Origin of the sequence: Marinobacter antarcticus (assembly GCF_900142385.1) — a bacterium.
Lineage (GTDB): Bacteria > Pseudomonadota > Gammaproteobacteria > Pseudomonadales > Oleiphilaceae > Marinobacter > Marinobacter antarcticus.
The window spans coordinates 1,030,074-1,087,744 of sequence record NZ_FRAQ01000001.1 but is presented as its reverse complement, the minus strand read 5'-3'; the positions used below and the strand labels follow the sequence as shown (position 1 = coordinate 1,087,744).

Annotated in this window: 51 protein-coding genes and 1 other RNA gene (2 of these 52 cut by a window edge); 37 read left to right on the top strand and 15 right to left on the bottom strand. The window is 55.3% G+C overall.

The window, feature by feature from the left end; genetic code table 11:
• The 5 genes from BUA49_RS05065 to BUA49_RS05045 form a co-directional block, all read left to right on the top strand.
• Positions 1 to 510 carry the 3' portion of an ABC transporter permease gene (locus BUA49_RS05065; RefSeq protein ID WP_072796049.1) on the top strand. Its footprint begins 765 nt before the window's first position, so only the last 510 of its 1,275 coding nucleotides appear in the window; its start codon lies beyond the left edge, outside the window; the stop codon is at positions 508 to 510.
• 123 nt (positions 511 to 633) lie between these two features.
• Positions 634 to 840, top strand: a complete 207-nt coding sequence (locus tag BUA49_RS05060; protein ID WP_072796047.1) for a TIGR02449 family protein — start codon at positions 634 to 636, stop codon at positions 838 to 840.
• Positions 840 to 1,136 (top strand): cell division protein ZapA, encoded by a 297-nt coding sequence (locus BUA49_RS05055; RefSeq protein ID WP_072796046.1) that lies wholly within the window; start codon positions 840 to 842, stop codon positions 1,134 to 1,136. Before BUA49_RS05060 ends, BUA49_RS05055 begins: the two co-directional genes overlap by 1 nt.
• 61 nt (positions 1,137 to 1,197) lie before the next feature.
• Positions 1,198 to 1,377, top strand: a non-coding RNA gene (gene ssrS, locus BUA49_RS05050) — 6S RNA.
• A 55-nt stretch (positions 1,378 to 1,432) separates the two neighbouring features.
• The gene (locus BUA49_RS05045; protein WP_072796044.1) at positions 1,433 to 2,017 is read left to right on the top strand and encodes a 5-formyltetrahydrofolate cyclo-ligase; all 585 of its coding nucleotides are present in this window, start codon (positions 1,433 to 1,435) and stop codon (positions 2,015 to 2,017) included.
• A 13-nt stretch (positions 2,018 to 2,030) separates the two neighbouring features.
• Here the strand turns inward: BUA49_RS05045 and BUA49_RS17760 are convergent, their stop codons facing one another.
• Complete coding sequence (locus BUA49_RS17760) at positions 2,031 to 2,204, bottom strand: hypothetical protein (RefSeq protein WP_175547548.1); 174 nt, start codon at positions 2,202 to 2,204, stop codon at positions 2,031 to 2,033.
• A 202-nt stretch (positions 2,205 to 2,406) separates the two neighbouring features.
• Positions 2,407 to 3,942, bottom strand: coding sequence for a threonine ammonia-lyase, biosynthetic (gene ilvA, locus BUA49_RS05040; RefSeq protein ID WP_072796042.1), 1,536 nt, complete (start codon positions 3,940 to 3,942; stop codon positions 2,407 to 2,409).
• Between the two features lie 135 nt (positions 3,943 to 4,077).
• Between ilvA and rpiA the strand changes: the two genes are divergently transcribed.
• The 4 genes from rpiA (at position 4,078) to ppa (ending at position 7,312) form a co-directional block, all read left to right on the top strand.
• The gene (gene rpiA, locus BUA49_RS05035; RefSeq protein WP_072796040.1) at positions 4,078 to 4,758 is read left to right on the top strand and encodes a ribose-5-phosphate isomerase RpiA; all 681 of its coding nucleotides are present in this window, start codon (positions 4,078 to 4,080) and stop codon (positions 4,756 to 4,758) included.
• A gap of 88 nt (positions 4,759 to 4,846) precedes the next feature.
• Positions 4,847 to 5,986 (top strand): acyl-CoA dehydrogenase family protein, encoded by a 1,140-nt coding sequence (locus tag BUA49_RS05030; protein ID WP_072796038.1) that lies wholly within the window; start codon positions 4,847 to 4,849, stop codon positions 5,984 to 5,986.
• 87 nt (positions 5,987 to 6,073) lie between these two features.
• Positions 6,074 to 6,682, top strand: coding sequence for a Yip1 family protein (locus BUA49_RS05025; RefSeq protein ID WP_072796036.1), 609 nt, complete (start codon positions 6,074 to 6,076; stop codon positions 6,680 to 6,682).
• A gap of 102 nt (positions 6,683 to 6,784) precedes the next feature.
• Positions 6,785 to 7,312 (top strand): inorganic diphosphatase, encoded by a 528-nt coding sequence (gene ppa, locus BUA49_RS05020; protein WP_072796034.1) that lies wholly within the window; start codon positions 6,785 to 6,787, stop codon positions 7,310 to 7,312.
• 67 nt (positions 7,313 to 7,379) lie between these two features.
• Here ppa and BUA49_RS05015 read toward each other — a convergent pair whose 3' ends face one another.
• On the bottom strand, positions 7,380 to 8,432 hold the full coding sequence (locus BUA49_RS05015) for a DUF2333 family protein (protein ID WP_072796032.1): 1,053 nt from the start codon (positions 8,430 to 8,432) through the stop codon (positions 7,380 to 7,382).
• Positions 8,433 to 8,654: 222 nt separating this feature from the next.
• On the opposite strand from BUA49_RS05015, the gene BUA49_RS05010 reads away from it, so the two are divergent.
• The 12 genes from BUA49_RS05010 (at position 8,655) to BUA49_RS04955 (ending at position 22,363) form a co-directional block, all read left to right on the top strand.
• Positions 8,655 to 10,268, top strand: coding sequence for a diguanylate cyclase (locus tag BUA49_RS05010; RefSeq protein ID WP_072796031.1), 1,614 nt, complete (start codon positions 8,655 to 8,657; stop codon positions 10,266 to 10,268).
• 270 nt (positions 10,269 to 10,538) lie between these two features.
• On the top strand, positions 10,539 to 10,979 hold the full coding sequence (aroQ, locus tag BUA49_RS05005; protein WP_072797678.1) for a type II 3-dehydroquinate dehydratase: 441 nt from the start codon (positions 10,539 to 10,541) through the stop codon (positions 10,977 to 10,979).
• A gap of 27 nt (positions 10,980 to 11,006) precedes the next feature.
• The gene (accB, locus tag BUA49_RS05000) at positions 11,007 to 11,468 is read left to right on the top strand and encodes an acetyl-CoA carboxylase biotin carboxyl carrier protein (protein WP_072796030.1); all 462 of its coding nucleotides are present in this window, start codon (positions 11,007 to 11,009) and stop codon (positions 11,466 to 11,468) included.
• 18 nt (positions 11,469 to 11,486) lie between these two features.
• A complete protein-coding gene (gene accC / locus BUA49_RS04995; RefSeq protein WP_072796029.1) occupies positions 11,487 to 12,833 on the top strand; it encodes an acetyl-CoA carboxylase biotin carboxylase subunit in 1,347 nt (448 codons plus the stop codon).
• Between the two features lie 28 nt (positions 12,834 to 12,861).
• Positions 12,862 to 13,758, top strand: a complete 897-nt coding sequence (prmA, locus tag BUA49_RS04990) for a 50S ribosomal protein L11 methyltransferase (protein WP_072796028.1) — start codon at positions 12,862 to 12,864, stop codon at positions 13,756 to 13,758.
• Between the two features lie 62 nt (positions 13,759 to 13,820).
• Complete coding sequence (locus tag BUA49_RS04985; RefSeq protein ID WP_072796027.1) at positions 13,821 to 15,104, top strand: DUF3426 domain-containing protein; 1,284 nt, start codon at positions 13,821 to 13,823, stop codon at positions 15,102 to 15,104.
• Between the two features lie 224 nt (positions 15,105 to 15,328).
• A complete protein-coding gene (gene dusB / locus BUA49_RS04980; RefSeq protein WP_072796026.1) occupies positions 15,329 to 16,327 on the top strand; it encodes a tRNA dihydrouridine synthase DusB in 999 nt (332 codons plus the stop codon).
• On the top strand, positions 16,324 to 16,641 hold the full coding sequence (gene fis, locus BUA49_RS04975) for a DNA-binding transcriptional regulator Fis (RefSeq protein ID WP_072796025.1): 318 nt from the start codon (positions 16,324 to 16,326) through the stop codon (positions 16,639 to 16,641). Before dusB ends, fis begins: the two co-directional genes overlap by 4 nt.
• Before the next feature lie 84 nt (positions 16,642 to 16,725).
• On the top strand, positions 16,726 to 18,306 hold the full coding sequence (gene purH, locus BUA49_RS04970) for a bifunctional phosphoribosylaminoimidazolecarboxamide formyltransferase/IMP cyclohydrolase (RefSeq protein WP_072796024.1): 1,581 nt from the start codon (positions 16,726 to 16,728) through the stop codon (positions 18,304 to 18,306).
• Positions 18,307 to 18,340: 34 nt separating this feature from the next.
• On the top strand, positions 18,341 to 19,627 hold the full coding sequence (gene purD, locus BUA49_RS04965) for a phosphoribosylamine--glycine ligase (RefSeq protein ID WP_072796023.1): 1,287 nt from the start codon (positions 18,341 to 18,343) through the stop codon (positions 19,625 to 19,627).
• Positions 19,628 to 19,733: 106 nt separating this feature from the next.
• Entirely contained in the window at positions 19,734 to 20,681 is a 948-nt protein-coding gene (locus tag BUA49_RS04960; RefSeq protein ID WP_072796022.1) for an alpha/beta fold hydrolase, read from the top strand.
• A 101-nt stretch (positions 20,682 to 20,782) separates the two neighbouring features.
• Positions 20,783 to 22,363, top strand: coding sequence for a cation:proton antiporter family protein (locus BUA49_RS04955; protein WP_072796021.1), 1,581 nt, complete (start codon positions 20,783 to 20,785; stop codon positions 22,361 to 22,363).
• 2 nt (positions 22,364 to 22,365) lie between these two features.
• Here BUA49_RS04955 and senA read toward each other — a convergent pair whose 3' ends face one another.
• From senA to dauA, 5 genes are all read right to left on the bottom strand, one after another.
• Entirely contained in the window at positions 22,366 to 23,736 is a 1,371-nt protein-coding gene (gene senA / locus BUA49_RS04950; protein ID WP_228704408.1) for a selenoneine synthase SenA, read from the bottom strand.
• 34 nt (positions 23,737 to 23,770) lie between these two features.
• Complete coding sequence (locus BUA49_RS04945; RefSeq protein WP_072796020.1) at positions 23,771 to 25,633, bottom strand: SLC13 family permease; 1,863 nt, start codon at positions 25,631 to 25,633, stop codon at positions 23,771 to 23,773.
• Positions 25,634 to 25,768: 135 nt separating this feature from the next.
• Positions 25,769 to 27,358, bottom strand: coding sequence for an isocitrate lyase (locus tag BUA49_RS04940; protein WP_072796018.1), 1,590 nt, complete (start codon positions 27,356 to 27,358; stop codon positions 25,769 to 25,771).
• 212 nt (positions 27,359 to 27,570) lie between these two features.
• Positions 27,571 to 29,517 (bottom strand): CASTOR/POLLUX-related putative ion channel, encoded by a 1,947-nt coding sequence (locus tag BUA49_RS04935; RefSeq protein ID WP_072797675.1) that lies wholly within the window; start codon positions 29,515 to 29,517, stop codon positions 27,571 to 27,573.
• 11 nt (positions 29,518 to 29,528) lie between these two features.
• Positions 29,529 to 31,301, bottom strand: coding sequence for a C4-dicarboxylic acid transporter DauA (gene dauA, locus BUA49_RS04930; protein ID WP_072796017.1), 1,773 nt, complete (start codon positions 31,299 to 31,301; stop codon positions 29,529 to 29,531).
• Between the two features lie 125 nt (positions 31,302 to 31,426).
• Here dauA and BUA49_RS04925 point away from each other — a divergent pair, with 125 nt between their 5' ends.
• A complete protein-coding gene (locus tag BUA49_RS04925; protein ID WP_072797673.1) occupies positions 31,427 to 32,383 on the top strand; it encodes a ChaN family lipoprotein in 957 nt (318 codons plus the stop codon).
• Entirely contained in the window at positions 32,380 to 33,090 is a 711-nt protein-coding gene (locus BUA49_RS04920) for an SIMPL domain-containing protein (RefSeq protein WP_072796015.1), read from the top strand. Before BUA49_RS04925 ends, BUA49_RS04920 begins: the two co-directional genes overlap by 4 nt.
• 21 nt (positions 33,091 to 33,111) lie before the next feature.
• On the opposite strand, the gene BUA49_RS04915 is transcribed toward BUA49_RS04920, so the two are convergent.
• The gene (locus BUA49_RS04915; RefSeq protein WP_072796013.1) at positions 33,112 to 34,179 is read right to left on the bottom strand and encodes a beta-N-acetylglucosaminidase domain-containing protein; all 1,068 of its coding nucleotides are present in this window, start codon (positions 34,177 to 34,179) and stop codon (positions 33,112 to 33,114) included.
• 101 nt (positions 34,180 to 34,280) lie between these two features.
• Between BUA49_RS04915 and BUA49_RS04910 the strand changes: the two genes are divergently transcribed.
• The 7 genes from BUA49_RS04910 (at position 34,281) to BUA49_RS04880 (ending at position 41,739) form a co-directional block, all read left to right on the top strand.
• Positions 34,281 to 35,369 (top strand): acyltransferase family protein, encoded by a 1,089-nt coding sequence (locus BUA49_RS04910; protein WP_228704407.1) that lies wholly within the window; start codon positions 34,281 to 34,283, stop codon positions 35,367 to 35,369.
• Positions 35,370 to 35,421: 52 nt separating this feature from the next.
• On the top strand, positions 35,422 to 35,880 hold the full coding sequence (locus BUA49_RS04905; RefSeq protein ID WP_072796009.1) for an ATPase: 459 nt from the start codon (positions 35,422 to 35,424) through the stop codon (positions 35,878 to 35,880).
• Positions 35,881 to 36,020: 140 nt separating this feature from the next.
• Positions 36,021 to 37,097: a TRAP transporter substrate-binding protein gene (locus BUA49_RS04900; RefSeq protein WP_072796007.1), complete on the top strand. Its 1,077-nt coding sequence runs from the start codon at positions 36,021 to 36,023 to the stop codon at positions 37,095 to 37,097.
• Positions 37,098 to 37,198: 101 nt separating this feature from the next.
• Entirely contained in the window at positions 37,199 to 37,744 is a 546-nt protein-coding gene (locus BUA49_RS04895) for a TRAP transporter small permease subunit (protein WP_072796005.1), read from the top strand.
• Positions 37,741 to 39,036 carry a TRAP transporter large permease gene (locus BUA49_RS04890; protein WP_072796003.1) on the top strand — a complete coding sequence of 432 codons (1,296 nt, stop codon included), beginning with the start codon at positions 37,741 to 37,743 and terminating at the stop codon, positions 39,034 to 39,036. Before BUA49_RS04895 ends, BUA49_RS04890 begins: the two co-directional genes overlap by 4 nt.
• A 253-nt stretch (positions 39,037 to 39,289) precedes the next feature.
• The gene (locus BUA49_RS04885; RefSeq protein WP_072797672.1) at positions 39,290 to 40,603 is read left to right on the top strand and encodes an SAM-dependent methyltransferase; all 1,314 of its coding nucleotides are present in this window, start codon (positions 39,290 to 39,292) and stop codon (positions 40,601 to 40,603) included.
• 11 nt (positions 40,604 to 40,614) lie between these two features.
• Entirely contained in the window at positions 40,615 to 41,739 is a 1,125-nt protein-coding gene (locus tag BUA49_RS04880) for an NAD(P)/FAD-dependent oxidoreductase (RefSeq protein ID WP_072796001.1), read from the top strand.
• 69 nt (positions 41,740 to 41,808) lie between these two features.
• Here BUA49_RS04880 and BUA49_RS04875 read toward each other — a convergent pair whose 3' ends face one another.
• Both BUA49_RS04875 and BUA49_RS04870 read right to left on the bottom strand, forming a co-directional pair.
• Entirely contained in the window at positions 41,809 to 42,282 is a 474-nt protein-coding gene (locus BUA49_RS04875) for a Dps family protein (protein WP_072795999.1), read from the bottom strand.
• 138 nt (positions 42,283 to 42,420) lie between these two features.
• Positions 42,421 to 43,863, bottom strand: coding sequence for a dihydrolipoyl dehydrogenase (locus tag BUA49_RS04870; RefSeq protein ID WP_072795997.1), 1,443 nt, complete (start codon positions 43,861 to 43,863; stop codon positions 42,421 to 42,423).
• 214 nt (positions 43,864 to 44,077) lie between these two features.
• Between BUA49_RS04870 and BUA49_RS04865 the strand changes: the two genes are divergently transcribed.
• The gene (locus BUA49_RS04865) at positions 44,078 to 44,749 is read left to right on the top strand and encodes a LysE family translocator (protein WP_072795995.1); all 672 of its coding nucleotides are present in this window, start codon (positions 44,078 to 44,080) and stop codon (positions 44,747 to 44,749) included.
• Here the strand turns inward: BUA49_RS04865 and BUA49_RS04860 are convergent.
• Positions 44,694 to 45,746 (bottom strand): 3-deoxy-7-phosphoheptulonate synthase, encoded by a 1,053-nt coding sequence (locus tag BUA49_RS04860; RefSeq protein ID WP_072797670.1) that lies wholly within the window; start codon positions 45,744 to 45,746, stop codon positions 44,694 to 44,696. The genes BUA49_RS04865 and BUA49_RS04860 overlap by 56 nt on opposite strands.
• Positions 45,747 to 46,111: 365 nt before the next feature.
• Here BUA49_RS04860 and BUA49_RS04855 point away from each other — a divergent pair, with 365 nt between their 5' ends.
• Positions 46,112 to 46,900, top strand: coding sequence for a secretin N-terminal domain-containing protein (locus tag BUA49_RS04855; protein ID WP_072795993.1), 789 nt, complete (start codon positions 46,112 to 46,114; stop codon positions 46,898 to 46,900).
• 3 nt (positions 46,901 to 46,903) lie between these two features.
• Here BUA49_RS04855 and BUA49_RS04850 read toward each other — a convergent pair whose 3' ends face one another.
• Positions 46,904 to 47,401 (bottom strand): J domain-containing protein, encoded by a 498-nt coding sequence (locus BUA49_RS04850; RefSeq protein WP_072795991.1) that lies wholly within the window; start codon positions 47,399 to 47,401, stop codon positions 46,904 to 46,906.
• A 254-nt stretch (positions 47,402 to 47,655) separates the two neighbouring features.
• Between BUA49_RS04850 and BUA49_RS04845 the strand changes: the two genes are divergently transcribed.
• Together BUA49_RS04845 and BUA49_RS04840 are read left to right on the top strand one after the other, a co-directional pair.
• Positions 47,656 to 48,759 carry an efflux RND transporter periplasmic adaptor subunit gene (locus BUA49_RS04845; RefSeq protein WP_072795989.1) on the top strand — a complete coding sequence of 368 codons (1,104 nt, stop codon included), beginning with the start codon at positions 47,656 to 47,658 and terminating at the stop codon, positions 48,757 to 48,759.
• Positions 48,759 to 51,836 (top strand): efflux RND transporter permease subunit, encoded by a 3,078-nt coding sequence (locus BUA49_RS04840; protein WP_072795987.1) that lies wholly within the window; start codon positions 48,759 to 48,761, stop codon positions 51,834 to 51,836. The genes BUA49_RS04845 and BUA49_RS04840 overlap by 1 nt, the downstream gene beginning before the upstream one ends.
• A 64-nt stretch (positions 51,837 to 51,900) precedes the next feature.
• Here the strand turns inward: BUA49_RS04840 and BUA49_RS04835 are convergent, their stop codons facing one another.
• Entirely contained in the window at positions 51,901 to 52,725 is an 825-nt protein-coding gene (locus BUA49_RS04835) for a helix-turn-helix domain-containing protein (protein ID WP_228704406.1), read from the bottom strand.
• A gap of 266 nt (positions 52,726 to 52,991) precedes the next feature.
• A complete protein-coding gene (locus BUA49_RS04830; RefSeq protein ID WP_072795983.1) occupies positions 52,992 to 54,668 on the bottom strand; it encodes a putative bifunctional diguanylate cyclase/phosphodiesterase in 1,677 nt (558 codons plus the stop codon).
• Positions 54,669 to 54,953: 285 nt separating this feature from the next.
• Between BUA49_RS04830 and BUA49_RS04825 the strand changes: the two genes are divergently transcribed.
• The 3 genes from BUA49_RS04825 to BUA49_RS17980 all read left to right on the top strand — a co-directional run.
• Positions 54,954 to 56,567 carry a methyl-accepting chemotaxis protein gene (locus BUA49_RS04825; RefSeq protein ID WP_072795981.1) on the top strand — a complete coding sequence of 538 codons (1,614 nt, stop codon included), beginning with the start codon at positions 54,954 to 54,956 and terminating at the stop codon, positions 56,565 to 56,567.
• Between the two features lie 85 nt (positions 56,568 to 56,652).
• The gene (locus BUA49_RS04820) at positions 56,653 to 56,967 is read left to right on the top strand and encodes a DUF3301 domain-containing protein (protein ID WP_072797668.1); all 315 of its coding nucleotides are present in this window, start codon (positions 56,653 to 56,655) and stop codon (positions 56,965 to 56,967) included.
• 115 nt (positions 56,968 to 57,082) lie between these two features.
• Positions 57,083 to 57,671, top strand: partial view of a substrate-binding domain-containing protein gene (locus tag BUA49_RS17980; RefSeq protein ID WP_228704405.1) — the 5' portion only. Its footprint extends 23 nt past the window's final position; only the first 589 of its 612 coding nucleotides appear in the window; its start codon is at positions 57,083 to 57,085; its stop codon lies off the right edge, out of view.

Genomic DNA, 57,671 nt, shown 5'->3' with positions numbered 1-57,671 from the left:
TTCCGCGTACAGCGCGATCTCAATCAGTACACTGGCGAACCGCTTTCTGCCATTTTGCCGGGTGTCGCTCTGAGTGAGCTTTGGCGACTGATGAGCCAGTTTGAACGGGCACTGCTTGGCATAACCGGGCTCGTGGTGATTACCAGCCTCATCGGGTTAATTGCGGTGCTGCTCACGCTGCAAACCCAACGAGCGCACGAAATAGCGATCCTGCGCGCTACAGGTGCCTCCCCCAGCCTGATCGCAAGCCTCTACATCATCGAATGCCTGGCCCTTTCGGTTGTGGCCTGCCTGACTTCACTTGCGCTGAGTGCGTTCGCGGTTTCAATGCTAGGCCCCTGGCTACTCGCAAATTACGGACTTCAGATTCAACTTCGCCCACTGAACCTTGAAGAATGGGCTCTGCTGACATCCGTGCCGCTGGCCGCCGTGCTGGTGGCCCTGGTTCCAGCATTCAGCGCCTGGCGCCAAAGCCGCTCACAAGGCTTTGGAAGTCCCGGCGAGTCGTGATGCAATTCTCGCAGGAGAGCCAAATAACAATGGGCAACAACTTATGACACCCCTGTAAATTGACCGATATAGCGCGCACACTTATAGTTAGTCGCAATAACTTCAACCTATGCTGGGCACGTCATGGAACAGTCCGAAGTACAAGCGTTAGCGGACAAGCTGGACAAGCTGATCGAACACTGCCAGAAACTGGAGCAGAACAATGCCACTCTGAGGCAGTTGCAGGATGGCTGGAACCGGGAACGGTCCCAGCTTATGCAGAAAAATGATCTTGCCAAAAACAAGATCGAAGCCATGATCGGCCGCCTTCGGGCACTGGAGCATCATTGATGTCTAAGCAATCCACCACCGTTGAGGTGAAAATTCTCGATAAGGAATACCTGGTCGCCTGCCCCGCAGAAGAACAGGAAGCCCTCAGTCGGGCAGCCCGACACCTGGACAGCAAGATGCGTGAAATACGCAACAGCGGCAAGGTATTCGGAACAGAGCGTATTGCGGTAATGGCAGCCCTGAACATGACCCACGAACTGCTTGAGCGAGACACCATGTCTGATGCCACCAGCACCATTCTTAAAGCCATGGACAGCAAGCTGGAAAACGCCCTCGGAGAACCTTCCAACCACTGAATCCGAGGAGTTTCCCCGATAGATGTTGCAATCGGCCCCGGGTCTTGCCATATAATGAATCTACTTCCTGGGCTGTTCGCTGGTCGGGTTCGTCCTCGAGCCGATGCGCATTACCCAGGTGGCTACTCTAGGGCATTGTGAGCACGTCCCCGTCAGGGGAAAGCCTAATATGTCACAGCGGCCACCGACCTTGAACTCTGGGTTCAAGGGCTACATCCGATAACGGCAGCCCGGGAAGCTTTATTTTGAGACAGACTATCGACTCACACCCTTCTGAATCCGGCTTACCTTCTTTGATGACCCGTGACGAACTACGCAAGCAACTGCGCCAGCGCAGAGGCACTTTATCGCCCCGGGAACAGGAACAGGCCTCGGCTTCTCTTGCTCTCAATCTGGTGAAGAATCGGGATTTACACAGAGCCCGACACATAGCTATCTACCTGCCCAACGATGGCGAGATTGATCCACACCCGTATATGGCCATGGCCCGTCGCAAAGGGGTTCACTTTTACCTGCCGGTGCTGCACCCGATTCACCCGGGCAAGCTGGTTTTCAGCCCGTATTTCGACGGTGTGGAACTGACTGCCAACCGCTTTGGCATTCCCGAACCCGCATTCAGCAAAGGTCTCCGGCGGCCCGCCTGGGCGCTGGACGCAGTGCTGTTCCCGCTAGTGGGATTTGACGAAAATGGCGGGCGACTTGGAATGGGCGGCGGCTTTTACGATCGGACTTTCGCATTCAGCCACCGACGGCCTAGGCTGGCGCCAAAACTTATCGGCCTGGCTCACGATTTCCAGAGGGTGGAGCAACTTCCGGTTGAACCTTGGGACGTGCCGCTAAACAGCGTTGTGACAGACCAGAGGGTTTACCGAGTTAAATAATGCAGGAGAGGTTTTACCGGGTCAGCGGGGTTTTGGTCATCTGAGCGGAGCCTGCCGCAACAGAACTTTTCATAACAGACGCAGCTGGCCTGTCTTCCGACGCCTGAAGCGAAGTAAATCCTGTAACAACAAGGCCGACAGCAAAAATCAGCACAATTGCCCGGATAATATCAGGCTTGCCACCCATGTCGCGTATTCCTGTTTCAAATAAGGTTAAATCTGCGGAAAATCAGCTAGCTATTACTGTTACCAAGAATTAGACGAAAGACTAACACGCATCTTGATTTTTACAATTTTTGACAGATTAAAATTTAGTAAGAAAAACCGGCAGGAAAACGAAGCACGGAAAACCAGCCCGGATAGCAACAACCAGGCTGGCTGCCTCCAGGCTAGGACGCCTTACCGTTACCTGCTCCCAGGAACAGCTGATAGGCCTCATTGTCCGTCATATTCTCATAACGGAAGCCCACTTTTTCCAGCATCGCTTCAAAGTCTTTTACTTCGTCATCCTCTACTTGCGCACCCAGCAACACACGGCTGTAGGCCGCACCATGATTGCGGTAGTGGAACATGGAAATATTCCAGCGCGTCCCCAGAGACATCAGAAACTTCAGCAGGGCTCCCGGGCGCTCAGGGAACTCGAACTGGAACACCTTCTCATTGGTAATCGTGGGCGCGTGGCCACCGACCATATGGCGAATGTGCTGTTTGGCCATGTCGCTGTCCGTAAGGTCGACAACGGAGTAGCCGTTTTCACGAAGATCCCGCACCAGCTCATCCCGCCCCAGGCCGCCGGCCTGGATCTGGATGCCCACAAAAATCGTGGCCTGGCCGGCATCTGCGTAACGGTAGTTAAACTCGGTAATGCTGCGCTTGTGCAGAGCGTTGATAAACGTCTTGAAGGCCCCCGGCTTTTCGGGAATGGTGACCGCAAGGATAGCCTCGCGTTTCTCGCCGATTTCCGTGCGCTCAGAAATGTACCGCAGGCGGTCAAAATTCATGTTAGCGCCGCTCAGGGTGGCGACCAGGTTTTCATTCTCGATCTTTTCCCTCTCGATATACTTCTTGATGCCGGCAACGCCCAGCGCGCCGGCGGGCTCGGCGATTGAGCGTGTGTCTTCAAAGATGTCTTTGATAGCCGCACAGATCTCATCGGTGGATACGGTGATCACCTCGTCCACGTAGTCTTTACAAATTTCCCAAGGGTATTTTCCGATCTGCTTTACCGCTACTCCGTCCGCAAAGATGCCCACTTCGTCCAGAATCACGCGCTTACCCGCTTTCAAAGCGGCCTGCAGGCAATTGGAGTCTTCAGGCTCTACACCGATTATCTTGACGTCGGGGCGCAGATACTTGATGTAAGCCGCCATGCCCGCAATCAGACCGCCACCGCCCACACAAATAAACACCGCATGAATGGGCTTGCTGAACTGCCACAGAATCTCCATGGCAACCGTGCCCTGCCCGGCGATGACATCCGGGTCGTCATAAGGCGGTATGTAGGTGTAACCATGCTTCTCAACCAGTCCTTGAGCGTGAGCAGCGGCTTCATCAAAGGCATCGCCTTTGAGCACAACCCGCGCGCCATGGTCCCGCACCGAACGCACTTTGATCTCCGGCGTAGTCTGCGGCATCACAATAACGGCTTTGATGCCCAGCACCTTGGCCGCAAGCGCCACACCCTGCGCATGGTTGCCCGCAGAGGCACAAATAACGCCCTTGGATCTCTGCTCTTCCGACAGCTGAACAATCCGGTTGTACGCACCGCGAATCTTGAAGGAAAACACCGGCTGAAGGTCTTCTCGCTTGAGCATAATATTGTTGCCAAAGCGCTTGGACAGGCTGTGGGCTTCAGTAAGGGGTGTTTCGATGGCCACGTCATAGACGCGCGCATCGAGAATCTTCTTGATGTAGCGTTGCGGCATGTTGGTTCCGGTTGCTGGTGGATGGTCGGGGAAAACCTACAGTGTAGAAATTTTGCACGGCAGCCGTCTATAAGCAGGCCACCCTTAAGCGCTATAATGACTCTGAACTCACAAGATTTGCACCCGGAGCGCCCAATGACCCAGGACGAACTCAAAAAAGCCGTTGCCAAAGCCGCAGTGGACTACATTACACCGCGTCTGGAGCGCGAAAGCATAATTGGCGTTGGCACAGGAAGCACCGTTAATTTTTTCATCGACATGCTCGCGGAACTGAAAACCGAGTTCGACGGTGCCGTTGCCAGTTCGGAAGCAACCGCGGAGCGCCTGAAAAGCCACGGCATTCCCGTTTACGACCTTAACAGTGCCGGTGATCTGGAGTTTTACGTGGACGGTGCCGATGAAACCAATGATCGCCTTGAACTCATCAAAGGCGGCGGCGGCGCTCTGACCCGTGAGAAGATAATTGCGGAGGTCGCAAAGACCTTTATCTGCATTGCTGACGAATCCAAGAAAGTCGGCGTACTGGGCAGTTTCCCGTTACCGGTAGAAGTTATCCCCATGGCGCGGAGCCATGTTGGCCGTGAAATCGTCAAACTGGGCGGAGACCCTGTGTACCGGGACGGATTCACAACCGATAACGGCAACATTATTCTGGATGTCCATAACATGGATATTTCCCGGCCGATCCAGATTGAGGAACAACTGAACAATATTGTGGGCGTTGTCACCAACGGGCTGTTCGCCCGCCGCCCGGCTGACTTGCTGCTACTCGCCACCAGCACGGGGGTTGAGAGCATCCCCCGGAAAGGTATCTGACCGAAGTCGACCAAAAACCAAGCGCTTGCTTGGTAGATAAAATTACGCGACACTGCCTCATATTATTTCCGAACAGAGGGGTTTTATTGTGTCCGACTACTTTAACGATACCCATGAACAGGTTCGCCTGAGCGCCCGAAAATTCATTACTTCACACGTTCTCCCCCATATTGATGAATGGGAAGAAGCCGGCGAGTTTCCTCGTGAAATCTTCAAAAAGGCGGGCGATGCCGGCCTGCTCGCCGCAGGTTTTCCGGAGGCGCTGGGAGGCATGGGTGAAGGCGATGTGTTCCTGAAAGTCGCCGTTTCCGAAGAACTGATGCGCTCCACCTCCGGCGGCTTTGTTGCCAGTCTGGGCTCCCTGGACATCGGCCTGCCGCCCGTTGCCAAATGGGCAAAGAAAGAGGTTCGCGAACAGATCGTACCGTCGGTACTCAGCGGCGAGAAAATCTCGGCACTGGCCATTACCGAGCCGGGCGGCGGCTCCGACGTCGCAAACCTGAAAACCCGTGCTGTGAAAGACGGTGATCACTACATTGTGAACGGCAGCAAAACATTCATTACCAGTGGTATGCGAGCTGATCACTACACGGTTGCCGTGCGCACCGGCGGCGAAGGCCACGGGGGCATCAGTCTACTGTTGATTGACCGCGACATGCCTGGCTTCTCTACGGGCAAAAAACTACGAAAAATGGGCTGGTGGGCCAGCGATACAGCGGAGCTTTTCTTTGAGAATTGCAGAGTACCCGCCGACCGCCTGATCGGCGCGGAGAACGCAGGGTTTATTGCCATCATGAGCAACTTCCTGTCGGAGCGCCTCATGCTCGCCATTATGGCCTACATGACAGCCCAGATGGCCTATGAAGCCGCACTGGAATATGCCAATCAGCGAAAGGCATTCGGCCGCAACATTGCCGGTTTCCAGGTGACTCGCCACAAGCTGGTGGATATGGCGACACAGATCGACATAGCCCGCGAGTACACCTACCGCTGCGCAGCTCTTATGCAGGCAGGCAAGAACCCGATCACACAAGTGGCCATGGCCAAGAACTTTTCCGTAGACGTGTGCGAAAATGTGACCCGCGAGGCCGTCCAGATCTTCGGCGGCATGGGCTATATGCGTGAATCAGTGGTTGAGCGCCTGTACCGGGATGCGAAAATTCTTTCTATTGGCGGTGGTACCACCGAGATCATGAAAGAGCTGATTGCCAAACAGATAAAATTATAAGCGTTTATTTTTTGATCAGTCGCTAATCTGGCGCAGCGGCGCAGACGTATGAGTAAGCACCTATAACAGCAATAAGAGGTGGTTAGCATGCTCCTGTCACACGCGTTTGGACTTTTCACAAAACCGGATGCTGAATGGGCCGCCATTCGGAAAGAACATGAGACGCCACGCAGAGTGTACGTTGCCTACGTGCTGATTCTGGCATCTATAGCACCGATTTGTGCCTATGTTTCAACTGCTCACTTTGGCTGGACAGTCGGTAGCGAAAGAATCGTGAAACTTACTGAAATCAGCGCACTACAGCTGAGCGTATTAACCTATCTGGCGATGCTGGTAGGCGTTTTCGCCTTAGGGTACGCGGTCAACTGGATGGCCCGAACCTACGGTGCCAAGGAAGAACACACACCCTCAAACGGCATCGCTCTTGCAGCATATTCCTGTACACCTCTGTTTCTGGCAGGTTTTGCACTGCTTTACCCTGTTCCCTGGTTCAACGCCGCCATCTTTCTGGCAGCCGCATGTTACGGCGCCTGGTTGATGTACGACGGCCTGCCCATCGTCATGGGTATAGAACAGGACAGAGCTGTATTCTATGGAGGAGCACTGTTGACGGTAGGGCTGGTTATTCTGGTTTCTACCCGCGTGGGTTCGGTGATTATCTGGAACTTCTTCGTGGGTCCCGTTTTTGTGGGTTAAAGAAGTTTAGTTTCGAACTGAGAGAGAGTTCCGTATAATTGCGAGCACAAATTATAATCGCAGTTAAATGCAAACTTGAGACCTACTCAGGAAGGATCGCACATGCAATTCGATAACATCCCGGCAGGCATAAACCCACCCGAAGATATCTATGTTGCCATCGAAATCCCGGCCAACAGCTCTCCGGTCAAGTACGAGCTGGACAAGCACATGGGCGCTCTGCTTGTAGATCGGTTTATGGCTACTCCCATGTTCTACCCGGCAAACTACGGGTTTATCCCACATACTCTGGCTGATGACGGCGACCCTCTGGACGTTCTGGTTGTTACCCCTTACCCGATTCAGGCCGGCTCAGTGATCCGCTGCCGCCCGGTAGGCGTCCTGAATATGGAAGATGAGGCAGGCGGTGACGCCAAGCTGGTCGCAGTACCCCATAAAAAGCTGACCAACTCCTACGAGGATGTGAAGGAAATCGACGATCTGCCGACGTTGCTCCGCGATCAGATCCGGCACTTCTTTGAAAACTACAAAACTCTTGAGCCGGGCAAATGGGTCAAGGTGCAAGGCTGGGATAACGCCGCCGCCGCAAGGAAAGCCATTGTTGAATCGATCAACGCCTACAAAGGTTGATTCGATCGCCAGAACGCAAAAAACCGGGCCATGACAGCCCGGTTTTTTTATTCCTGCCTGAGAACCTTTAGCCCCGCGACAGCAGATCTCGCATATCGCTGATCGCCGCATTGGCACGGGACAGATAGGCCGCCATAGTCAACGAATGGTTCGCCAGAACACCAAACCCGCTTCCGTTCAGGATAACCGGGCTCCACATATCGCCTTGGGCACCTTCAAGCTCGATGATCACCTGTTTGACGCTGGAAATGGCATTCTTGTCCTGAAGCACCTTGCGGAAATCCACTTCAATCGCGCGGAAGATATGCAGCAATGCCCAAGAGCTGCCGCGGGCTTCGTAGAACACATCGTCAATCTTGGCCCACTCGGTTTTTATATCGCCGCCGCCCGTCTCTTCGGTCAACGGGTTGTCTGAGTCAACATTAGCCACCGCTTCTGATACCGATGCTTTGCCAACACTCTCACCAAGGGTGCGCGAAAGGCTGCCCAGGCGAGTTTCAAGATCACCCAGCCAGTTATTCAGGTTGTCGGCTCTTGCAAAGAACTGGGCGTTGGCCTGCCCCGGATTGGAAAGACGGTCAAGGTAACGCTTCAGCGCTGTGATGCCCCGGCGGTACTCCGCCTCTGTTGATGGAATGGCCCAGCTTGCGCTGTCAAAGTGGAACTGCGGCTCGGCAATAATCAGATCCGGATCTTCTGCGGACTGGCTCTGGGAGCGGCTGATGTCCCTGCGCATGGCGCGGGACAGATCGCGTAACTGCACCAGCACGCCGTATTCCCAGCTGGGCATGTTATCCAGCCACAGGCCCGGCGGAAAAATATCGTTGGTAATATAACCGCCCGGCTTGTCCAGAAGGGTTTCGGCTATACGAATCATTGTTACAGTTGTCGCAAAACCGGTTATGGGCTCTCTCTGCATGTCATTGGCAACCGCCCGGGTATGCTCGCGCACTGAGAACGCCTCCGGCTCGCTGCTCCAGTACATCCCCATCACCACTGCCACCACCAGATATACCAGCAGAACGACCGCTACAAATTTGCCGATCACGCCCCTGTTGCCGGCATAATCCTGAGCATCATCCTTCCTGTCTCTGAAATACTGTCTGATTTTGCCTGGCATATTACGTTAAGCCCCTTGTCTGTTAATTGGCTGTTCAAACTGTCTATACGGATCCTAACCTATGGTGCCTTCTACATACACCGCAGAAGTGACAAACGGTTACACAGTGCAACCTACGCCGACAACTCTAAACACTATAGACTCCGAAAACATACTAAGGTTGGGAAAATCGTCCACACCGCAAGGGACGGCCCAAAACGAAAAGAAACAGGCCGGAGCACAATGAGCGACGCAAGCCAGAAAGAAAAACTCAGGCAGCATTTTGCACGACGCGTAACAACCCAGGCACGAGTTGTTCTGGACACCTGGCAGAAAACTCACACCAATAACAATTCATTTCCAGCCCATCGTGAAGAGCTTCTGTCTGCCTCCGACAAACTCGTGCGCTACGCACAGCGCTTCGAAATGGCGGGCCATGCCGAAGCAGGCCGCACTATTCTCGGGCTCATCCGGGACCGGCCAGCGGATAAACCTCTGGATGACACCTCTGAGCGGCAACTTCAAGATGCCATTGACGCGCTTGCGCGCAGCACCCTGCGACGAACCGACCAAAGCAATACCGAAGCCCCCCATCAGTTCCGGCGCACGCCAGTTTACATCGCGCTTGCGAACGCCGAGTTGGCGAACAGGCTGATTCGCCAACTCGAGTTTTTCGGCTTCCGCGCTTCTGCCTTTGATTCTGCAGAGGAACTGACTGAGGCCTGCGCTCTTCATAAGCCGGAAACCATCTTGATGGATGTTAATTTTGGCGGCAGCCTGAACGCGGGCATCACGACTATTGAACATTTGCAGGAACGCCACGACACACCCATCCCGATTATTTTCCTGAGCGATGAAGACGGAACCATTCAGACCCGTCTGCGTGCGTCCCGCTGCGGCGGCGAAGAATTCTTTTACCCGGCGGTTGATCCGGGCCAGCTTATCGAAAAAATCGAAACCTATACCCACGGCAATACTGTTGAGCCATACCGGGTGCTGGTTCTGGACGACTCCAGAGCACAGGCAAAATTCATGGAAACGGTTCTGAAAAGAGCGGGCATGACCGCACACATCATCACCGATCCCATGGAAATCATTAATTCGCTGGACATGTTTTCTCCAGAAATCATCATTCTCGACATGTATATGCCGGGCTGTACCGGCATGGAGATTGCCCGGGTGATCCGCCAGCAGGACCGGTTCCACAGCGTGCCCATCATTTACCTCTCGGCCGAGGACGATGTCACCAAGCAACTGCATGCCATGAGCCTGGGCGGCGATGACTTTTTGACCAAGCCAATCGACCCCAAGCATCTGATTGCGACACTCCATAATCGGGGTCGTCGTGCGCGTTCACTGCTCGCCCTCATGATCCGTGACAGCCTTACCGGGCTCTACAATCACACCCATACGCTTTACCTGCTGGATCAGGAAATCGTCCGGGCCCGGCAAAAAGACCACTCCCTGTGCTTTGCGATGATCGACATTGATTTCTTCAAAAAGGTGAACGATACCTTCGGGCACCCCATTGGTGACCGTGTTCTTCGCAGCCTCTCAATGTTTCTCAAGCAGCGTCTGCGTAAAACCGACCATATCGGCCGTTACGGTGGTGAAGAGTTCGCGATCATCCTTCCCGATACCCGCCCCAGTGATGCCCGCAATGTTCTCAACGAAATCCGCGAACGCTTCTCGGAGCTCCTGCAGCCCGCAGGTGACAGGGAGTTCAATGTCACCTTCAGTTGCGGCGTAGCTGCTTGGAACAACGAGTCGTCCCAGACTCTGTGCGAACGCGCTGATCGTGCGCTCTATATCTCCAAGGAGAATGGCCGCAACTGCGTTACGCTTGCCGATAACTAAACGTCGAAGATAGCAGGTCGGGCAGCCCTGACGAGCTGCCCCGTATGAAACCATCGTCGTATAGAAGTCATCCCCGCCGTTCACGACAATGATTGCTATCCTTAGTATGGATCCCACTTCGGCTTTCACGGGCGTGTTGTTACAACCACTGGACAACAGGGAACATTGTCAAAAAGTGTTGATCTGAAGAAAAAAAAGTACACACCATTGGTGGAAAATACCGTTATTTTCGGCGATCCTGTTAAAAAGATAAAAAAGGTAGACACATCCATGTCGACAATTCTCGTGCTCCATGGTCCCAACCTGAACATGCTCGGAACCCGCGAGCCGGAGGTTTATGGGCACGAGACTCTGGCGGATATTGACGACCGGTTGCGGAAGCGAGCAACAGATAACGATCACCATCTGCTGCACCTGCAGTCGAACGCCGAATACGAGCTTATCGACCGGATTCACGAAGCCCGGGCAGAAGGCGTGGATTTTATCATTATCAACCCTGCCGCCTTTACTCACACCAGCATCGCCTTACGGGATGCCATACTGGCCTCAGGGATTCCATTTATAGAAGTGCATCTTTCTAATGTGCATGCGCGTGAAGCATTCCGCCATCACTCCTATTTTTCCGATATCGCCGAAGGCGTTATCTGCGGATTGGGCAGCCAGGGATACGAACTCGCGCTTCAAGCCGCTATGCAACGAACTCACCGATAGACCTGACAAAACGGGACTGGAATAATTATGGATATTCGCAAAGTCAAGAAACTGATAGAACTGCTCGAGGAGTCTGACGTCGAAGAGCTTGAGATTCATGAGGGCGATGATTCTGTTCGTATCTCCCGTCGTCGTGAACAGGCTTCCGGCGCCCAGTATTTCGGCCACTACGCGCCGCCGCCGACCCAACATGCTCCGGCTGCTGAAACCCCGGGCCCCGTCCAGGAAGATAGCGAGCAAACAACCGTCCACAGCGGACATGCGCTGCGTTCCCCGATGGTCGGAACCTTTTACCGGGCGCCGTCTCCCTCGGCTGATTCGTTTGCAGAAATCGGCCAGCAGGTTAAAGCCGGCGAGGTCGTCTGCATTGTAGAGGCCATGAAAATGATGAACCAGATTGAAGCCGACAAGAGCGGCACGGTCACTGAAATCCTGGTTGAGAACGGTCAGCCCGTGGAATTTGACCAGCCGCTGTTAATCATTTCCTGAACCCGGTGATAGCTACTCATGGCCATGTTAGAAAAAGTTCTGATCGCAAACCGAGGTGAAATAGCCCTCAGGATCTTGCGTGCCTGCAAGGAGCTCGGCATCAAAACCGTAGCGGTTCACTCAAAGGTTGACCGCGATCTGATGCACGTGCGCCTGGCCGATGAATCCGTATGTATCGGCCCAAACAGCCCCTTGGAAAGTTACCTCAATATTCCGGCGATTATCAGCGCTGCTGAAGTAACGGATTCCGTAGGTATCCATCCAGGTTACGGCTTTCTTGCCGAAAATGCCGACTTTGCCGAACAGGTCGAAAAAAGCGGCTTCCGCTTCATCGGCCCCAGAGCAGAAACCATTCGCCTGATGGGCAACAAAGTATCTGCCATTAGCGCGATGATTCGCGCCGGAGTACCCACAGTTCCGGGTTCCGACGGCCCACTGACCGATGATGACGAGCGCACCCTGCAAGTTGCTCGCAAAATCGGCTACCCAGTGATGATCAAGGCGGCCTCGGGCGGCGGCGGTCGCGGCATGCAAGTGGTTCACTCCGAAGCAGCATTGCTCAAGAGCGTTCAGATTACCCAGACCGAGGCAAAAAATGCTTTTGGCGACCCCACTGTCTATCTGGAAAAATTTCTGGAGACTCCGCGCCACGTAGAGATTCAGGTTCTGGCCGACATGCACGGCAACTGCATCCACTTGGGCGACCGTGACTGCTCCATGCAGCGCCGCAACCAGAAAGTGATAGAGGAGGCGCCGGCTCCGAACATCAACGCGGAATCCCGCGAACGCACACTCAAAGCCTGCGTGGATGCGTGTAAGGAAATCGGCTATGTCGGCGCTGGTACCTTCGAGTTCCTGTATCAGGACGGCGAGTTCTTTTTCATTGAAATGAACACTCGCGTGCAAGTGGAGCATCCAGTATCCGAGATGGTCACCGGTGTTGATATCGTTCGTGAACAGCTGCGCATCGCCAGCGGTCTGCCGCTTCAATACAAGCAGGAAGATATCCATATCACGGGCCACGCTATGGAGTGCCGCATCAACGCGGAAGACCCCGCAACATTTGTTCCCAGCCCCGGTAAAGTGACGCACTTTCACGCCCCCGGCGGTAACGGTGTTCGGGTGGACTCACACCTTTACAGTGGCTATACGGTACCTCCGTTTTACGACTCACTGATTGCCAAGCTGATCACCTGGGGCGACGATCGACAGATAGCCAGAAGGCGCATGAAGAACGCCCTGGACGAGCTATTGGTCGACGGAATTAAAACCAATCAGCCTCTGCATCGGAAACTGGTGCGCGACGGCGGCTTTAAAACGGTAGACTTCACCATCCATTACCTTGAGAAACTGATGCGGGACTAACATCCTGCATCACAATGCAGGAAGACCTATGCCCTGGATACAACTTCAGATCCCGGCTGATCCCGATACTGCGGATCAGCTTGAGGATCTGCTTATGGAGATGGGCGCCGACGCCGTCTCCATGGAAGATGCAGCAGACCAGCCACTCTACGAACCTGATCCTGGCACCACACCGCTTTGGAGCCAGACCACCGTTACCGGGCTCTTTCAATCAGACCGGGACATCGATCAGTTGTGCACGGATGTGCGTAATGTCTGGCACCAGCAAACTCAGCAATCCCTTGCGAACATTGACGTTACCCTGGTTGAAGACAAGGACTGGGAACGAGCCTGGATGGATGACTTTCACCCGTTGCAGTTCGGCAAGCGCCTCTGGATAGTGCCAAGCTGGCATGAGGCGCCAGACCCTGACGCCGCTAATCTGATGCTCGACCCCGGCCTCGCCTTCGGCACGGGCACCCATCCGACCACCGCCCTTTGCCTGGAGTGGCTGGACGGACAGGATATTAATGGCAAGCAGGTTATCGACTATGGTTGCGGCTCCGGAATACTGGGCCTGGCGGCACTGTTACTGGGCGCAAACCATGTTGTTGGTGTAGACACCGACCCCCAGGCACTGGAGTCCAGCCGGGAAAACGCCCGCCGTAATGGCGTGGATGAAGCCAGACTTGATCTTTATCTTCCGGAAAACGAGCCAGACGCCAAAACCGATGTCATGCTCGCAAACATCCTCGCGCAGCCTCTGATTGGCCTGGCGCCGCATCTGGCAGCACTGACGAACCCCGGGGGTGATCTGGTGCTTTCAGGTATTCTGTCAAACCAGGCCCGCGAGGTGATGGCTGCCTATGAACCCTGGTTTATTATGGATGAGCCGGAGCAGCGTGAGGAGTGGATACGCCTCACAGGACGCCGTAACGACAGATGACGAAGGCTGTCTTAACGACTAAACTCCCAGACTCGTAGTTCAGTCGCTTTCAGGAACGAAGCATGACCCAGAGCAGTCTGCAGACCCAGTGTCCAAAATGCCGTACCCGTTTCCGGGTTACCGATGAGCAGCTTGGCATTGCCAAGGGCAAGGTGCGCTGTGGCCACTGCATGGATGTCTTCAATGCAGTCGAGCACCAGGTGACGGGCGGCGTTGGCAGTGCACAAGGGGTACCCTCTGACACGAGCAGCAGGGTGCCAGCAGAGCCTTCCCCACCAGCGCGCTCCGCCACCGGCTTGACCAGCGACATAATTGAAGACAACTTCATCTTTGCTGACAACCCCGAGGAAGATGCTGCGGAAGGCCGCTATGCCGGCACCAGGCTGACTTTTTCCGATGACGAGCTAAGTGATAGTTTTCGTAGCTTCGACGACCGGGACTCTTCCTCGCGGGATGATTCGGGCGACGAAGATCTTGCTGAAGACGTCGATGAAAGCTGGGCTGAGGCCATTCTCCAGGAGGATAGCGCACCGGCAAAAGCGCCCCCCGCGCCAGAGACCGGGAAGCCGCGGGCAGAACCGGAATCAGAGCCACAACCAGCAGAACGACAACAAGAGCCCTCACCTGAAACCGGTGAGTCAAGTGCCGACATAGCATCAGAGAGCATTCCAGAGCACCCGCAGGGAGACGCCCCGGGCTTTTATGTTGAAGAACAGCCCGACCCTGCGTTTGAGTCCTTTGCCGATGAACATGGGGCTGAATCAGAAAGTGATAGCCCGCAACGGGACGAACCCTTCGCAGCGAGCACGCCGTTTGGCGATCTCAGGCGCGACCCCGTATCTCTGGGCGGTAACAACAGAAGTTGGCTGCGCACCCTGATCTGGTCAGTCATTGTGCTTGGTCTTGTGGGTGCTTTGGTTGCGCAGGTGACCTGGTACCAGTTTGACCGGCTATCCGCGATACCGGAGCTTCGGCCCTTCTATGAAAAGGGCTGCGAGCTGGCCGGCTGCGAACTGAAACCGCTGATCAATGTTGATGCAATCAAGAGCCGTAAAATGGTTGTTCGCACCGACCCTGAAAACCGCAGCCAACTGATCGTCGATGCGGTGATCATCAATCGGGCGGACTTTCAACAACCCTTCCCGGCCATTGCTCTGACCTTCTCCAACCTGAATGGAGACGTTGTTGCCCAGAGTGTTTTCACCCCGTCGGAATACCTTGCCGGCGAGGCTGAAGAACTCGAAATCATGCCGGCGGAAACACCGGTTCGCATTGCGATAAGTATTCGTGACCCGGGCCGTGATGCCGTTAATTACAATATCAGCTTCCGCCCCCATATGCCCTGAGACTGCTTGCCGGCGATAACCCGGCAGGTACGTCAGTCGCCACTTCATAGAACAAAAGTCAACCAGAAAGAGCGAAAAATAATCAGTTTTTTCGCCTCCCTGCCCCTTCAATCACAGTGCCCTCGGCGGTATCATTAGCGCCCTTCGGAATCCGCGTCGGTTATTTATTAAACAACCGATTCGCTCCGACTTTTGCTTAATCTGCTGTGATACGGATTCAGATCATGTTGCCAATGGCAAAAATCGGGCCGTACACTCTGCCCAATCCGCTGATCGTTGCACCCATGGCGGGTGTGACAGACCGACCCTTCCGGCTGCTCTGCCGCAGAATGGGCGCAGGCCTGGCGGTGTCGGAAATGGTAATCGCAGACAGCAAACTCTGGCATACGCGCAAATCCAGAACCCGCATGGACCATACCGGGGAGCCAGAACCCAGATCTGTTCAGATCGCCGGCGGTGACCCGGAAATGTTGGCGAATGCGGCCCGGCTAAATGCTGAGTCTGGCGCCCAGATTATCGACATCAACATGGGCTGCCCGGCTAAAAAAGTATGCAACAAAGCAGCCGGCTCGGCGCTGATGAAAGATGAGAATCTGGTCCGGGAAATACTGGAAGCGGTCGTTAGCGCAGTTGATATCCCCGTTACGCTGAAAATGCGCACCGGCTGGGACGAGGACAACCGTAACGCACTGGCCATTGCGCGTATGGCCGAAGACAGCGGCATTCAGGCGCTAGCGATTCATGGCCGTACCCGCGCTGACAAATACAACGGCGATGCAGAGTACGACACCATTGCTGAAGTGAAATCCAGCGTCGGCATTCCGGTATTTGCCAACGGTGATATCACATCACCTGAGAAGGCCCGCTGGGTTCTAAAGTATACCGGCGCCGACGGTCTGCTTATTGGTCGTGCCGCGCAGGGCAGCCCATGGATTTTCCGGGAAATACTGCATTTCCTTGAAACCGGTCAGCACCTTCCGGCGCCCCCACTGAATGAAGTGGAACAGATTCTAAGCGAACACCTGGACGCCCTGCATAGCTTTTACGGAGAGCTCATGGGTGTGCGCATTGCCAGAAAACACGTGGGCTGGTACCTGCAGTCTCACGACCCCGGCAAACAGTTCCGTAATCGCTTCAATGCGCTAAACGAAGCGCTGGAACAGAAAGACAGTATCCAACAGTATTTTTCAGGTTTACGAAATGGAGAGGTATTCGCAGCATGACCGCTGAGACTTTGGCAAATAGCACCTTGAACCCCCCGGCCAACGATGACATTCACCAATTGCAAACGGTGAACAGCAGCGGCACCACCGTTACCCTGCGCGATAACGTTGAGGTGGCCCTGAAAAATTACATCGCCCAGCTTGATGGTGCACCCGTTACGGAGGTTTACCAACTGGTGCTCTCCGAAGTGGAAGCACCGCTGCTGGAGCAGGTAATGAAATACACCCGCAACAACCAGACCAAGGCATCCGCCATGCTCGGCCTGAACCGCGGAACCCTGCGCAAGAAGCTTAAGCAGTACGGTCTGCTATAATCGAAACACCCTGACTTGATGAGGGCCTCCCGGATACCCTTCGCGAGGCCCTCCTTCGTTCACCCCAAGTGAAGATGTGACCCCATGGCAAACCAGGCTAACACCCCCGTCCGTCGCGCACTGATCAGCGTCAGTGATAAATCCGGCATCGTCGAGTTTGGGCGCGCCCTCACCGACCGCGGTATCGAACTGCTCTCCACCGGAGGCACCTTTCGCCTTCTGAAAGAAAACAGTGTTCCCGTAACCGAAGTCTCTGACTACACCGGTTTCCCGGAGATGATGGACGGCCGGGTAAAAACCCTGCACCCTAAAATTCACGGCGGCATTCTCGGCCGTCGCGGAACAGACGATGCCGTGATGAGCGAGCACGGCATCAATCCAATCGATGTGGTTGTGGTGAACCTTTATCCCTTTGAAGCCACGGTTGCCAATCCGGACTGCGACCTTGCTACCGCCATCGAAAACATCGACATTGGCGGCCCCACCATGGTTCGCGCCGCAGCCAAGAACCACAACGACGTTGCGATTGTGGTAAACGCCTCAGACTACGGTCGGGTCCTGAAAGAGCTGGATGACAACGATGGCCAGCTGAGCCACAGCACTCGCTTTGATCTGGCGGTAAAGGCATTCGAGCATACCGCAGGTTACGACGGCGCCATTGCCAACTATCTTGGCGGCCGCACAGCAGACAACGACAACGCCGATTTCCCGCGCACCTTCAACAGCCAGTATATCAAGGTGCAGGACATGCGTTACGGCGAGAACCCTCACCAGCGCGCGGCTTTTTACGCGGAGCGCAACCCGAAAGAAGCCTGTGTTGCCACAGCAAAGCAGCTACAGGGCAAAGAGCTGTCTTACAACAACGTAGCAGACACCGATGCCGCCCTTGAGTGTGTGAAGCCCTTCGCGGATCCGGCCTGCGTTATCGTCAAACACGCCAACCCTTGCGGCGTGGCGATCGGTGCCGATATTCGCCAGGCCTATGACTTGGCGTTCGCGACCGATCCCACCTCGGCCTTCGGCGGCATTATTGCCTTCAACCGGGAGCTGGATGCAGAAACCGCCAAGGCGATTATTGAACGCCAGTTTGTGGAAGTTATTATCGCTCCCACTATCACCCCGGAAGCGGTCGAACTGGTCAGGGTCAAAAAGAATGTACGCCTTCTGGCCTGCGGCGAACTCGGCGGTGATCGTGTCCAGACCATGGACTATAAGCGCGTAACCGGCGGTCTTTTGGTTCAGGATCGCGATCTGGGCATGGTGGCTATGGCCGACGTGAAAGTTGTGACCACTCGCCAACCAACCGAACACGAGCTGAACGATCTGCTGTTTGCCTGGGAAGTGGCGAAGTACGTGAAATCCAACGCCATTGTCTATGCTCGCTCAGGCCGCACGATTGGTGTTGGCGCAGGCCAGATGAGTCGCGTTTACAGCGCCCGAATTGCTGGCATCAAAGCCGCCGATGAGAATCTGGAAGTGAAAGGTTCAGTCATGGCCTCTGATGCCTTCTTCCCGTTCCGCGACGGCATTGATGCTGCCGCTGAAGCCGGCATTACCGCCGTCATTCAGCCTGGCGGATCCATGCGCGACCAGGAAGTAATCGACGCCGCCAACGAACATGGCATTGCCATGGTCTTCACCGGTATGCGCCATTTCCGGCACTGATACAACACTTTGTAAACGTACAGGGCAACGAGATATGAATATTCTGGTAATCGGCAACGGTGGGCGTGAACACGCACTGGCCTGGAAAGCGGCCCAGTCTCCGGATGCGGATACGGTTTTCGTAGCACCGGGCAACGCCGGTACCGCCCGCGAGCCGGGTGTTGAGAACGTCAACATAGACGTTCTGGACCTTGAAGGCCTGGCCACATTTGCCACTGACAATAAGGTCGGTCTCACCATCGTTGGGCCGGAAGCACCTCTAGTGGCCGGCATAGTGGACCTCTTTGAAGAACGAGGCCTGCGCGTATTCGGCCCCAGCGCCGGCGCGGCGCAGCTGGAAGGCTCAAAAGCATTCACCAAGGACTTTCTTGCGCGCCAGAAGATTCCTACCGCCGGCTACGGCAACTTTACAAACGTCGACGAAGCCCTGACTTATGTTCGTGAACAAGGCGCACCCATTGTTGTAAAAGCAGACGGCCTTGCCGCTGGCAAAGGTGTCATTGTTGCGATGACGCTTGAGGAAGCCGAAAACGCCATCCGGGACATGCTTGCAGGTAACGCTTTTGGCGACGCTGGCAGCCGTGTTGTCGTTGAGGAATTCCTGGACGGCGAAGAAGCCAGCTTTATCGTGATGGTAGATGGTGAGCATGTGCTGCCCATGGCCACCTCCCAGGATCACAAGCGCGTGGGCGACGGTGACACCGGCCCAAACACTGGTGGTATGGGAGCCTACTCTCCTGCCCCGGTGGTGACCGCCGAGGTGCACCAGCGCATCATGGACGAGGTAATCTACCCAACGGTGCGCGGTATGGCAGCAGAAGGCCACCCGTATAAAGGCTTCCTCTACGCGGGCCTGATGATCGACACCAACGGAGCGCCGAAAGTCATCGAATTCAACTGCCGCTTTGGTGATCCGGAAACCCAGCCTATTCTGCTGCGTATGAAATCGGACATCGTTGAACTCTGCCAGGCTGCCATTGATGGCAAGCTGAACCAATGCAGCTCTGACTGGGACGAACGCGCCGCCGTAGGTATTGTTCTGGCCGCAGGTGGTTATCCCGGCAACTACAACAAAGGCGATGCCATTTCCGGTCTGCCAGAAACGGAGACCGAGGGCGAGAAGGCGTTCCATGCAGGAACCGCACTCGACGACAATCAGGTGGTCACAAGTGGCGGCCGGGTTCTCTGCGCAACCGCATTAGGCAACACCGTGACGGAGGCTCAGCAGCGAGCTTACAAGCTTGCTGAGAAAATACGCTGGGATGGCGCGTTTTACCGCAACGACATTGCTTATCGGGCCATTGCCCGCGAGCAGGCGTAATCTTACGCCCTGAATTAAAGCCCGGCCATTGACCGGGCTTTTTTATGGGGTAACGTGAAACCACTCGCCCCGAGGCGCATACCACACATAGCCAGGAACCACTCAGATGCTGCAAAAATCTCCCGTTACCGCCTTTTTTCTACTTTTATCCATTCTGCTTGTAAGCGCCTGCTCCCGTCATGGCATTTACGAAACGGCTATCGGGCTGGAACGTTCCGCTGCCGGGCTAGAGGCTGACACTATCACTGTGGGCGAGCTGGAAATTGCTTATCTGCGCAATTCAGAGATGAATAACGGCGATACCATCGTGCTGGTTCATGGTTTTGGTGCCAACAAGGATAACTGGACCCGCATCGCCCGGGAGCTCACAGATGATTTCAACGTTTATGCCATAGACCTCCCGGGCCACGGTGAAAGCAGCAAGCCGCTGGATCTCGGTTACCGACTGGAACAACAAGTCAGCCATCTTGCCCGTATTCTCAAGGCTCTCAACATAAAAGAAATGCACATGATGGGCAACTCCATGGGCGGTGCAATTACTGCTCTCTATGCCGCCACTTATCCGGAACAGATCAAAACTGCCGTACTGTTCGACCCGGCTGGCATCGTCCAGTATGAGAGCGAACTGGTCGATCTGATAGTCGCTGGAGACAATCCGCTTATCCCCTCCAAACCCGGCGATTTCGAGCGTCTGATGGATTTTGCGCTTGTGAAAAAGCCTTTTGTTCCTTGGCCCATTCTTGGCGTTATGGAAGAGCAGGCCATTGCCAATCGGAAGGTGAATGAAGTGATCTTTGCCGCAATCCGGGACGCCGGCTTCGAACCGGATTTTCGCAATACCATTACCCGCATCAAGGACCCGGTACTGGTAGTCTGGGGCAAGGAAGACCGTGTGATTGACTATCGTAACGGCGAAGTCTTTGTGGATGCCATCCCCGGTGCACGACTGGAGGTATTGGACGGGATCGGACACGCGCCGATGATCGAGGCGCCGGAAGAGTCGGCCCGGCTGTTCCTGGAGTTTGCCAAACCCCACATTTCAAACGCCGGGTAAGGATTGCTGGCACGAGGTTCTGTGGCTATCGGCTTCAACGGTCGGGGAAAACAAGGTAGCCTTAGACGTAACATGATCCGTTTCCCCTGAAAGAATCTCTCATGCCTGAAGCTATCTGGATTTCTTTTGCATTCGGCCTCGGCCTTTTGATGAAGGCCGTCGGATTGCCGCCGCTGGTTGGTTACTTGGCGGCGGGCTTTGTGCTCAGTGGCCTGGCAGCAAACCCATCTATCGGCATCTCTGCAGAGCCCACATCAGTACTGGCTCATATCGCCCACCTGGGCGTGCTGTTGATGCTGTTCACCGTCGGCCTCAAGCTCAAACTCAAGTCGGTTATCAGCCCGGAAGTCATCGGCGGCAGCCTGCTGCACTTTGCAATCACCTGTCTCGTATTTACACCCGGCCTTTACCTGCTGCTGGATATCAGCTGGTACATTGCCTTTCTGCTGGCCGTTGCCCTGTCGTTCTCGTCTACCGTACTGGCCGCAAAGGTACTGGAAAACAAACGCGAGCTCAGAGCCTTCCACGGCCGGGTGTCCATCGGCATTCTGATCATGCAGGATCTGATTGCGCTGCTGGTGATGAGCCTGGCTGCAGGCCAGTCGCCATCGCAGTGGGCACTGATTGTCTTCGGCCTGCCACTGCTGCGGCCGCTACTGTTCAAGCTGCTTGATGCCAGCGGCCACGACGAACTTCTGGTTCTACTGGGTATGCTCCTGGCACTGGTTATTGGCGGCATGGGCTTTGAAGCCGTAGGGCTTAGCTCAGAGTTGGGCGCCCTCATCTTCGGCGCCATTCTTGCGAACCATCCTCGCAGCCAGGAGCTGGCAAAATCCTTGTGGAGTGTGAAGGAAGTTTTCCTGGTTGGCTTCTTTTTGCAGATCGGCATAGGGGGTTTGCCGGATGCCAATGCCATTATCTTTGCCGTAGTCGCAGCACTGGTTTTGCCCTTAAAGGGTATTTTGTTTTTCTTCCTGATGCTGCTGTTCCGTCTGCGGGCCCGCAGCGGCTTTCTGACCTCGCTGGCCCTCACCAACTACAGTGAATTCGGGCTGATCGTCGCCAGCATTGCACTGCCGGAGTGGCTGGTGCCTCTTGCAATAACGGTGGCGCTATCCTTTCTGATTTCCGCGCCGCTTAACCGGATCGCACACCCACTGTATGAGCGTCTGAGCCATCGCCTTGTGCGCTTCGAGAGTCACCAGCGGCACCCCGATGAGCTGCCTGTTTCTCTTGGCGACACCCGCGTTCTGGTTATGGGTATGGGGCGAACCGGCACGGCTGCCTATGACTGGCTGAAAACGTCAGAAGCAAGGCTGATGGCACTGGATTCTGACCTCCCTAAAGTGGCACGACACCAGGCAAAAGGGCGGAACGTTGTCTATGCCGATGCCGAAGACAACACCTTCTGGGAGGCGCTCCATATGCCATCCCTGGAAGCCGTTGTTCTTGCCATGAGCGATATAGAGGCCAAACTGATCGCGGCCCGAATGCTGCGAAAACTGGGCTTTACCGGCTATATCGTTGCCCACACCATGTATGCGGATGAAGCCGAGCGCATTCGTGAAGCCGGCGCCGATGATGCCTACCTGACCATGAGTGAAACCGGCGTAGCCTTGGCCAGTCACCTTCTGGACAGGGTTCCGGCCGCACCGGCGCTGGCTTCAGGCAGGTCGAGCTGAGCTCAGCCTGCGGGCAGAGCACATGTCCGGAGGCCGGTATAAACGTCGTTTCTCTCGGGCAGATAAGCTTGGCGGTAAGTGCCGCGAATCAGGCTGGACGACGTGGCGCAACTGCCACCACGGCTGACCTTGTGATCCCCGAACTGAAGCGTAGACATGAACGGATACATGTCTATACAAAAGCCGTCATAAGGGAAAAACTGGCTGCTGGTCCACTCCCACACCGTACCGATCATTTGCCGGCAGCCGAAAGGGCTGTCTCCTGCCGGGTAATCGGTCACCGGATTCTGCGCCATGCCATTGGCGTTCATGTCGGCATGAATGGACTCTGCCAGGTCGTTACCCCATGGATACCTCCGGAACGGCTCACCCTCCTGATTACCAAGCGCCGCCACTTCCCACTCTTGCTCGGTAGGCAGACGCCGTCCCGCCCAACGGCAATAGGCTTCTGCCTCCCAGTAGCTGACGTGGGTCACAGGCGCATCCGGGTTCATTGGTTGCCACTGGTCGAATAACCTTTCCTGCCACTGGCCATTGTGCCAGCGCCAGTACAGCGGGTGCCGGGGTGTCAGCAGCAGGGGTTCCGCTTCTCTGTGCACCAGCGCCATGTCGGTTTCGGTTCTCAGCCATTTCCGGCCTCCAAAAGACCACCACACCGGCTTTTGATAACCACCGTCTTCGACAAAAACCATAAACTGTTTGTTGCTGACCAGGCACCGGGAAATCGCAAACTCATCCAGGCTCACTGAGTGACGCGGCTTTTCACTGTCGAACGCAAAATCCGCGTTCGCATACTGCGCCGAATTGCCTGGCATACCGATCAGCCAGTTACCGGCAGGAATAACTGCATCGTCCTTAAGAAACGCTTCTGACGATTCAACGATTGCCGGGCGTTCGAAGTTCGCCCCCGGAGGCGATGGGTAACCAACGGTCTGACGGCACCACACCAGCGACTCGATATGCATGTTCTGATGAAATATGGCGTAGCGACAGAGATACAGTTCGCGATCTGTCAATGGTTTGCGTTCAATGCGTTCCGCCATTTTGGCGTAGACGTGATCGAAATAGGCCAGAGTCTTTTCAAACCCGGGAAACAGGTCGCGACACCAGCGATCCCGATGATCAATGTGGAACGAGTCCCAGAGATCGTCCATGGCAGGATCAAAACTGGCATCGCCATCCAGAAGATTGAATACGAACACTTCGTAAAAAAATGCAGCATGCCCCATTTCCCAGAGCGGCGGATTCACTCCCGGATGATACGGAACATCAAGCTGTTGCTCGGTCAGTGAGGTAATCAGTGCGCGCGTTCGTTTTCGCGTCAGGGCAAGTTCCGCCAGCAATTCAGCCTTCTGCATCCGTTCCGCTTCCATCATGACTCCTTAAACTTGATTCACTTTCATACTATCAGGTCCAGACCAGCATAATGACCGGCACAGCAACAACTGTGACGATTACAGTCAGAGGCAAACCCAAACGCCAGTAATCTCCAAATTCATAACCTCCAGGCTCCATAACCAGAGCGTTAGACTGATGACCTATAGGCGTCATGAAGGCGCAGGAGGCTCCAACGGCAACAGCCATAAGTACTGCATCAGAGGCTATCTGCAGCTCGCCCGCCAGGCTCAGCGCAATAGGCGCAACCACAATAGCCGCTGCGGCATTGTTTACTACGTTCGACAAGAGCGTTGTGCCCACCAGTATCATTACCAGCACCGAGGCAACTGACAGGTTCTCGCCTAATACCAGCATCTGGGCGGCGATTAAGCCGGCTCCCCCTGTGGTTTCCATTGCTTGACCAACCGGTATCATTGCAGCCAGCAAAACGACCACCGACCAGTCAATCGCCTTGTAAGCCTCTGCTGCAGACATGAGTTTTACCAGTACCATCGCGACTGCTGCGGCTACCAGAGCGACGGGGGCTGCGAGCAGGCCTGTGACGATGGCAGTAATACTGGCCAAAAAAATGCCGGAGGCCATCGCAGTGTTGCGGGGAGAGCCCAGCCTAAGCCCACGCTCCGCAAGTGGCAGGCAACCGAGCTCCGCCAGGGTGCCACCCAGAGAATCTTCAAAGCCCTGAACCAGCAATATATCGCCGGCATTGAACCTTATGTCGCCAAGACGCCGCTTGAGCCGGTAACCCAGTCGTGCCACGGCAACAATATTGAGATGGTAGTGCTCACGCAGCTGAAGTCGGTTGGCGGTCTGCCCTACCAATGACGATTCTGGAGCAATCACCGCCTCCACAAGATGAAGCTCGCCTTTCGCAATCTGCACGGAGGCTTCTTTATCGCCTTCTGCGTTTACCCCTTTGGGGATTTCATCCTCTGCTCCAGTGCCATTCTTTTCGTTGCCATCTTCCGCCTCTTCTTTTTCCTCGATAGCCTGATGTGCAAGTTCTAATCCCGTATTATCGAGGAATGCCTGCAGGCTGGTGGTGTCTGCCTCAATCAACAGTACATCCCCCTCACGCAACACCTTGTAAGTAGAGGGCACGGCCTGACGCTGTTCCCCCCGAATCAACGCAAGAACGACTACATCCGGTTCGTCCCCGGCTCCGGTAAGCAGGCTGTGCAGCGTTGTGCCTGCATGCGGGGAATCAGCAGGGATACGCAGTTCCGTTACGTATTCTCCAACGCTGAAAAGTTTGGCACCAGCGGCGCTTTCCTCACGGCGGGGTGTGAAACGCCAGCCGATCAGCGTGATGAAGGCAATCCCGGCAAGCGTAATCGCCACACCGACAGGGGCAAAATCGAACAGCCCGAAGGAGCCGCCCTCACGGTAGGAGGCAATTATGATATTCGGCGGCGTGCCAATCAGTGTCATGGTGCCGCCCAGCAGTGAGCCAAAAGCCAGAGGCATCAGCAGCAACGAAGGCGAGCGCCCCGCTTCCCGGGACATCCAGATTGCTACCGGCATCAGTAACGCAAGCGCGCCTACGTTGTTGATAAAGCCTGAGCAAAGGGCTACAACGCTGGTCAGCGTGAGTATCTGAAGCGTCGGACGATGGCCGATCTTACCCAGCAGGCGCGCAATGTTGTCCACCACGCCGCCGTTCACTAACCCCTGGCTGATAACCAGAACGGCAGCTACGGTAATTACGGCGGGATGACCAAAACCGGCAAACAGCTCTTCCGTTGGCACCAGCCCGGCAATGGCGACAGCCAGCAAGGCCAGCATGGCCACTATATCAAAGCGCAGGCGGTTCCACACAAACATCGCAAGGGTGATTCCGAGCACCGCAAATACAATGCCCTGATCAATACTCAAGGGCGATCTCCTTTTGCTGGACGGATACCAGAATATAGCAAAGCCCAAAATAAAAACCCCGCTAACTGTTTCCAGTTGCGGGGTTTTCATGCTCCCGGAACAAGCCCGGGAGCGGAAACACAATAAACCGTTCGATTAGAACTGGTTCATGGTGTTGTCTCCACCACCGGCTTTAAGCGCAGCATCACCTGCGAAGAACTCCTTGTGGTCGTCACCAATATTGGAACCAGCCATGTCCTGGTGCTTAACAGTGGCGATACCCTGGCGAATTTCCTTGCGCTGCACACCTGCAACGTAGGCCAGCATGCCTTCGTCACCGAAGTAGCCTTTGGCCAGGTTGTCGGTAGACAGAGCCGCAGTGTGGTAAGTCGGCAGAGTGATCAGGTGGTGGAATACACCAGCTTCACGGGCAGCGTCGCGCTGGAAGTTGGCGGTCCACTCATCAGCCAGTTGACCCAGCTCAGTGCTGTCGTACTCTTCGCTCATCAGCTTGGCGCGGTCGTAGGCAGATACGTCTTTGCCTTCTTCCTTCCAGGCATCGAATACCTGCTGACGGAAGTTCAGAGTCCAGTTGAAGGACGGGCTGTTGTTGTATACCAGCTTGGCATCGGGAACGACTTCCTTGATGCGGTTAACCATCGCAGCAATCTGGCCAACGTGCGGCTTCTCGGTTTCAATCCACAGCATATCAGCGCCGTTCTGCAGGCTGGTGATACAGTCCAGAACAACACGGTCTTCACCAGAGCCTTCTTTGAACTGGAACAGGCCAGATGCCAAACGCTTAGGCTTAACCAGCTTGCCATCTTGCTTGATCACAACGTCGCCGTTGTTGATATCTTCAGCTTTGGCAATAACATCGCCATCGATAAAGCTGTTGTACTGATCACCCAGATCACCCGGCTCGTTGGTTACGGCGATCTTCTGGGTCAGGCCTGCGCCCAGTGAGTCGGTACGGGCAACGATCACACCGTCGTCTACGCCCAGCTCCAGGAACGCCAGACGCACAGCGTTGATCTTGGACAGGAAGTCAGCGTGCGGCACAGTTACCTTGCCGTCCTGGTGACCGCACTGCTTCTCATCAGATACCTGGTTTTCGATCTGGATGCAGCAAGCACCGGCTTCGATCATCTGCTTGGCCAGCAGGTAAGTCGCTTCGGCGTTACCAAAGCCAGCATCGATGTCGGCAATGATTGGCACAATGTGAGTTTCGTGGCTGTCGATCTGCTTGATCAGCGCTTCTGCCTTGGCGTTATCGCCAGCATTCTCAGCTTCTTCCAGATCACGGAACAGGTGGTTCAGTTCCCAGGAATCTGCCTGGCGCAGGAAGGTGTACAGCTCTTTAATCAGGCCGGAAACGGCTGTTTTCTCATGCATGGACTGATCAGGCAGCGGACCGAACTCGGAACGCAGAGCCGCAACCATCCAGCCAGACAGGTACAGGTAACGACGCTTGGTGGTACCGAAGTGTTTCTTGATGGACAGCATCTTCTGCTGGCCAATGAAGCCGTGCCAGCAACCCAGAGACTGAGTGTACTGAGACGTGTCATTGTCGTAGTTCGCCATGTCTTCGCGCATGATCTTGGCGGTGTACTTGGCGATATCCAGACCAGTTTTGAACTTGTTCTGAGCGCGCATACGAGCTGCATGCTTAGGGTTGATAGCGTGCCAGGTCGGGTTTTGCTTCAGGATGGAAGCAATGGTATCGACGTCTTTTGCGTAAGGCATGATCTCGATCCTTTCTATGTTAACGACGTATTCTGATGACTGAATTCTGAGCAAACCGTTATGTGGTTAGCCTGCGTTGCCGAGTACTCTAGTAGCTTCCAATTTATAATTGAAATTTATATGATCTATATTCATCATTTTTGCGATGAATAATGGTTAATAGCCGGCGGGCGGTGAATGCCCCGGGTTGACGGCTGTTAGCATCGATTCACTCAAGTCTGGCAAAGCACGACCAGTCGGTCGCCGGGCTGCAATTCCAGATACTGCCTGCGCGGCGGATTCATCACCAGGTGCCGCCCGCGAGCGTCCGCAGCGGCACGAAACACGCCAAGGGCAACTTCACCTTCCACAGCCAGAATTTTTTCCAGCACATGAAAGTCGGCGCTTGCTGGCAGCGGATAGTCGCCAGGTTCCTGAAACCGAATTTCAGCTCCGCCAACAGTGAACAACTCATCCAGAACCATCCTGAGCTCACGGCGCAACGCTACCTGAGCCAGAATATGACTGAGAATCATCGGGCTGATCAGCATTTCACTCTGGTGGTCGTAAAGGAGGTGACGATTATCCGGATCACTTAACTCCATGATCAACTGCGGCCGCTGCGGAGCAGCGGCCAGTATATCTTCAAGCTGAAGGTAACCAACCATGGTCCGCGCGTCGGCTTCTTCCCCAGAGGCCAGTCGGTCACTGCTAAGCAGTATAATGGTGTCATAGCTGGCCGGATTGATCCGGCGCAACTCATCCTCAACCATGTAGTCAGCTTCAATATGGCTGTAGTCCTCGAGAAGCTTCCCGGTAGCGTAACGATTGAGCGCATGTTCGCGCTCGGAGATGGGCACAACAGAAACAATATCCAGCACAGGCTGCCCGGGGCCGTAACTGGAAAACTCGGCCATCAGGCTGGGCACTCGGCGGTTCCAGCCGAGCAACAAAATACGGCGACCTTCCAACTTGTGCGCGCGAACAGAGCGCTTTGCTTCGCCACGGCCGATCTCAGGCAACACAGGCGCTTTCGGATCCGCATCCGTTTCGGAGTAATCCCGGGCCATCATGACAACCCGGTCCTCAGCGTCTATGCGAGTTGCAGATGGAGCGGCTAACTGGACATCCCAGCCCTGCTCACGACGGCGGAGCAGCCCAAGTATGATCACGCCTGGGCGTTCGGATGCCAGTTCGCCCAGAGACAGGCCCGCCATCGACTCGCCGCCCCGAACGTAGATCTCATTGTCCTCACCCGCCGTAAGCAGCTCGTTGTAGACTTCAGACAATCCCGGATGCAGCACGTTCTGCACCATCAGTCGGCTGATGGTGGCGTTACCGGCAACCACTTCAATAGGCCCGGGATAGGCCCGTTCAACCACAGGCAGTTTACGGATATCCTGAATCTCTGCGACCACAAAGGGCAGAGGCGCCTGGTACTGTCTTGCCTGAGCCGCGATCGACAGCAGGGCTTTAACGGTCTCCACATCCGAGGTGATCAGGCTGCCAGCTTCGTAGACCGCGCTGGGCACAATCACCGCAGCAGCATCAAGACAGGCAACCCGGTGCAAGGCTTCAGGCTGAATGGCGGAACCTGAGCGCAGGATAATCTGGCGGGCGCGGCGGCCAATACCAGGCTCGTTACGCAGTTCATGTACTTGTTCTGCGGATGCCTCCTCCGACAACACCACCAGGTTCAGTCTATGGGTATCGTGTTTTTCCAGGAACCGGCGCATGCGGCCGGATGAGCCCAGCAGTTCGGAAAGCAGTGGCAGAGTCTGGCTGGTCCAGCCCAGCACGACCACATGTTTTTTCAGGGTAACCGGGGTTAGTCCACGCTCGAGATCCGCCATTTTGGCAATCAGCCAGCGGGTAAGAATGGCCACCAGGGTGCCCATAAATACCACATAACCACTGATGGTCAGCAGCGTTGAAACAAAACGCTGCCAAGTGCCCACATCGTCGCCCAAATAGCCGGGATCCGTCAGGCGCAGAAAAGCCCACCACACGGCAGACCCTGGATCATCGAAATCACCGCCCTGGGGCACAACCAACAGGCCGCCGACCAGGGATATCAGGCCTATAAAAATACCAACCACCAGAAGCTGGAAACCGGCGCCTTTTACCAGTTGTCGCTCAACAATAAACTTCACACGGTCAACTACACGGAAAGGCAGCACGGCGGTCTTTTTCATCCGTTTGATCCGGTGGGCGTTGAAAGCGTTGAGCTCTGCCGAGCCGTGGATGACAAGGGTAATGCCAGGGCCTCCCGCAGTGACGACGTAAACTGCAGAACCCCTTCCACAGGCCCAAGCCCCCCGCGCGCCAGCGTCCGCTGAGGTTGGGACTGCAGATCTGCAATCACAATACGGGTGCCGTCATTCTGGCAGGTGGCAATCAGTTTGTTGAGAGCCGACAGACCGCCCGCATCCAGCACGGTAACGCCATCCATATACAGGATAAACCCGTCAACGTTTCGGGACAGCTCCGCAAGTTCGCCAAAAATACGATCTGCCGCTGCAAAAAACAGCGGGCCATTGATTTTGAACACCCTCCAGCCCGCCGGCAAAGTTTCTTCGCTGATCCGTTTACCGGAAGTGATATCCGTCACCTTGGTCATCTCAGCCATTTCACGCATGAACAGCACCGCCGCCAGCAGGACACCGGTGGTAATGGCAATAACCATATCCAGGGCAACAGTCAGGGAAAAGCAGGTCAGGAAGACCAGAACATCACTGAGCGGCGCGGTCTTCAGCAGATGCACGGCCTTAGGCGCTTCGCTCATGTTCCAGGCTACCATGATCAACAGGGCCGCCATGGCTGGCATAGGCAAGTAGGCCAGCACGCCGGCCAGTGATACTAAAGCCAGCAAAACCACTGCGGCATGAATCATGGCTGCGACTGGCGATTCGGCACCGGCACGGTAATTTGCAGCGGACCGGGCTATGGCTGCTGTAGCGGTAATGCCTCCAAAAAATGGTGCCACAATGTTGCCAATCCCCTGCCCCATCAGTTCGCTGTTGGCGCTATGGCGCTTTCCGGTCATGCCATCAAGCACCACGGCACAGAGCAGCGATTCAATAGCACCAAGCATGGCGATGGCAAAAGCCGCCGGCAAGAGTTCACGCACCATGCTCCAGGACAACCCGATAGCCTCCCCACTGGCATCCGCTCGTTGCCAGGGCCAGGCAAACTCCGGCAGAAAAGGCGGGATACCGGCACCTGTGCCGCCGCCCGGCAGCATGTAACTGAACCTTGACCCTATGGTATCTATGGCCGCGCCGTTGGCGTTAAGCCATAGCGCCAGCAGGCTGCCAATCACGACTGCCGGAAGATGAGGCGGAACCGGGGTTTTCAGACGCGGCCAGAGCAGCATGACCGCAAGCGTAACCACGGCAACCAGGGCGCTCATGGTATCCAGCGCCGGAAAGCTCTGCGCCAGCACAGCCAGCTTGCCCCAGTAGTGCTCCGGCATAGTCTCTACAGAGAGACCAAAAAAGTCTTTTACCTGCAGGGTTGCGATCACTACGGCAATACCGCCGGTAAACCCGAGGGTAACGGATTCCGGAATGTATTCGATAAAACGGCCCAATCGCATGATCGCCATGAGAATCAGCAGAACGCCGGACATCAGGGTGGCCAGCAACAGGCCGCCAAGGCCGTAGGTCTGGGCGATGGGGTAGAGAATAACGACAAAAGCCGCCGTAGGGCCGGAGACACTGAAACGGCTACCGCCCGTCAGGGCAATAATAAAGCCGCCAATAAAAGCCGTATAGAGGCCGTACTGTGGCGCAACGCCGCTTGCGATAGCCAGTGCCATGGCCAGTGGGATTGCGATAATACCCACGGTAACGCCTGCCATGAGGTCACGCAGAAAGCGGCGGCGATTGTATGGTTGGTCTATGCAAGCTTCCCGGAAGGCGTGGGCAAGCCGGAGTGAAAACAGGTGGGCGCGATGGGGCATACTGGCCTCGTGTCTAGGAATACATACAGGTAGCGAGGCCCCATATCATATATAATTTTGCCATGAAAAGATTATTCATTGTCGTGATAGTTGTACTGATCAGCAGCCTGACCGGGTGTGCAGCCATGATTCATTCCAGCGGAAGCCGTTCCGAGACGAGACCACAAACCCTTTACGAGGCGCGCCTGATTGACGCCGGCGACGGCACTGAACTGAGTACAGAATCGCTCGCTCAAAGGCTTGCCCAGACCGATGTGGTCGTCATTGGTGAATACCATGGCCACCAGGCCACTCACCTTCTGCAATCGCAGATTCAGGCTGCCCTCTACCGCCAGCAACCTCTGCAGGTGCTGTCCATGGAACAGTTCAACCTGGACAACCAGGCCGCAGTCGATGCCTATCTGAACAGTGAAACCGGCGAGACCGAAATGATTGAAGACAGCAGCGCCTGGGACAATTACCGTGCGTCCTATCGCCCGCTGATGGAGTTTGCGCGCCAGCACCGCCTGCCAGTGATTGCAGCCAATGCGCCAGCAGCTGTCGTGCGTTGCGTCGGCCGTACAGGGCCAGATTATCTGAACAGGCTGTCTGCCAGTGACCGGAAACAGTTCCCGGACAATCCGTTTATGGACACTCCCGCCTACCGCAAAAAATTCACTGCGGCTATTACCGGCAGCCATGGCGCAGCAGATGCGACCATGCGCGAGCGCATGAACAACACCTACAAAGCCCAGCTGCTGCGTGACAACACCATGGCAAGCCGCATACTGGCTGCCCGTGATGCGCACCCCGACCACCAGGTTATTCACACCACCGGCACTTTTCACAGCGAAGAACATCTAGGAACCGTTGCAATGCTCCGGCAACGGGCACCGGAGGTTTCAGTTGCGGTTATTTCACCGGTTATATGGCCGGCGGATGCCGAAAAGCCGCCACTGCATGAAAACCGCAACAAAGGCGATTTTCTCTACTTTATCCAGCCTTTGCCGGAGGAGTTCCTTGATAAAGATCGCGAACAGAAGGCGATGTCTGCGAGGTTCCGCCGACCTACCAAAGATACCTGCCAGGGAGATTCCCCATGAAAGTCATTGTTGCCCTCATTCTGGGTTTCAGCGCCATTATCTCAGCCTCACTGATCAGTGACGGGCTGACGGACCTGCGAACCGGTGACCGCTACGTAACCGTGAAGGGCGTGGCAGAGCGGGAAGTGAGTGCCAACCTGGCCTTGTGGCCGATCCGCTTTGTGGCCACCGGAGCCAGCCTCAGCGAGGCCCAGGAAAAGGCACGCAGCAGCCGCAATGCCATCATGGCTTTCCTGAAGCTGCAGGCTATCAGCGACAGTGCGGTAGAACTTCAGCGGCTGGATGTTACGGACACCCGCGCCAATCCTTACCAGGATAATAATAACGAACAGAAATTCATTATCAGCCAGACCCTGATGGTGCGCAGCGAGGATATAGAAAAAATCCGTCAGGCTGCACAGGGTGTGAGCGAGCTGGTCGATTCCGGCGTGGTGCTGTCATCCGACTACGGCCCGAGCGGACCGACCTATCTGTTTAATGGGCTGAATGAAATCAAGCCCGACATGATTGCCGAAGCAACCGCTTCCGCCCGTGAAGCCGCCAGCCAGTTTGCGGAGGATGCAAAAACCGAGCTGGGTGACCTGCGCCGGGCCAATCAAGGCGTGTTCCAGATACTGGCCCGGGACCAGGCCCCGGGGATTTCCGAGCAGCAACACCCGGTGAAGACCGTGCGTGTGGTTTCAACCGTTGAGTACTATTTAAGATAACAACCCCAGAATCGAAGCCGCTTACTGGGTCCGAACCATCTCGTCGGTCACCTGATACTCACCGACCAGCCAGCGCAGGATTTCGCTGGCGGCAGGGTGATCGTAGGCGTCGTAGGTACGCATCAGGCTTTGCCGCTTTTCCTCGCTGATACGCCCGAGGCCTGCGTCCTGCAACACCAACAAATCGGCGTGAAGCTGCTCTGCCAGCTCCCTCCCGAGCACTTCCTTCGCGGCCTGGCGGAATGCCTGCCCGTACTGGTATTCCGTACCTTGGCGGTAAGATTCTGCCAGCGTTATTGCGGGAATTGTGGTCAGCACCGGTTGTAACGCGGGGTTGATGCCATGGCCGGCCAGATAGGCGCCATTGGCCGCCGGGCGTCCGGTAAACGCCCGCAGGTGAAGGTGCCGGGACATGCGGTCGCCGTCATTTACCGGGTAGTTGTCCCAGAGCACAGGCTTGCGCCCGAGCCGGTCACTCACACGCTTGAGGTGTCCAGGAGAAATCTCTCTGGAGCAGACTTCCTCGCCTGTCCAGAATACCTGAATATCATGATCCAGCAGGCGGCCCAGGGTTTCCAGATAGGCTGTTGGCCGCTCACCGAAAACCCGATCCAGCACCGGGTCGTCAGAATAGTAACTGGGGCATATTGAAAGATAGCGGGCCTGGGTACGTTCCCGAATCCAGTGCATGATATCTACCTGGGTTTCCGCAAGCGCATGAGTATCGGCACGCATGTCGTCAAAAAGGATAGCCAGCTCATCAATCCCGATGCGATCGAGCAGTTCGAGCTTCGCGGCAAGCGCAGAACGGGCAGCATCATCAAAACTGTTAAAGATCTCGAAGGGACTAAGCCCGATACCAAACCGCAGGCCCTGCTGACGGCAAAACCGACCAAACTCCGCCAGCTCCGCAACCATCGCGGGCGGGTGAGGCTCCTGCCAGCGTCGGCGCAAAAATGCATCGGCCTTGGGCGCATAGAGATAAAAGCCGTAACCGTGTGGCGCCAGCGCACGCACCAGTTGCTGTCGCTCCTGCCAGTTCCATACTGGCCCGTAAAAGCCCTCGATAATCCCCAGCGTTGTGCTCATGGCGCTCTCCCTGTGGCCGCCCAGTGTATTACCACATGGTATACCTGCGGCAAGCGAATGGTATATCCCCTCCGTATTGCGGACTGTCAAAGCAGGCTACTATGGGTAAAATTCCAACGGAACCCGCCATGAACCCTTCCCAGGCCCGACTGGGTAGTCTTGATGCATTGCGAGGCCTCGCAGCTCTCGGGGTGGTGCTTTTTCATTACCTACCCTATTACGACAAGCTCTTCGGCCATTCATTTGAACTGCCGCCGCTGCTGACAGACACCCTGCTGTTTGGTCGCTACGGGGTGCACCTGTTTTTCATTCTCAGCGGTTTCGTCATTTTCATGACCCTTGAACGCACCCGCAATGCCACCTGGTTTGGGCTGGCACGAGGTGTGCGACTGCTCCCGGCGCTCTGGGCCGGCATTATTCTTACCTTCATATCTGTGCATCTTCTCGGCCCCGAAAACCGCGCGGTCAGCCTTGAGACCGCCTTGCTGAACGCAACCCTGCTGCATGAATACCTTGGCGCGGAGCATGTAGACGGCGCTTACTGGAGCCTGGTGGTGGAAGTGACCTTTTACAGCTGGATGGCGCTGTTGTTCTATACCCTGCGCGACTGGTCAAGGCTGCGCCTGACCTTCTGGGCGTGGATGCTGGTGAGCTATGCCGGCGTAATCTGGTGGAAGCAGATACCAGACAGCCTTGAGTTTCTGGTCAAGGATCTGATGTTTGTAAAATACGCTCCGCTGTTCATTGGCGGTATGTTGATCTACCGCATTTACCGGTATGGCCGCCCGGCAATCAGTGATGCTGTACTGCTCGCACTGGCTGTCTGTCACGGTCTTTTTGCTTACAAATTCCCATACAGCCTCTTTGTTCTGGGCTGCTTCGTGGTATTTTCCCTGGCCGTTGCAGGGCGTCTGAACTGGCTGGCCAATGCGCCCATGCTATGGCTGGGCGGCCTTTCCTACAGCCTTTACCTGGTACATCAGAATATTGGCTACGGGGTGATTGCCTGGAGCTACAATGCAGGCTTACCCGGCTGGCTCGGTGTCTGCCTTGCGCTTGGCATGGCACTGTTCCTCGCCTCTCTCATTCACTACAGTGTTGAAAAGCCGGCTCTGCGACGGTTCCGGAACTGGCGCAGCCGCACTGAAACATCTCAGACTGTGGGAGCGGCAGCAAAAGCTATTGGGTAGACTGACTTGTGATTATTGAACTGAATAGACACCTGATTAACGGAGTTTGGCCATGGAAATAAAAACGTTTGAAGATCTGATTGACTGGACCCGCCAACTGCACTCCCATCTGGCTAGGTGCCTGCACGAGTCCGCGGAGAAACACAGCAATGAACGCGCCAGCGCACTGCTCGACTATATTTCCAGACATGAAGCGCTGCTGGCAAAAACGGTAGCAGAATTCGAAAAACAGGCCGACCCCAAGGCCATGAAAACTCGCCTCTACGACTACCTGAACCACAAACCCATCAAGCCAGAGCAGGCTTGTGATATTCGGTTTGGCACACTTGACTTCGAAGGCATCGCCCGGGAGATCTTCATCTTCCACGATCAGGTTATGGATCTTTACGAGTCCCTGATCGGCAAAGCAGAGATTGAGGTCGCCAAGTCCCTTCTGGAAGACCTGCTGGCGCTTGAGCAGCATGAAGCAATGCGGTTGGCCAGCCAGATTGGCCGAATGAACGATCTTTGACCGCGCCTACGACCTATGTCGTAGGCGGATCGGTTTTTCGTTTCACTGACCAAAAATAATTGATAATGTAAACCAGTTGCATAGCGTTCCCCAGAGAACGTACGCTTGACCCACAAAAATGATAAAAGGAAACAAGAGCAATGAAGATCCGTTCCGTTTTCTCTGCGGCGATACTTGCCGTGGCAGCCACTTTCGCCTCGACGCAGGCACTGGCTCAGGACACATTTACCCTCAAGCTGGCAGAAACCTGGGGGCCTAACTTCCCGATTTTTGGTGACGCTACGAAAAACATGGCTGCCATGGCCGAGAAAATGTCCGATGGCCGCCTGAAAATCCAGATTGATTCCGCTAACAAGCACAAGGCTCCGCTGGGCGTGTTTGATATGGTCAGGGCCGGACAGTATGACATGGGTCATTCCGCCTCCTACTACTGGAAAGGCAAAGTACCCAACACCCTGTTTTTCACCAGCATGCCCTTCGGCATGACGGCACTTGAGCAGTACGCCTGGTTTTACTACGGCGACGGTATGGAGCTGATGCAGGAAGTGTATGAGCCCTTCGGACTGAAGTCCTTCCCGGGCGGCAATACCGGCGTCCAGATGGGCGGCTGGTTCCGCAAGGAAATCAAATCTGTTGAGGATCTGCAGGGCCTGAAGATGCGGATTCCGGGTTTCGCGGGTGAGGTCTTTGCCGAGGTGGGCGTAAGTCCGACCAACATCGCTCCGGGCGAGCTTTACACAGCGCTTGAGCGGAACACCATCGATGCAGTTGAGTGGGTCGGTCCGGCACTGGATCTGCGTCTGGGGTTCCAGCAGATTGCTGACTACTACTACACTGGTTGGCACGAGCCTGCGACCGAACTGCAGTTCCTGGTCAACGAGAAAGTCTGGGAGAAACTGCCGGCAGACCTCCAGGAAATCCTGCGTATCTCCATGCGCACCGCAGCCTATGACATGTTGATCCAGTCGCAGCATGAGAACGCCAAGGCCTGGGCAAACATCAAGGAAGAGTACCCGAACGTTCAGATCAAGAATTTCCCGGACGAAGTGTTCCAGGCCATGTACAAGGCTAACAACAAGCTGCTGAAAGAAGCGGCCGCCGGTGACGAGCTCGCGGCGAAGATTATTAAGTCGCAAGAAGACTATCTGAAGGATTCACGCGCTTACACAGACATTTCCGAGCGTGCATACCTAAACACCATGGGCTCAGTCGAGTAAGATACAGGCTGAAATGGAGCCGGGATCGTTCTGAAGGCGATCCCGGTTTTGTTGTTTATAGCAATAGCAGAATCGCCAGCCCTTCTGGCGGAGGATTATGAATGCAGTGGATCATAAAGCTGGATGAGGGCCTGGCGCGCTTGTCCAATTTCTGCGGCTGGGTTGCCTGTGTCGCAATGCTGCTGATGGCCGGTAACGTTTTTTTCGACGTTGTTGCCCGTTACGCGTTCAATGAAGTGTCTATCGGGATGCAAGAGATGGAATGGCACCTCTACTCGGTGGTCTTCCTGTTCGGTATTCCCTATGCACTGCGCACAGACGGCCATGTTCGGGTTGACGTGCTTTATTCCCGCTGGAGCAACAAGGCCAAGGCTTGGGTGAACCTGACAGGCGCTCTGGTATTTGTAGTGCCATTCGCCTATTTGATCGGCATTTACGGCTACGATTTCGCGCTGGACTCCTACAATATGGGTGAAGGCAGTGGTGATCCGGGAGGCTTGCCTCAGCGCTGGATTATTAAATCCGCAATTCCAGTCTCAGCGTTATTTATCGCCATCGCGGGCCTCAACATGGCGACCTTCGCCCTTCGCGTCATGTCTGGCGAAAAACAGTACGAAGGCGAGAACAGCGCGGGGGGACTCGCATGATCGGTATGATTATGTTCCTCGCTGCCCTCTTCATGCTGATGCTGGGCTTCCCTGTCGCTTTCACCTTTGGCGGCCTTGCTTTGTTTTTTGGTGTGTTTTCACAAGGCATGGATCTGTTTGCATTTATGCCTTATCGCATCATGAGCGTCATGCAGAATACTGTTCTGATGGCTGTGCCCCTGTTCATCTTCATGGGCGTCGTCCTGCAGCGTACACGCCTGGCCGAACAGTTACTGACCTCCATGGGCCGTCTGTTTGGCGGCCTGCCTGGTGGCCTGGCTATCTCTACCATTCTGGTGGGTGCCCTGCTCGCAGCCTCCACCGGCGTTGTGGGCGCAAGTGTGGTGGCGATGGGCCTGATTTCGCTGCCGGTCATGCTGGCTCACAACTACGACAAGCGCCTGGCAACAGGCACCATCTGCGCAGCGGGTACGCTGGGCCAGATTGTTCCCCCGTCGATCATTCTGATTATTCTGGGCGATGTGCTCGGGCTCCCAGTCGGCGATCTGTTCCGGGCTGCCGTCGGGCCGGGCGTCGTTCTTATCGGGCTCTATATTGTCTATATCCTGATCATGACCCGCTTCAAGCCCGAGACGGCTCCGCCCATGCCTGAGGACAACAGCATTTCCCGTAAAAAGGAAGTCATGAATGCGCTGCTGGCGATCATTCCGCCGTTAGCACTGATTGTCATCGTGCTCGGTTCGATCTTTACCGGCATTGCGACACCCACAGAGTCCTCAGCACTGGGTGGTGTTGGCGCTATTGTTCTCGCCATAATCTACCGCCAGTTCTCATTCCAGATGGTTTGGAATGCTTCGAAAGATACGGTCAAAGTGACGGCCATGGTGTTCGCCATCTTGGTCGGAGCAACTGCCTTTTCCATGGTCTTCAGCTACACCGGAGGCGATTACCTGCTGGAAGAGTGGATGCTGGCGCTACCTGGTGAGAAGTGGGGCTTTATCATCCTCGCCATGCTGGTCATTATGGTGCTGGGTTTCTTCATCGACTTTGTAGAAATCTCCTTCATCATCGTGCCCATTCTGGCGCCGGTGGCCGAAGCCCTGGGCATCAACATGCTCTGGTTTGCCATTCTTATCGCCATGAACCTGCAAACCAGCTTCCTGACCCCACCTTTCGGATTCTCTCTGTTCTACCTGAGGGGGGTCGCACCACCGCAAGTGCGAACGATCGACATCTACAAGGGGGTGCTTCCGTTCATCCTCCTGCAGGTGTTTGTGCTGGCGCTGATTGTGATTTTCCCTGAGTGGTTCGGCATGAGCTCCTCTTACTGATCTGCCGTGCAGCCGGGTCGCCTGACCCGGCTGCAATTACTCTCCTGCCCCTCCACCTTTCCTTTCTTCGCATTTTTTCGCTACCTGACTCATCCCGATTCCCGACATACCTGACAAAAACAGAACATTCCCTATACTGAACGGACAGCCAGCAGTTCTCAGACGGGTATTCGAGACAAGCCTTGGCGCACAGCCGCCAGCCTGAACAGCCATGTCAGGGTAAAAAAGGGGAGCAGAATCCGTGAATCAGAAAATCGCCCGGACAAGTACCAAGAGCGCAGGGCTTAATGAACAGACCGACAAGCCCCACATCCTGAACCTGCCCTTGCAGGAAACTCACGTAGACCGCGCACCTCATACCTATGAGCGCTGGCTCGTGGCCAAGCTGATGCGCATGGCCGGATCACCACCGATTCGCTTCCGATTATGGAACAACGACGTGATTGAGCCCCATGAAATGCCGGCCCGATTTACTGTGTATCTTGCTGATCCAAAGGCGCTCTACGCGCTGGTTACTAATCCCAACCTGGCATTCGGTGATCTCTACAGCGCCGGCCGTCTGGACATAGAGGGCGACCTGTCCGAACTGATGGAAGCGCTCTACCGCGCCATTCATCAGGCCCGCCAGAAATGGCCGAGATGGCTGGAAGCCCTTTGGCGCAACCACGCTCCCCGAGCGACCGGGCTTTCCGAAGCACGGGAGAACATTCACCACCATTATGATCTGGGCAACAACTTCTACCGGCTCTGGCTCGATCAGACCGAAATGCAATACACCTGCGCCTACTACGAGCAGCCAGATCTGAGCCTCGAGCGGGCTCAGCAGGCAAAGCTGGAACACGTGTGCAGAAAACTCCGGTTAAAGCCCGGCATGACCGTGGTTGAAGCTGGCTGCGGCTGGGGCGGACTGGCACGCTATATGGCGCGAAATTATGGCGTCACAGTCCACGCCTACAATATTTCCCGGGAACAGATCGCCTATGCCCGGAAACAGGCTCTTGAACAGGGGCTGGAAAATCTGATCGAATATGTTGAAGACGACTATCGAAATATCAGTGGCCAATACGATGCTTTCGTTTCGATTGGCATGCTGGAGCATGTTGGCAAGGAGAACTTTCCCGGCCTGTCAGAGCTCATCAAACGCTCACTGAAGCCGAACGGCATGGCGCTTATTCACAGTATCGGCCGTAACCGGCCCATGCTGATGAACGCCTGGATTGAGAAACGCATCTTCCCGGGGGCCTATCCCCCCAGCATCGGCGAGTTTATGGCGCTGTGTGAGCACGGCGATTTTTCCGTCCTCGATGTAGAAAACCTCCGGCTCCACTATGCCCGTACCCTGAGCGCCTGGATGGAGCGCTTTAATGCTGCGGAACCAGAAATCTCCGAAATGTACGACGAGCAATTCACCCGGGCCTGGCGCATGTATCTTGCCGGTTCCATCGCTGCCTTCCGGGCGGGGTCGTTGCAACTCTTTCAGGTTGTGTTCACCCACGGCGACAACAACCAGCTGCCTGCAACACGGCAGGATCTCTACACTTTTCCCGCTGCACCCGAAAACACCTGAGGTTATAAGACATGGAAACTTACGACCTGATTATCGTCGGGGCCGGCCCGGCAGGATCCACCTTTGCCAAAGCTCTTGAAGGCAGCGGCAAGCGCGCTCTGTTGATCGATAAACAGGACTTCCCCCGGGATAAAACCTGCGCGGGCTGGGTAACGCCCACGGTTATGGAAACCCTGGATATTGACCTCGCCGAATATGGAAATGGCCGCACGCTTCAACCCGTACGGCGCTTCCGGATCGGCATGATGGGGCAACCGGCGGTTGAAAATGATCATGGTAGCGTGATCAGCTACGGCATCCGGCGTTGTGAGTTTGATGATTACCTGCTGGGCCGCACAAACACGCCCAAACAACTTGGCGTTCCAGTCAAAAGCATTACTCGAAAAGACGGTAACTGGCTGATCAATGATACCTGGTCAGCTCCACTGCTTGTCGGTGCCGGCGGACACTTCTGCCCGGTAGCCAGACTTATCGGCGATGGGCCGGGAAGCCATGAAACCGTTGTCGCCGCCAAAGAAATAGAGTTCGAAATGACTCACAAACAGGCAAAAACTTGCGAAGCCCGGGGAGACACGCCGGAAATCTGGTTTTGCCGGGATCTCAAAGGCTATGCCTGGGTCTTTCGCAAGGGAAACTATCTGAACGTTGGCCTTGGGCGGGAGGATAACCACAAGCTGACCAAGCATTTACAGGATTTTGTGGAGACCATGAAGGCCACCGGCCGGCTTCCTGAGGATCTGCCCGGCCGCTTCAAAGGTCACGCCTATTTACTCTACGATCATGCCGGGCGCGCGCTGGTGGACGATGGTCTTCTGCTGATTGGCGATGCTGCCGGGCTTGCCTATACCCAAAGCGGGGAAGGTATTCGCCCGGCTATCGAATCCGCATTGCTGGCAGCGGATGTGGTCCGGCGGGCAGCGGATTTCTCCGCCACCTCGCTGCAGGCATACGGGGATGCCATCGTTGAGCGCTTTGGTCACCGCGGATCCAAAACAGAGAAAGGCTTCCAGGTGCCAGGCTGGATCAGAATGCCACTGGCGAGCACATTGATGAGATCGCACTGGTTTACGCGGAAGGTAGTGACTGAAAAATGGTTCCTGCACCAGAAAGTGGCACCCCTGGCCGCAAACTCGTAACACTGGACGTTTTGTGCAGATAAAAAAATGGCGGCCCAACTGGCCGCCAGATACTAGCCTTCGCCGGGCTTAGTGGCCCAGGTAACTGCGATACATCCAAACTGTTTTTTCCTGCTGGGAAATGTAGTCGCTCATCAGCGCGATCGTACCCTCATCCTCAGCATCGCCCGCAAGATTCAGCAGCTCCCGCTGCTTGCCGATCAGCTTGGCAAAGCTTCCGACAATGTTTTCCATTGCATTCTTGCCATCTGAAACGTCTTTCTGCTCAGGAATTTCCGAACGCTCAATATAAGTACTGTAAGCATGGGCAGGACGATGTCCCAGCGTGAGCACTCGCTCTGCAATTTCATCAATCTTGAGAAGAAGATCATCGTACAGTTCTTCAAATTTCACGTGAAGCTCAAAGAAATTATCACCTTTGATGTTCCAGTGATAACCACGCACGTTCATGTAAAAAATCTGATAGTTGGAAAGCAGATCATTAAGAGAATCGGCCAGTTTGATCGTTTTTTCCGTATCCAGACCAATAAAGTTTTTACCCATTACATGCCTCCTTGGTGGCCGTTAAATCGAGTTTGGATACACCCTAACCCAGGCTCCGTAAGTCCGTGAAGTTTAGTTATCCAATGCCGGCCATAGCGCAGGTTAATCCCTCACCCGGCAAGCCAGCCGGTACACTGGTTATACGCCCGGCCCGCAGTCGGTGCAGTCTTCCTCCGGAACCGGTCCGATATTGAGATTACGGTTAAGATCTTTCAGTGCCGTTCTCAGCCCTTCTTCAATCACCGGATGATAAAACGGCATCTCCAGCATCTCACTGACCGTCAATCGGCGCTGCGCAGACCAAGCGAGCAGATGAGCTATATGCTCGGCCGCCGGACCAAACATCTCGGCGCCCATGAACAACCCGCTGCCATACTCACCATAAACCCTCAAAAGCCCACTGTTTTTGCCAATCACCCGGCTCCGACCCTGGTCTTCAAACGATACCTCACCTACAGCGAAACAACCGGCGCAACGCTTATCAACCTCATCAATGGTCAGACCCACGGTGGCAATCTGGGGATCGGTAAACACAACCGCAAGAGGTGCGCGCCTCAGGCCTATCCGAACGTCGGGGTAAGCAGCCGCGTTACTGCCGGCAATCCGCCCCTCGTCGGCGGCCTCGTGCAGAAGCGGCAGTGCGTTGTTAGCGTCTCCGGCAATAAAGATATGACTCTGGCCGCAGCGCAGAGTGTAAGGATCAAATACAGGCATGCCTTTGTCATCAAGTTCGATATCCGCATTCTGGACATCCAGGCCGTCAACGTTGGGTCTGCGGCCAGTGGCAGCAAGCAGGTAGTCGAATGTTTCTGTTTTCTCACCGGAATCGCCGTCTACAAAAGTAATGGCTACTCCACCCTCAACCCTCTCAACTCGTTTTACGTCGCCATCGGGATCCAGTGGAAACTCTTCGTTGAAACACCGGAGTGCATAGTCGCGGATACTGTCATCGCGGATCGGACCAACAGCACCGCCCACACCGAACATTCTTACCCGCACACCGAGGCGACTGAGAGCCTGACCCAGCTCCAGCCCAATAACACCTGGCCCGAAAACAACGACAGATTCGGGGAGATCCCGCCATTCAAAGATATCGTCGTTCACCACCAGTCGGTCTTTCGCTTCTTTCAGAAAACCCGGAATATTGGGGCGGGAGCCCGTTGCGATGATAATCCGCTGTGCATGAATTTCGGTTTCGTTGCCGATGATCAGGCGATGAGGTCCGGCAAAGCGGGCATGGCCCTTGATGCGATGCTCTTCGGGGAACTTCTCTACTGCGCGGATCACCGAACCAACAAAGCGGTCGCGCTCCGAGCGCACCCGCTCCATTACACGCTTGCCGTCCACTGTGATATTGCCAGCAGAAACCCCGAACAGCTCTCCCTGCGCCATCTGATAAGCACTATCCGCAGCCGCAATCAGCAGCTTGCTCGGCATACAGCCCACTCTGGCACAGGTGGTGCCGTATTGATCGCCTTCGATCAGCACGACTTTGTCCGTTACCTTTCGTACCTGCTGGTAGGCCACCATCCCGGCAGTCCCTGCACCGATAATGGCGACGTCAACTTCTCGCTTTTCCATACAAAAGTCTCCAGACCGACATTCCCGAGGGTGGGAACGTGGATAAAAAGTTTCATGGTGTATACGTCAGTATAGAGGCCGGGATTGTTTTACGCGGTACGTGAAAAAACCGGCCGGTGGCTTTATGCTGACAGGCTTACAGAGATCCTGACAATCTCAGTACTCTTACCCATAAGCCTTTGCCCGCAAACCCGATATACAGAGAGCCTTGCGTATGAACAGTTACTGGCCAGAATTTCTCACTGTGGCACTGGTGCATTTGCTGGCTGTTGCCAGCCCCGGGCCGGATTTTGCAGTGATGCTCCGGCAGGCTCTGTGTCAGAGCCGAAAAAACGCATTGCTTACAGCAGCCGGTATTGGTGCAGGCATTCTGGTACACGTGAGCTATTCACTGCTGGGCATTGGCCTGATCATCCAGCAGTCGATCCTGTTGTTTACCATACTAAAGATTGCCGGCGCCCTTTACCTCACCTGGATTGCCATACAGTGCCTGAAAGCCCGGGCAGGTGGAATTTATGTGGAAACCGAACCCGGCACCCTGCAGTCCGGCTTTGCAGCCCTGCGTCTGGGCTTCCTGACCAATGCCCTGAATCCAAAGGCAACGCTGTTCTTTGTTTCATTGTTTTCGGTTGTGATCAGCCCGGGAACTCCCGTGGCAGTTCAGGCCGGCTATGGCGTATACATGGCACTGGCGACCGGGCTTTGGTTCACCCTGGTTGCCGTATTTTTCACGCTACCTTCAGTGCGCAAAGGATTTAACCGCTTCGGCCACTGGATGGACAGGCTGATGGGCGGTGTTCTGCTGCTACTGGCGGGTCAGCTCCTGCTCTCTACAGTGAGCGGAGCAGAGCCTCAGTCTGGCCCCAGCACAGGCATGGGTCAGTAATAGAGCAGCCGTAACGCAGGTCATTGCCGTCGTCCTGCCGGCCTGCCTCAAGGAAGCTCTCCAGCATCAGCCCGCGAATACCGGTGTTACCTGCGCGTTTCTGGCGCATCACTTCGCGGGCGACGTCGATCTGTCGCTCGGCGTGCTTGCAGGCATTGTCGTGGCTGCAGTCCACCATAACAGCGGCGCACAGCCCTGCATCAGACAAGCTTTGCGCGGCGCGCTGAATGCTTGCTTCATCGTAATTGGTAATACCCCGGCCACCACGCAGCACCAGATGGGTATCCGGATTGCCCCGAGTGCTGACCATGACCGGAGCGCCATGACTGGAAACGCCCAGATGATGATGCGGATGGCTTCCCGACTTCATGGCATTAATAGCAACACTGATCCCACCATCGGTGCCATTCTTGAACCCGGCAGGCATGGGCAGACCGCTGACCATCTCACGATGAATCTGGGATTCGGTGGTACGGGCCCCAATCGCTGTCCAGCTCACCAGATCACCCAGGTAATCCATGGCGAAGGGGCTCAGGGCCTCCGTCGCCAGTGGTAAGCCCATCTCTGCCAGATTCAGAAGCAAACGGCGTGAACGCAGCAAACCTTCGTTAAGGTCACCGGCCCCTGTGCGCTCAGGATCGTACAGCAAACCCTTCCAGCCTACGGTTGTTCTAGGCTTTTCCAGGTAGGCGCGCATGACAATAAGAAACCGGTCGCTGACCGCATCCGCCAATGCTTTGAGCTTTTCGCCATACTCCAGCGCGGCAACCTCGTCATGGATCGAGCAGGGCCCGACCACAATCAGGGTGCGATCATCTGTACCGTGCAGAACACTCCGGACAGCTTGCCGGTGCCTGTCCACCTGCCGGGCAAGACACTCGTCGACAGGCAAACGCTGCCGCAGTTCAGCCGGCGTCGGCAGTGCAGTTTCCTGCCTGTGTGTTACTGCGGTGCTCAGCATCTGGCACTCCCCGGCTGTTTTCAAAGGCATGTTCATATCGGTGTTCCCATTTCCCTGCGTCAGAATCAAAAAAGCCCCGGCTGGGCTACCAGTCGGGGCTTTTTGAGTCCGACGGCAGCCTGGTTTTTCGCCGGGCTGCCATCCTCTTTGTTCGTTTTGTGAAGATGCTATGGGCGGCCCTGACGCTGGCTAAAATAAAAGCCATAATCAAGCCACCAAAAAAACACAACAGCAACTGCCGCCATCGGTTTTTGGCCGAAAGCTTGCAGAACATTCAATTGACAGATTGCTTGTGTCGTCTTCATGATCACTAATATATACCCCGGGTTTTCAACTTGGCAACCCGTAAACCGGACTTTTTAGCAGACAAACCGGACTTTTCGGGAAAATGGGAGCCAGAAATGACACCGAACCGACGGAATTCCGCCTTCCTGTTCTTCTTTATATTCATGCTGGCACTCATCTTCGGTACCGGCACCGCAAACGCAGAGTCCCGAGCCTACCAGCTCAACAATCGCCCGGGTTCAGATGTCGCCAGCCAGGTGAGGGAGCTGTATCAGGGCGAGCCAGTATCCGTCACCGCACGGGGGCAGCAGCTTGTCGTTCGCGGCAACGAGCAACTGCTGAATGAAATCGGTACGTTGATTGAAACCCTGGACGTAGCGCCGGCTCAGCTCCGGATCACCGTGCGCTCTCAGGAAGATATTGGCGGCAAACGCTCCGGCGGCGGAGTGACCGCTACACGAAACGAAGTTGGCGTAACCGCAGAGCGCCGGGTTACAAGTACCGGTGGCTCCCGGGAGCGAAGCCTGATGGTTATGGACGGGCAGTCTGCTCACATCACGTCGGGTCAGGTACGCACATTGCCCATCGCGGTGCGTGGCGGCAGGAACCCGGCTGCCATTTTTGAGCAGGTCGAAACTCGCAGCGGATTTGTTGTCAGCCCTCGGGTAATTTCAGACCGTGCCGTGGAACTGAGCATTACGTCTTTTGAAGTAGATCCCGCCGAACTGAAAGGATACGAAACCCAGGCGGTGGTCACGATTCGCAGAGTGGAACCCGGCCAATGGGTATCTCTGGGTAGCACGTCAACCCAGTCCACCAGCAAACAGTCCGGTATTGCCTATAGCGTTAAGAGCAGCCGGTCAGACAACCGGAGTTTTGAGGTGAAGGTCGATGTTATTCACTGAAGCTTAAACCTTGTTGCGCAGCAATATGCTTTTGGCTTCGTTGATCTTTGCAGCGAGATAATCGCTCCCGCCCCGATCCGGGTGCAGTTTCTGCATCAGGCGACGGTGGGCCATAACAACGACTTCTCTCGAGCAATCCTCGGTAACGCCCAGTATTTCAATGGCCTCACGCTCGGACATGTCACTGCTCTGCGCCTGACTAGCCCTCTGCTGCTCTCCCGCCCCTTGACTGGGGCCACCAGCGCCCGAAAAGAAGCGATTCAGCCCCGGCACAAACCGGACAATCTCCGGCAACTTGCGCAACAGCGGAAGCAATGCAGCGACAGCCGCTGTCAGCACATGCACTCGGCCGGTAAGAACCATGAACACCAGCAAGGCACCACCAACAACGAGAACGGCTTTCCAGGTGGCAGCCTTCTTTTTTTCTGCCGTCAATCCGCCCCATTGCTTCAGAACCACAAAGACGGCTGCCGCCAACGCGATTCCCAGTATCCACTGCATGGTTGATCCTTTAATGATGTAAGATCGTAATTCTGGCACCTGAGCCAAGGATAATGCTAGCCACATATACCTACAAACCGGTGACAACGGCACCCTGAATTTTGTAGGATGCTATGTTTTGTCGTTGCTCAATAATTTCGGCATCCAAACAGTCTGTTGTTATGCACCGACCCGGCAAGGAAACACAATAAATCTGTTTTCCCTCCTGCTCAACGCAAACTCCGGACCAGACAGAGATTTCCAGGACCTGAACTATGCGCACTGCTTCCCGCTTCCTGATCGCAATTATTTTCCTCGGCGTGGTGCTTGGCGGCATCTTCGGCTACAAATTTTACCAGTTCGGGCAAATGGAAGAACAGATGTCCCAACCCCAACCGCCGGCGCAAATATCTGCCACCGAAGCCCGCACGGAGAGCTGGACACCTTCTATCAAAGCTGTAGGCAGCATCAAAGCAATCAACGGCATTGAGGTGGCCAACGAGGTTCCCGGTGTTATTGAAAGCATTAACTTTGAATCCGGTGACACCGTCAAACAGGGCGACATACTCATCCGCCTGAATACTGCAATTGATGAGGCCGCTGTGCGCACCCGCCGGGCGGAGGCCCAGCTGGCAGAACAGGAATTCAAGCGCATCTCCGACCTGTTGCCAAGGCGTGCTGTATCCCAATCCCAGTATGACGAATCCAAGGCGAACTTCGACGCCGCACGTGCCCGTGTCAATGAAGCAGACGCTCAACTGAGCAAGAAAGTAATCCGCGCCCCGTTTGACGGCAACCTGGGTATTCGTATGGTAGATCAGGGGGAGTACATTGCCACCGGCACGCCGATCGTTGAAATCAATATGCTCAACCCGATCTACGTAGACTACACCCTGTCTGAGAAGAATCTGCAAGACGTTGCCCGGGACTATTCGGTAGTTGCTACGGTTGCAGCCGTCCCCAAGCAGGAGTTTGAAGGCAAGGTCAGCGCCATCAACACGTCCGTAAATCCGGAAACCCGCACCGTGCGCGTTCGCGCTACCCTGGATAACCCGGAGGGTCTCCTGCGGCCTGGTATGTTTGCAACCATACTGACCAAAAAGCCGAAAGATAACGAAGTTGTTACCATTCCCCGCACCGCTATTTCATATAACACCTACGGCGATTTCGTATTTGCCATCGAGGAAAACGACCAGGGTGACCTGGTTGTAAATCGCCGCACCATCACCGCTGGCCCCACTCGAGACAAGCGGGTTGCTGTTCTCTCCGGCCTTGAAGCAGGCGAGAAAGTGGTTTCCAAAGGACTGCTGAGACTCCGTGCCGGCCAGAAGGTCAAGATTCAGGAAGAGGAAGCGCAGCCGCAGGGGGCATCTGAGTAATGCGATTCACCGACATTTTCGTCCATCGTCCCGTACTGGCGACGGTGGTCAGCCTTCTTATTCTGTTGCTCGGTGCCCGGGCCGCAATGGAAATGGAAATCCGGCAATATCCGGAGCTTGAAAGCACCACGGTTACGGTCACAACGGCCTATCCCGGAGCCAGCTCGGATTTGATCAAAGGCTTTATCACGACGCCTCTGCAACAGGCTATTGCCGAAGCCAGCGGCATCGACTACCTGACCTCTACGAGTTCCCAGGGCACGTCGACCATTGAAGCCAAGATGATATTGAACTACGACGCTAACGCCGCACTGGCCGAAATCCAGGCAAAAGTCGCCAGCCAGCGTAACGTGCTCCCGGCGGAAGCTCAGGATCCAGTTATCACCTCCACCACAGGTGACTCCACAGCGCTGATGTATATCGCCTTTTACAGCAGCGAAATGGCCGTCCCACAAATTACTGACTACCTGACCCGAGTAGTGCAGCCAAGGCTTCAGGCTTTGTCCGGAGTTGGTAAAGCACAGTTGCTTGGTCGTAAATTTGCATTGCGGGTCTGGCTGGACCCGGAGCGCCTGGCCGCGGTCGATATGACGCCTACGGAAGTGGTGGCCAAGCTGCGCGCCAACAACTATCAGGCTGCTGTCGGGAATACCAAAGGTGCCTACACAGAAATCAGCATGACCAGTGATACCGATGTAGCGGACCCCGACGAGTTCCGCAACCTTGTGGTCAAGCAGGCTGACGGAACCCAGATCCGGCTCAAGGATATTGCCCGCGTGGAACTGGGGTCAGAAACCTACAGCGCGCTGGCGCTTTACAAAGGCCTGCCAGCGACTTATGTCGCGATCGAACTGGCACCCGGAGCTAACCCGCTCACGGTAGCAGGCTTGGTCAAAGGCGATCTTCCGGATATCGAAAGCCAGCTGCCGGGCGATCTGAACGTTCGGCTTGCCTACGATGCCTCAGACTTTATTGAGGACTCCATAAATGAGGTTATCTTCACCCTGCTTGAAGCTATGGGTATCGTGCTCGTGGTGGTGTTCCTTTGCCTGGGCTCGATACGAGCTTCCATTGTGCCCTCTATTGCGGTTCCGCTATCACTGATCGGCGGTGCCTTCATCATGCTGATGTTCGGGTTCTCCCTGAACCTGCTTACGCTGCTATCCATGGTATTGGCCATAGGGTTGGTGGTAGACGATGCCATCATCATGGTGGAAAACGTACACCGACACATTGAGCAAGGCGAATCGCGGATTGATGCAGCGTTGCACGGCGCACGTGAGATGGCGGTGCCGATTATTGCCATGACCACAACGCTGGTGGCGGTCTATGCACCTATCGGGTTTATGGGCGGGCTGGTTGGCTCCCTGTTTACCGAATTTGCATTTACTCTGGCGGGCACAGTGGTGATCTCGGGCATTGTTGCACTTACGCTTTCGCCAATGCTGTCTGCCAAGGTTCTCAAACCCCATGGTAACCCGGGCAAATTCGAGAGCTTGGTAGAGCGCACGTTCAGCGGCATTGCTTCGGGCTATAAAACCGCGCTCGGCTCACTGATGCAAACCAAGTCCGTGGTGGTATTTTTTGCGCTCGTCGTACTGGGCTCCATCTACTTTATGGCGATGATGAGCCAGAGCGAACTGGCGCCTACAGAAGATCAGGGCATTCTGTTTTATCAGGGCCTTGGACCACAGACGTCTACGCTGGATTACCTTCTGGAGCATGGGGACGAAGTTCAGGAACGTATAGCCTCTGTACCTGGCTATGCCGAAGATTTCATGATCGTCGGCATCACCGCTCCCAACGCCGTATTCGGCGGTTTCAAAATGGCACCCTGGAGTAAGCGGGAGATTACCCAGTTTGAGGCTCAGCCCCTGCTGGATGCGGAGCTCAAGAACGTAACCGGTCTGCAGACAGCGGTATTCCCGCGGCCTTCCCTTCCCGGTTCAGGGGGTGGTCTACCGTTCCAGTTCGTGATCACTACGGGGAACAGCTACGAGCAGCTAGATCAGGTGGCCGATGAATTGCTGGGCAAGGCGATGGGCAGCGGTAACTTCATGTTCTTGCAGAAATCCATCAACTTCGACCGCCCGGTTACACGCATCAAGGTAGATCGTGACCGGGTTGCCGATCTCGGACTCTCCATGCAGGATGTGGGACAGTCGCTTTCCAGCATGCTCGGCGGCGGGTACATCAACCGCTTCAGCATGGAAGGCCGTTCCTATCAGGTAATCCCACAGGTGGATCAGAAGTTCCGGCTGGATGAGCAGGCGTTGAACAATTACTACATCCGCACAGGCAGAGGTACACTGGTGCCGCTAGGCAGCGTCGTAAGCTTTGCTCACGATGTGGAACCCTCCAGCCGCACACAGTTCAACCAGCAGAACTCCCTCACCCTGCAAGGGGTGGTTATGCCGGGTGTAGCGGCGGGGACGGCCATGGACTTCATGGGGCAGACCGCAGACGAGGTATTCCCGCAGGGCTTCACCTTCGATTACACCGGGCAGAGCCGACAGCTGGCAAACCAGGGCAGCGCCTTGATCGTCACCTTTTTCCTGTCTTTGCTGGTTATCTATCTGGTACTGGCAGCTCAGTTCGAAAGCTGGCGTGATCCGTTTATCATTCTGATTTCGGTTCCCATGTCGGTGGCCGGTGCAATGGCGTTTATCGTGCTCGGCTTTGCAACCATGAACATCTATACGCAGGTAGGTCTGATTACACTGATCGGGGTTGTATCCAAGAACGGTATACTGATCGTGGAGTTTGCAAACCAGCTACAGAAAAACAAAGGCATGAATAAAGTGGAAGCCGTTATTGAGGCCGCCGCCATTCGTCTACGGCCGATCATAATGACGTCACTGGCGCTGATCTTTGCCATGGTGCCGCTGCTCCTCGCAGCTGGCCCGGGTGCAGAAAGCCGCTTTGCTATTGGCCTGACTATCAGTGCCGGCCTGGGCATTGGCACCCTGTTCACCGTCTTCGTACTGCCGGCATTCTATATTTTGCTGGCCCGCGATCACAACGCAGAAAAAGGAGAGCAAATTGAGGCCTCAAAACCGGTACCCGTGAACTCATAACGGATAACCGGTAAACCTCAGAACCCGGCTCGCTTTATGGTGAGCCGGGTTTTTTTATTGGCTGTCAGCCAGGAACCAATTCCACATCTCTGGGTGGCTGGCCAGCACCAGCATCGATTTCAAGTACGCGCTGCCGCCACCGAACCGTCTCACTCGGCAGCTCGCCAAAATGCTCCCGATACAAAGCGGAAAACCGGCCAAGATGGGAGAAACCTTCATCAGCAGCATATCGTGAAATATGAGGTTCGCCCTCTCTGCAATCCACGAGCCTGCGACGCACACGGATCAGGCGCTGGCGCTGGTAGAAACGGTAGGGTGTCATTCCGGTATTGTGCTTCATCAGATAGTAAACGTTACGCTCACTGGCACCAGAATGGCTGGCAAGCTCCTGCAAATTAAACTCCCACCCCGAATCCTGCTCAATTTTTTCGATCGTCCTTATCAGGCGACGATCGGGAGTTGCCAGCTCCGATGCAGAAGGCGCCAGGCACCCAGCCTGATAATCAGCCAGCTGATCAAACAAGTCTCCGGTTAGAGCTAAGGCATGGGCTTCATCGATATAGAACCGAATATTGTCGAGATAACCTTTAATAAGGCCAGTCAGCTCTGGCAAGCGCTCGAATGATGAATTTACTGAGGGCTGCTTGCCCAAAGGACCGAGAATAACCACGCGACTATTCTCAGCCAGCCTGAGGTTAAAGATGTTTCCGGCACCCACCTGAAGCGGCATATCAACCGCTCGCCAGATGCCGTCTGATGACGCGATAGATACATCTCCGGCTGTCGGGAACAGCAGAAATTCATTGGGTGCCCTACACTGTGTAATATCTACGCCCTGACTAGTATGCAGCCCAATGATAGTACCGGCTGTCGTTATGAGCTCGGACAAACAGCCTGTTGGCCCTGTCGACTGATGCGGCTCGCAACCGCTGATATCACAACCAGAAACCAGCCTGACGGTTCGGAGCCAAAGGTCTCGGTGGGCGCAGTGTATGCGCAGGTGGGTTTCCAGCTCGGGTTTTGTTGTTATATATGGCATATACTTGAAGTTTCAAAGGCTGTGAATTCTCTACTCAGGGCAATGTAGAGCAAATGCCTTCAGCGCCTTGGCCATATCTTGCAAAATTCCCGGTACACGGGCACCAGCTGAACTGTTTATTGACATGGATCAATTATTGTTCTTTTTATCTGCTGCCAAGGCTGAGGCCTTGCCATCAGAAACCCCTGGCCGCGCTGGCACTCCAGTTCGCAAAGCGTCTGGTATTGGGCCTGCGTCTCGATACCCTCGGCCACGACTTCCAGCTCCAGTGCCTCTGCAATCCCCAGAATGGCAGACACAATCCTTGAATCGGAGTCCTTCGCGCCCAGGCGGCTGATAAACTGCCGGTCTATTTTGAGCACCTGTACCGGCAGGTTCTGCAGATAAGCCAGCGATGAGTAGCCTGTCCCGAAATCGTCAATGGCTATCCCCACGCCCTGATCCCGGAACTCCCTGAGGATTTCCAGACATTGGCTGGACAGATGCATAATATGAGTTTCGGTGATTTCGATTTCCGGTAGCCAGCCAATCTCGCGAATACGCGCAAACAGAGGGCCGATAGCCTGGCGCAGACGGGCATCCGTAATCTGACGAGCGGAAATGTTGATAGCCAAGCGGAACGGTCCAGGCAAGACCGGCGGAGCGTCCCGTAAATCTGCCATTATCCCGCGCACCAAGTGCTGGGTCATTTCATGAATCTGGCCGCGACGCTCTGCAAGGGGTACAAAGTCGGCTGGCGATACCGAACCGAATTCCGGATGATCCCAGCGTAACAAAGCCTCCATCCCCACAGCCTGCCTTGAACAGAGGTCGTACTGGAGCTGGTACATTACGTGGAACTCGTCCGATGAGGTTTTGAGAGACGCCGTCAGGGCTTCCGAGAGTTGCTGTTCAAGACGCCCTTTTTCGTCGTCCGCCTCGCTGTAAAGGCGATAGCACGCCCGGCCTGCCAGTTTTGCCGCATACATGGCACGATCTGCCTTCTGCCAAAGCTCCGCCCCACTCTTCCCATGCGAGGGATAAACCGCTGCGCCGATAGATGCAGAGAGAAAATACTCCCTCTGCCCGATAATCACCGGGGCACGAAAAGCCTGTATCATGCGCTGACAGACCTCACCCAGCTCATCACGCGCCGGCAATTCGATAATGACCGCGAACTCGTCACCTGAAAGCCGAGCCACTACATCACCCTTGCGAACAACACTCTGAATGCAAAGTGCCGCCTGTCGAAGTGCACCGTCACCAAACTCATGCCCATGCAGATCATTGACCGACTTGAAAAAGTCCAGATCAATAAACAGGATTGCAAAACGGGCTCCCTCACGTGAATACTGGCTTACGCGGGCTTTCAAAAACTCCTGAAACAATGAGCGATTGGGCAGCTCGGTAAGAGGGTCGTAGTAAGCAAGTGAAGCCAGCCGCTCATCCGCACCCGTCCTCTCGCCCACGTCCATAAACATGCCCACATATGCCTGTCGTCCTTCGTACTCCATCGGGTAGATGCTGAGCCATTGTGGGTAGATCTCACCGCTTCTTTTCCGGTTCCAGATCAGCCCCTCCCAGCGCCCCTTGCTGCTCAAAGCCTGCCACATGGTCTGGTAAAATTCCGGCACGTGCAGCCCGGAGCTCAGAATCGAAGGTGGCTCTCCCAGAACTTCATCTGACTGGTAACCGGTAACGGACCGGAACATGCGATTTACATAGATAATTCTGGGCTCTTTTGTGGCGATCATGATCGCGCGTGGATACTGATCGACCAAAGCCCTGAAGTCTTGTTGCTGCTCAAACTGCATGAATGACCCACTCCTGATATCCCAGCCTGCTTTATAGCGTTAGGCATCATCAGCATAGAACGAAACCAGCTCTCGACTATCCACATCGCGCAAAAATAGACTTGCGAAAGCAAATCATAAAAAAAATGAACAGGCGCTCACAATTTGCATTATATGGATATTCACCGCCGTGTTTTTAACTACACACTGAACACACCCTGATCTATCGGTGCGCAGGTATCGGCGTATACACGAGAGCGCTAGCCCGGACAACGATAAAACAATAAGAGCAAAGCAGGACACGGTATGCGCAAAAATGAACCGGTCACCCAGCACGAGCAGGCCTATCCCGAGCACTTCAATCTCATCACCACAACTGACCTGAAAGGCAAGATTACCGCTGCTAATGAGGCATTCTCCGAGGTTTCGGGCTATACCGCAGATGAACTGATTGGCCAACACCATAACTTCATACGGCATCCGGACATGCCGCCAGGAGCATTCGGGGATCTGTGGCAGACGATAAAAAGCGGTGAGTCGTGGCGCGGGATCGTCAAGAACCGGTGTAAAAACGGTGACCACTACTGGGTAGATGCCTTCGTAACCCCCATCTTTAACGAGGGCCGCATCGTGGAATACCAGTCTGTGCGCGTACTCCCCGATCGCGCCCAGATCAAGAGGGCCGAAATGGCTTACGCCGCCTGGAATCGCGGCAACATTCCACGCCGGTTTCTCGCCGTCAGCCCGGCGTTGCCCTGGAAGCTACTCAGCCTTTACGGAATACTGGCAACAGGGCTCCTGGCTCTTGGCCTGACTGCCCTGCCCACCCCAAGCCTGGCGTTCCTTCAGGTACTGTTACTGGCGGTTTTTCTGGTTCTGCAATGGCTGACACACCCGATGGTCCAAAGTGCAAGGGCAGCCTGTCGCGACGCTCACCCAGCCATGCCATGGATCTATACCGGCCGCCGTGATGAAAGCGCATGGATCGAGTTCGACCGACAAAAACGCAACGCTACCCTGCGTGCGGTTTCAGCCCGCATGCACACAAATGTCGGACACCTGCACGGTAGCAAGCAACGCACGATTGAGTGGGTCTCGCATTCAGTTGCCAGCATCCGCGGCCAGCGCGAGGATATCCAGAGTATTACCCAGGCGTTTGATGAGCTGGCGCGCAGCGTCAAAGGCGTGAGCGAGCTGACAAGCAGAACCCATGACGCAACCATGGACGCCAGCAAATCGGCCGGCCACTGCCAGCAGCAGATGCAGGTAATGAATGACGACCTGTCCAGTTTGCAAAACCAGCTCTGCGCCGCCAACGAGAGAATAACCGCCCTATCGGAAAAAAGTGACGCGATCGGTCTCGTGCTGGATGTGATTTCCGATATTGCGGAACAGACCAACCTGCTGGCGCTCAACGCGGCCATTGAGGCTGCGCGAGCGGGTGATGCTGGTCGCGGCTTCGCCGTCGTTGCCGATGAAGTCCGCGGACTGGCCCGGCGCACCCACGAGTCAACGCAGAAAATCGAAGAAATCATCGGCGCTTTGCAAAACGAAACCCACAGCGTTGTAGACGTTATTGACCGGGGTGCCAGCGCCTGCAAGCAAGCCACGTTCATGGGAGGCGAGGTCAGCAAGGCACTTATGTCTACCCTCAAGGACGTCGAGATAATCACAAGCTGCACCCATGAAGTGGCTGGCGCTACGGAAGAGCAATCCGCCCTCAGCCTGCAGGTACAGCGACAAGTAGGCCGCCTGCTTACGCTGGGTGATGAGTCCGTGCGGAGCAGCGAAAGTGCCCGGCAGGAATCCGAGGATCTTGGCAACAGCGTGGACCAGGCCCAACTCCTAACCAGCCACTTCCTGAAAATGCTTTCCGGCCAGTTACCGGCCGTTCACGCCGTAGCTCAGGCAAAACCATAGCGATTCCCCGAACTCTCACAATAGGGTAGTCTGGCGCTCTGACCTGATATTTCTTTTGGAAGATCGCCGCTATCGTGTTGTTATCATGACTCTGGGAACTCTGTTCTGGCTATTTATTACAACCTTTGCCATATGGTACTGGTGGCGCGCCAAAGCCATAAAAGACTCCGTACTTCAGGCTGCGCATCGCTACTGCAAAACCATGGACGTCATGCTGCTTGATGACGCCATCTACCTGCGAGGTATCTGGTTCAAGCGCGACGACAATGGCCAGATCCGTGTGTGGCGGCGTTTCCTCTTTGATTTCACATCAACCGGCGAAGAGCGCTACAGCGGCCGGATCATCATGCTGGGACCCCGAATACTGCACATGGAACTGGACCCCCATCGTCTTCCCTGATCCCCCAGGATGAGCGCTTCCAGTTACTGCGATTACCTGCGACCGTTGAAATATTCCTGTAATAATTCTGCCTCATTCTCCCTGCAACGCTAACTATCTGTTGTAATGAAGTTTTATGATGCAAAGACGCCACTCATTCGGAATTCCGCAAAGCGCTCTACCAGGAATGCTCTCTCTGCTTTTGCTTTTCCACACATCTCCCGGCCACACCGAAGAGATGGAGATCCATGGGTCCAACACCATTGGCGCAAGACTCGCGCCCCTGCTCGTCAAGGGCTTTCTCACACATCGTGGTTATAACCCGGTTCAAACCATCGACAACAGCAAGGACAATGAGAAGGTCCTGACTGGAAGCCAAACCGGTTCTTCCGTTCGAGTTCTGATCGCCGCCCACGGCTCCAGCACAGGCTTCAACGCCCTGGAGGCCCGCAGCGCCGATATTTGGGCTTCCTCCCGGGCCGTCAAACCGGCGGAAGTGCAACAAATGGCAGAGCGCGCCAACCTGGAAGGCCTCGGAAACGAGCACGTAATTGCCATTGATGGCTTGGCAGTTCTGGTTCACCCTTCAAACCAGATCAATCAGTTGAGTATCGGCACACTGGCGAGAGTATTCTCCGGCGAAATCCGCAACTGGTCAGAGATCGGCGGCGCCAATCAATCCATTACGCTGTATGCACGAGATGACCGCTCCAGCACTGAAGCCA

Coding starts and splice junctions, on each gene's coding strand:
- BUA49_RS05060 (WP_072796047.1), top strand. CDS start 634: ATGGAACAGTCCGAAGTACAAGCGTTAGCGGACAAGCTGGACAAGCTG.
- BUA49_RS05055 (WP_072796046.1), top strand. CDS start 840: ATGTCTAAGCAATCCACCACCGTTGAGGTGAAAATTCTCGATAAGGAA.
- BUA49_RS05045 (WP_072796044.1), top strand. CDS start 1,433: ATGACCCGTGACGAACTACGCAAGCAACTGCGCCAGCGCAGAGGCACT.
- BUA49_RS17760 (WP_175547548.1), bottom strand. CDS start 2,204: ATGGGTGGCAAGCCTGATATTATCCGGGCAATTGTGCTGATTTTTGCT.
- ilvA (WP_072796042.1), bottom strand. CDS start 3,942: ATGCCGCAACGCTACATCAAGAAGATTCTCGATGCGCGCGTCTATGAC.
- rpiA (WP_072796040.1), top strand. CDS start 4,078: ATGACCCAGGACGAACTCAAAAAAGCCGTTGCCAAAGCCGCAGTGGAC.
- BUA49_RS05025 (WP_072796036.1), top strand. CDS start 6,074: ATGCTCCTGTCACACGCGTTTGGACTTTTCACAAAACCGGATGCTGAA.
- ppa (WP_072796034.1), top strand. CDS start 6,785: ATGCAATTCGATAACATCCCGGCAGGCATAAACCCACCCGAAGATATC.
- BUA49_RS05015 (WP_072796032.1), bottom strand. CDS start 8,432: ATGCCAGGCAAAATCAGACAGTATTTCAGAGACAGGAAGGATGATGCT.
- BUA49_RS05010 (WP_072796031.1), top strand. CDS start 8,655: ATGAGCGACGCAAGCCAGAAAGAAAAACTCAGGCAGCATTTTGCACGA.
- aroQ (WP_072797678.1), top strand. CDS start 10,539: ATGTCGACAATTCTCGTGCTCCATGGTCCCAACCTGAACATGCTCGGA.
- accB (WP_072796030.1), top strand. CDS start 11,007: ATGGATATTCGCAAAGTCAAGAAACTGATAGAACTGCTCGAGGAGTCT.
- accC (WP_072796029.1), top strand. CDS start 11,487: ATGGCCATGTTAGAAAAAGTTCTGATCGCAAACCGAGGTGAAATAGCC.
- prmA (WP_072796028.1), top strand. CDS start 12,862: ATGCCCTGGATACAACTTCAGATCCCGGCTGATCCCGATACTGCGGAT.
- BUA49_RS04985 (WP_072796027.1), top strand. CDS start 13,821: ATGACCCAGAGCAGTCTGCAGACCCAGTGTCCAAAATGCCGTACCCGT.
- dusB (WP_072796026.1), top strand. CDS start 15,329: ATGTTGCCAATGGCAAAAATCGGGCCGTACACTCTGCCCAATCCGCTG.
- fis (WP_072796025.1), top strand. CDS start 16,324: ATGACCGCTGAGACTTTGGCAAATAGCACCTTGAACCCCCCGGCCAAC.
- purH (WP_072796024.1), top strand. CDS start 16,726: ATGGCAAACCAGGCTAACACCCCCGTCCGTCGCGCACTGATCAGCGTC.
- purD (WP_072796023.1), top strand. CDS start 18,341: ATGAATATTCTGGTAATCGGCAACGGTGGGCGTGAACACGCACTGGCC.
- BUA49_RS04960 (WP_072796022.1), top strand. CDS start 19,734: ATGCTGCAAAAATCTCCCGTTACCGCCTTTTTTCTACTTTTATCCATT.
- BUA49_RS04955 (WP_072796021.1), top strand. CDS start 20,783: ATGCCTGAAGCTATCTGGATTTCTTTTGCATTCGGCCTCGGCCTTTTG.
- senA (WP_228704408.1), bottom strand. CDS start 23,736: ATGGAAGCGGAACGGATGCAGAAGGCTGAATTGCTGGCGGAACTTGCC.
- BUA49_RS04940 (WP_072796018.1), bottom strand. CDS start 27,358: ATGCCTTACGCAAAAGACGTCGATACCATTGCTTCCATCCTGAAGCAA.
- dauA (WP_072796017.1), bottom strand. CDS start 31,301: ATGCCCCATCGCGCCCACCTGTTTTCACTCCGGCTTGCCCACGCCTTC.
- BUA49_RS04925 (WP_072797673.1), top strand. CDS start 31,427: ATGATTCATTCCAGCGGAAGCCGTTCCGAGACGAGACCACAAACCCTT.
- BUA49_RS04920 (WP_072796015.1), top strand. CDS start 32,380: ATGAAAGTCATTGTTGCCCTCATTCTGGGTTTCAGCGCCATTATCTCA.
- BUA49_RS04915 (WP_072796013.1), bottom strand. CDS start 34,179: ATGAGCACAACGCTGGGGATTATCGAGGGCTTTTACGGGCCAGTATGG.
- BUA49_RS04910 (WP_228704407.1), top strand. CDS start 34,281: ATGGGTAAAATTCCAACGGAACCCGCCATGAACCCTTCCCAGGCCCGA.
- BUA49_RS04905 (WP_072796009.1), top strand. CDS start 35,422: ATGGAAATAAAAACGTTTGAAGATCTGATTGACTGGACCCGCCAACTG.
- BUA49_RS04900 (WP_072796007.1), top strand. CDS start 36,021: ATGAAGATCCGTTCCGTTTTCTCTGCGGCGATACTTGCCGTGGCAGCC.
- BUA49_RS04895 (WP_072796005.1), top strand. CDS start 37,199: ATGCAGTGGATCATAAAGCTGGATGAGGGCCTGGCGCGCTTGTCCAAT.
- BUA49_RS04890 (WP_072796003.1), top strand. CDS start 37,741: ATGATCGGTATGATTATGTTCCTCGCTGCCCTCTTCATGCTGATGCTG.
- BUA49_RS04880 (WP_072796001.1), top strand. CDS start 40,615: ATGGAAACTTACGACCTGATTATCGTCGGGGCCGGCCCGGCAGGATCC.
- BUA49_RS04875 (WP_072795999.1), bottom strand. CDS start 42,282: ATGGGTAAAAACTTTATTGGTCTGGATACGGAAAAAACGATCAAACTG.
- BUA49_RS04870 (WP_072795997.1), bottom strand. CDS start 43,863: ATGGAAAAGCGAGAAGTTGACGTCGCCATTATCGGTGCAGGGACTGCC.
- BUA49_RS04865 (WP_072795995.1), top strand. CDS start 44,078: ATGAACAGTTACTGGCCAGAATTTCTCACTGTGGCACTGGTGCATTTG.
- BUA49_RS04860 (WP_072797670.1), bottom strand. CDS start 45,746: ATGAACATGCCTTTGAAAACAGCCGGGGAGTGCCAGATGCTGAGCACC.
- BUA49_RS04855 (WP_072795993.1), top strand. CDS start 46,112: ATGACACCGAACCGACGGAATTCCGCCTTCCTGTTCTTCTTTATATTC.
- BUA49_RS04850 (WP_072795991.1), bottom strand. CDS start 47,401: ATGCAGTGGATACTGGGAATCGCGTTGGCGGCAGCCGTCTTTGTGGTT.
- BUA49_RS04845 (WP_072795989.1), top strand. CDS start 47,656: ATGCGCACTGCTTCCCGCTTCCTGATCGCAATTATTTTCCTCGGCGTG.
- BUA49_RS04840 (WP_072795987.1), top strand. CDS start 48,759: ATGCGATTCACCGACATTTTCGTCCATCGTCCCGTACTGGCGACGGTG.
- BUA49_RS04830 (WP_072795983.1), bottom strand. CDS start 54,668: ATGCAGTTTGAGCAGCAACAAGACTTCAGGGCTTTGGTCGATCAGTAT.
- BUA49_RS04825 (WP_072795981.1), top strand. CDS start 54,954: ATGCGCAAAAATGAACCGGTCACCCAGCACGAGCAGGCCTATCCCGAG.
- BUA49_RS04820 (WP_072797668.1), top strand. CDS start 56,653: ATGACTCTGGGAACTCTGTTCTGGCTATTTATTACAACCTTTGCCATA.